Source organism: Cryomorpha ignava, from assembly GCF_010686655.1.
GTDB classification, from domain to species: Bacteria; Bacteroidota; Bacteroidia; order Flavobacteriales_D; family Cryomorphaceae; genus Cryomorpha; species Cryomorpha ignava.
Genome location: NZ_JAAGVY010000006.1, coordinates 115,343 through 158,229 on the forward strand (window position 1 = coordinate 115,343; position 42,887 = coordinate 158,229).

Consider the following 42,887-nt stretch of genomic DNA (forward strand, 5'->3'; position numbering starts at 1 on the left):
AGAAAATCAAATCGGGTATGGCATTTACTTGAATAAGCAAGTTTCCCATAGTAATGGGATCTTCGGTCAAAAGAATAGATAGCAATGCCACCACGAGAACCAGAATTGTGAGGATAGAACGACTTCTTTTATTACGATAAATAAACTCTGGAGCGTGATCGAAATAATAGAGCGCGAGCAGAAAGAAGATATTATTGAGAAGCGAAAAAGCTATTTGAAACGCAAAATCGACCTCGCGGTTAATTTGAGATAACGAGAATGCATAGCCCCAAATACCTGCGGCCACCCAAGTGAATAATGCGAAACTTAGAAAGATCAATCCCTTATCAACTCGCAGAAAATTTTCTTCATCTTCGATCTGGGCGCTAAATCTGCGCCGAATATTGTAGTAAATCGCAAAGAGTAGAATGGCTCCTATTAGAGATATTCCGCTGTGGGCGAGAAAGTGGAATTGGGCTACCGGCTGCATGTGCCGAATATAGTTGAAATTAGCTTATTCCTGGTTTTGTAGAGATCTTTTGGTTTTAAGCAAGAGATTTGCTTTGTGATGTAGTTAATTACGAATGTCGAATTACGGATTACGGAGCCGGATTCTGGCTTTGGTTAGATACTTTGACTTATCCGAGATCATCATTTTGAGAAAGATTCAGAGGTAATTACGAATTACGAATTTCAAATTACTTGGCAAGCCTTCTACTCTGCAAAGATGTTTGGGCTGTGGCTTGCTCATTCTATAACCAAGGAATGATGCTAACCGAATTCGTAATTACTAATTCGCAATTAATACTAGAAGCTTGAATTAAAGTAACTGATTTGCTACCTTTGGGTGTGAATTCAAAAGAACTTGAAAAACGAGTAATAGCTATAGATTGGTTTTTTGATCGTCAAAAGGGAAGCCACAAGATATTCAAACATCCCACAATTGAGGGCTTTCTTGTGATACCTTTTCATGGATCAAAAGATATACCGATTGGTACATTAAATAGCATTCTAAAAAAAGCAGGATTAAAAAAGTAAATATGAAAACATTGAATGTAATAATAGAAAGGAATGCGGACGGGTTTTTTGCTTACACAGACGAAATAGACGGATGTGTGGCTGGCGGCAATACATATATTGAAGTGAAAACAAATTTTGAAGAAATTCTGGACATGTTCTTGCAAGAAGATACTTTCTTAGCCAATGAATTTGCCAATGGATATAAACTGAAATTTAACGTAAGTTTAGAATCTGTTTTCGAGTTGATACCCGAAGTCAATATAAGTCAATTGGCAAAGTCCGGAGGACTCAACGCTAGTTTGTTAAGACAGTATGTTTCTGGTTCTAAGAAAGCATCGGAAAAACAAGCCCAAAAAATTATGTCGGCTTTAAACAAGCTTTCAGAAAAGATCGAGACTATTTCTTTGAATACCATTTAGTCAAATTTATACTCAAAATCTTTTTTCGCCTTGGATAAATGGCAAAAGAGGTCACCCATTGCCTTTGATTTTTTGCAAACATATAATACGCCAACTCAAAAAAACAAATCACTCCAAAACCCCAAATTTCCCAGAGTTAAAATCATTCATTGCATCAACAATTTCCTGGCGGGTATTCATCACAAATGGCCCGTGTGCCGCAATAGGTTCGTGCAATGGCTCACCGCTCAAAACAAGAATCACCGCATCTTCGAGCGCTTCAATCGTAAAGGTTTCCCCTTCGTTTTCGAATAGTGCAAAATGATCTGTTTCAATTGTTTCTTCATCATTTATCTTTGCACTTCCCTCTATTACCAGTAAAGCTGTATTGTAATCGGCTGGAAATGAGAATTCCACTTTTCCACCTTTGCTGAGGCGGGCATTCTGCATATTAACCGGCGAAAATGTAGTAGCCGGGCCGGTCGAATCTTTAAATTTTCCGGCGATTATTTCCACAGAACCTGCATTATCAGGAAGCTCATATTTGGTCATTTTATCTTTAGAGATCGCCTGATATTTTGGTTTTGACATTTTATCTTTTGCGGGAAGGTTAACCCAAAGCTGCACCATTTGAAAATCGCCACCTTCTTTGCTGAAATTTTCTTCATGATATTCTTTGTGCAGCACACCCGAAGCGGCAGTCATCCACTGCACGTCGCCTTTGCCAATTATTCCACCGCCACCGCTGCTATCGTGATGGGCTACTTTGCCTTCGTAGGCAATGGTCACGGTTTCAAATCCGCGGTGCGGGTGCACTCCCACTCCTCGTGGCGTATCAATAGGCGGAAAATAAAACTTTGAATTATAATCGAGCATAATGAATGGATCCATACGCTGCATATCTAAGCGGTAAGCACTTGGAATAAAGTTGTGTACTCTAAATCCATCGCCTACATAATGTGGCTCGGGTGGTGGCACAATCACTTCTACTTTTCGCTTTTTCATTTCTGAATGATTTTAATTTTGATGCAAAAATACAACCGTAGATTATTATAAATTGTTCGGGTTGAGGTGCGACTGTCATAGAGACAATTATATTAGGAACTTATGATGATGGATTTCATATTTGGTAAATTAAAATCCCTCCTTCCCTACCAATCAGACCTGCTTGTCTAAAGAAAAGGAGTTTTTTGTTTATAATGATAAACATATTTGATCTATATTTGTAAATAACAATAAACAAAATGCAAGATTTAATACAGCGTTACATTCAAAAACTGCAAAAACAAAGATCAAGTTTTCAGCGTTCGGCTTACCATTTTCTGGAAGAAAATCACAGGCTAATTGGGATAAAAGGTGCCAGAGGTACCGGTAAGACTACCTTGCTACTTCAGTTTGCAATGAACCAAACGAATTATGAATCAGATGTTCTATATGCCAGTTTAGATAATTTTTATTTTTCCAATCACCGGCTATATGCATTGGCTGAAGAGTTTTCAAAAAGAGGAGGACGGATATTGCTTTTAGATGAGGTTCACAAATACGAAGGATGGGCAAGAGAACTAAAGAATATTTATGATGATTTTGACGAGCTCAAAGTAATTTTTACCGGCTCTTCATTATTAGAAATTCTCGATGCAAAAGCTGACCTAAGTCGACGTGCTATTGTGTTTGAAATCCAAGGTTTATCGTTTAGAGAATTTCTGGCCATAGAGCACGGAATCCAGCTTTCTCATTATAGCCTCGATGAACTAATTAATAATCATGCAGAAATATCACAAACCATTGTCACTGATATAAGGCCATTTCAGTTTTTCAAAGACTACCTTGAATATGGATATTATCCTTTTTTTAAAGAATCTAAAGAACTGTATCCGCAGAAACTGGAAGCAGTTGTAAACTTAATATTACAAATAGAATTGCCACAACTACGCAAGTTTGATATTTCGAACTTGTCTAAAATGAAAAAATTACTTGTTGTTTTGGCAGAATCAGCACCCTTCAAACCAAATATCTCCAAATTAAGTGAAAGGACTAAAATCAATAGAGTCTCTTTACTTCAGTATGTGTATTATCTTCAGGAAGCGGGCCTCACACGCAACCTTTTTAAGAACGCAAAAGGCATTACTGTTTTTCAAAAACCGGAAAAATTGTATTTAGATAATACCAACCTTAGTTATTTATTTAGTCGCAATCTGGATATGGGTGCAGCGCGGGAAACGTTTTTTGTAAACCAGCTAAGCCACTTCCATCAAATTGAATATGCCGAAAAGGGCGATTTCTTAGTGGATGGAAAATTTACCTTCGAAGTGGGAGGACGCAACAAATCACGAAAGCAAATTATCAATGTACCATCGTCATACAGAGCTCTCGACGATATTGAATATGGAACAGGAGAAGCAATTCCTCTTTGGCTTTTTGGTTTTCTCTATTGATATTTACAAATAGTAAATTATCTTTTACATCCAGAAAAATTCCCAAAAGAAAAAGCCCTTCACAAGAAGGGCTCGAAATAAAAATATCAATTGAATCAGAACAGCCTTACCAGCACACTAAATACATTTGGTAATTTGTAGCGCACTACCGGCTTGTAAGAAACCTCATTGATGCCTTCTTTAACTTTGGCATCTTTTGCAGCCAATTTATAATGCGTAACCTTAACTGCTTTCACTTTATAAATTCCATCTGCAATAGCATTTACGGCAGCGATCATCTCTTTTTCAGAAATTACTTTTGAATCGTACTCTACATTGGCAAAGCTTTCTTGATCTATTTCGGTAAATTCAATTTCAACATCCTTTACGCCATTTAATTCTTTGAGCGTTTTAGCAATTTTTCCTCCGCACATCATTTCGCACGACATTCCGTCTATGGCAAGGCTGGCGACCAATCTTTCATCTCCATCGGCAACTGCATCGGCATACGTAATCTCGGTATTATCAGAGGTTTCAGTCGTTGCAGTACCATTATTTTCGCAAGAAGAAGCAAAATTTAATATTCCGAATACAAGAAATAGATTGAGTAAACTTTTCATATTTTTCATAAGGCTGCTCGTTTGGGTGCAGGAATAACACTATTCAATTCAGGTCAAAAATACAAAAATACGACATACACGGGCAAGAATATTCTTAGCTTCGCAGCCTATTTTCGAAATTTTGGCATCAACCAAGCAGTGGATCTTTTTGGTATTACTCGCTCTAACCTGGGGCAGCTCGTTCATTTTAATGAAGCGCGGCCTGTTCGCACCAGACGGTTCAGAACTTTTTTCGGGCATTCAGGTTGGTGCCATGCGCATTGTTTTTGCCGGCTTATTTCTATCTCCGCTGGCACTAAAAAACATTAAACTACTGCGCAATGGAAAGGTGTGGTTTCTCCTGATTGTTGGCATTTGCGGAAACGCACTTCCAGCTTTCTTATTCGCTACAGCGCAAACCCATATACCCAGTGCACTGGCAGGAATGCTAAATGCCACAGTGCCCCTTTTCAGCCTCATTATTGCCTATTTCATCTTTAAAGTAAAAGTAAACAAATGGCAGATCACAGGTCTTTTTATCGGACTTTTTGCGGCTGTAGGTTTACTTATAAGCAGCGGTGGCACTGCAAATCAACCGGTAAGCTTAGGCTATGCACTGCTTATTTTGGTTGCAACCTTATGCTATGCAATTAGCCTCAACACCATCAAGCAATTTTTAAAAGTAGAATCGGCCATTGCAATTACATCTCTCGCCTTGCTTTTGGTAAGTCCGGCCGGGTTGATTATACTTTTAAGTACAGATTTTATTCCTCGCCTTTCGGCAAATGAATTTGCATTACAAGGCATCGGGGCAGTAGCCATCTTGGGAATTGTAGGCACAGCTCTGGCGCTTATTTTATTCAATCAGCTTGTAAAAGATACAAACACGATATTTGCATCATCAGTTACCTACCTCATTCCATTGGTTGCAATTGCATGGGGACTGCTTGACGGTGAACTCGTTAAACCATCACAAATAACCTTTGCACTTATCATGCTTGGAGGTGTATTATTAATAAATCGCAAATAGTTAGAAAGTATTTGCGCTACAAAGATTAATACGTATATTTGCCGCCCTTTTAGAATCATATATTATAAACACGCCAAAGAGCTATGTACGCAATTATCAACATCGCGGGGCAGCAATTTAAAGTAGAAAAAGACCAACAGATCTTTGTTCACCGTCTTCAAAATAAAGAAGGCGATAAGTTAACATTCGATCAAGTTTTGTTCGTTATTAACGGAGACAAAATGGAAGTTGGCGCCCCCGCTGTATCAGGTGCATCAGTTACTGCAAAAGTAATTGAGCACGTAAAGGGCGATAAAGTTATCGTCTTCAAAAAGAAACGCCGTAAAGGTTATCAAACCCGAAACGGGCATCGTCAACAATTTACTAAAATTGCTATTGACGGCATTTCGCTAAACGGAAAAAAAGTAGAAAAAGCGGAGACGCCAAAACCTGCTGAAGAAACCGAAGCTAAGAAAGCTGCTCCTTCTAAAAAAGAAGTAGAAGTAAGCGAAAATTTGGTAACACGTGCAGAGCATCGTGCAGACGAAGCTCACGTTGAGATCGACATCGATAAAGTGCTTCACAGTATTGGCACTGCATTGAAAGCTGACGCAGATGATCTTAAATTGATCAACGGAATTGGGCCGGTTTACGAAGAAAAATTGAACGAACTTGGTATTTATACCTTCGAGCAAATCAGTAAACTTAAGGCTGCAGACCGCGAAGAGCTTTCAGCTATTGACGGCATTACCCGCGACAAGATTGAAGATGACGAATGGGTGAAGCAAGCCAAAGAGTTGTTGAAAAACAAATAAACCGAAATTATTAATTAAAAAATTATAAGCCATGGCTCACAAAAAAGGAGTAGGTAGTTCGAAAAACGGTAGAGAGTCGCACAGTAAGCGACTTGGAGTTAAAATATTTGGTGGGCAAGAAGCCATAGCCGGAAATATTATAGTTCGCCAACGCGGAACACCTCACAAACCGGGTGACAATGTAGGAGTGGGTAAAGACCACACACTTTTTGCATTAGCAGATGGAGTTGTTGAGTTCAGAAAGAAACAAGGTAATAAATCCTTTGTTTCAGTAGTTCCACATGAGAGCGTGAACTAAGTGATAAAATCATTTTAAAAAAACTCCTGGCGCTGTCAGGAGTTTTTTTTTGACCTTTAATTAGGTCAAATTTTGCTATTTTCGACCTTTGAAAAATAATACAAATGCTTGAATTAAATTACCTGCGCGAAAACCGCGACGAAGCCGTAGAAAGGCTATCAAAACGCTGCAATGACAGCTATCCGAAACTTGTAGATAAGGCCATTGACCTAGACAGCAAACGCCGATCGCTTCAGGTTGAGCTCGATTCTCTGCTCGCCGAGCAGAATCTCGCATCAAAAGAGATTGGTAATTTAATGCAAAGTGGAAATCGTGATGCCGCCGAAGGTTTAAAGAGCCGGGTGGCAACACTAAAAACAAAATCGCAGGACTTAAAACAGACCCAAAACGATCTGGAAAAAGAGCTTTCAGATACGCTTTACCAAATTCCCAACGCACCCAATCAAGCAGTACCAAAAGGAAAATCTGAAACCGATAACGAAGAGATTTTTACCTATGGCGAACTACCGAAGCTACATGCAAATGCAGTACCTCATTGGGAATTGGCGTCGAAATACAATTTGATTGATTTTGAACTCGGCGTTAAAATTACGGGTGCCGGATTTCCGGTATATCGCGGCAAAGGTGCCCGATTGCAAAGGGCTTTGATCACCTTCTTCCTCGATGAAGCAAATAAAGCGGGATACGAAGAAGTAATTCCTCCGCTGGTTGTTAATGAGGCTTCAGGTTATGGCACAGGTCAGCTTCCCGATAAGGAAGGACAGATGTATTACATAAAGGAAGATGATTTTTATTTGATTCCAACTTCTGAAGTTCCACTTACAAATATTTATCGCGACGTAATCTTGAAAGAAGATGAAATGCCGATTAAACACACCGCCTACACCCCATGTTTTAGACGTGAGGCGGGTTCTTACGGTAAGGATGTTCGTGGCCTGAATAGATTGCATCAGTTTGACAAAGTAGAAATTGTTCAAATTGCACATCCGGATCAGAGCTATCAGATACTCGATAAAATGATAGATCACATTAAAGACCTGCTCGAAAAACTTGAATTGCCTTATAGAATTCTAAGGCTTTGTGGAGGTGATCTTGGCTTTGCATCAGCTATTACTTACGATTTTGAAGTATATTCTGCCGCACAGGATAAATGGCTGGAAGTAAGCTCGGTATCAAATTTTGAAACCTACCAAAGCAACAGGCTGAAATGCAGATTTAAAAACGACGAGATGAAAAAAACCCAGCTCGTGCATACCCTAAATGGTTCTGCCCTTGCGCTTCCGCGAATATTGGCTGCGATATTAGAAAATCATCAAACAGAAGACGGGATTCAATTGCCCAAAATTCTTCATGATTATACAGGATTTAAAACGATAGATTAAAATGAGAATTGTTAAAGCTTTTGGCTTTATAGCCATTCTGGTATTAGTTAGTGCTTGCAATGAGACCAAATACCCAAACGAAATTCAGACTGTAGATCGTTTGATTGCGCAAATAGACTCGGCTCAGAAAATTCACGCTGGAATTGATACTACAGGAATAAAAGAGGGAAATCGAATTTTTTCTCAAAAGTTCAATTTTGTAAAAGCCAATTATACCCAAACTGCCGACACGCTTCATCGCAAAGAAGCGCTATTAATTTCAAATTACCGTGACCTTAAAAAGCCGTACGACAGGTTTAACGATCAATATTCAGTCAACGCGAAAGAGCTGGAATTTTCGAAAGGCCAACTGCTTGATTTGCGCCACGATTTGGAACACAATCTTTTAGACACTAACTTCGTTAAAAGAATGGTGGAATCTGAAATAGAAGCAACCGAAACCGTTGTGGCTGAAACCAAAAGATTAGAAAATGGTCGAAAAACCATGATTGAAAAAAATAACGAGTTAGAACCCAGAATAGACAGCCTAATAAATTATATAAAAACCAATCCTTGATACGTTTTGCCTTCATATTTTCTTTTTTTATTCTGTGTGGACAGGTTGATGTGCAAGCGCAGCAGGGCACTACTGATGAGCAGCTTGCAGGCTACTATCTGGATACAGGAGAATACCAAAAGGCTCTGCTTTATTATGAAAAGCTCTATGGAGAGAATCCCAAGGCGAGCAATTATGAAGGGCTGCTAACTTGCTATACCAAGCTTGAAAATTACAAAGAAGCTGAAAAACTGGTCAAAAAACAGCTTAAAAAATTCAGTTCCAACACCTATTATATTGATTTGGGTACTATTTATGAGGCCCAGGGAAAAGAATCGGATGCCAACAGCGCTTATAGAGATGCCATAACCAATCTTCCTGAAAGCCAAGGACTGGTAATAAGAACTGCCAATGAATTTATAAGAAGAAACAAACTTGATCTTGCTTTAGAAACTTATCAATACGGTAAAAAAATCCTTGCCGGCAGGTATCCGTTTAGCTACGAAATAGCCGGCTTATACGGAAGCATGGGCGACACCCAGAAAATGATAAGCGAGTATCTTGATCTGATAGAATTTAATGAGGCCTATCTTCAAACGGTTCAAAATGCCCTGGGTAGAAGTATTGATTTTGAGAGCAGCACAGAAAATGTAGACCTTCTGCGCAATGAATTGCTAAGAAGGGTTCAAAAAGATCCGGCATCGACCACTTATGGCGAAATGCTGACGTGGCTATTTCTCCAACAGCGCGATTTCAATTCGGCTTTTGTACAGCTTAAAGCTATTGATAAAAGGCTGAATGAAGACGGAGCAAGAATTTTGAATCTGGCAAATTTATGTACCAACAATCAGGAGTACAATGTAGCCGAGAAATGCTATAATTATTTGATTGAAAAAGGGGCTGCAAATAAATATTACAATTACGCCAGAGCCGGTGTGCTTAAATCGAGATTTGAGAAACTGCGCACTGTATATCCACCCGATACAATGGCGCTAAAAACATTGCGAAAAGATTACACTTCTACTCTCAATGAGTTGGGCAGCGTTTACGAAACGGTAGGTATGCTTCGTCAGAAAGCCCAACTTGAAGCGTATTATCTTGATAATTTGGAAGGTGCTAATGTTACGCTTAATGAAGCTTTAGACACTCCAGCGCTATACCCTGAAGTTGCAGCAGAGATTAAACTCGAACTGGCGCGGATACTTATAGCCCGCGATTATATTTGGGATGCATCACTTCTAAGCTCACAGGTTGATAAAGATTTCAAAAACGACATGCTGGGCTATGAAGCCAAATTATTGAATGCAAAGATTAGCTACTACACCGGCGATTTTGACTGGGCGCAGGCGCAGTTGGACATTCTTAAAGGCTCCACTTCAAAATTGATAAGCAACGATGCCATGGAGCTCTCACTGCTCATTACTGACAATATGAACATGGATACGATTTACGAACCCATGATACTGTTTGCCAATGCAGATCTTCTCACTGTTCAACATAAGTTTCCGGAGGCAATTGTCATTTTAGACAGCATTTTAACAACTTGGCCGGGTCATGCACTTACCGACGAAATATTGCTCCAACGCGCAAAAATAGCTGAAGAAAAATACGATTACGAAGAGGCTATCACCTTCTACCAAAGGATTATAATTGAATATTATTTTGGAATAAGTGCCGACAATGCCTTATTCAGAATGGCCGATCTTTATGAAAACAAACTCAAAGACCCCGAAAAAGCACAGGAATATTACAAGCAGCTCATGGTCGATTTTCCCGGCAGTCTTTATGTTGTAGAAGCCCGAAAACGATTTAGAGCCATTCGCGGCGACGCGCCCAATCAGGAAATCCGTGAAATAACGCCGGATAGTAAGGTTAATTAGCTGCAAGTTATAAAGGAATAATTGGGGTACGTTTTAACCGCAAAGACGCCAAGTAAGCGCGAAGAGCGCAGAGAGAATACTAACCTTGCAGCTTCCCAATTTAAACTCCCTATGCATTCTGCGCGATATTTGTGTAATATTTTTGCTTAATTTTTCACGATTGGTAATTTTTAAATGTGTTTAAGAGATCGTTACACTACACTCGCGGTTTAAAATATGTACAACCTCACTAACCTACTTATGCAGATGCACCTGCTCTACCTGCCTAACCGCTCCCAGCATAATGAGCAGCTGCGCCAACCCATAAGTCGCCATAATCAAGACATGATTATTGGGTAGTTGATGCACAAACTTATTCCAAGCCAAAAAACTATCTGAAGCCACAAAAAGCGCCGCTCCCACTACGATCAACCAGAAGCTATTCCGGCCTACTCTCCCATGCCGATTTACAGCCATAAGCAGCATAAGCGTAAGTGCCGCAGTGTAAAGAATTACAGGGCCAATGAGCGATCCTACATGTTCTTTAATTTCTCTGAAGAACATAATTCCGTATCCCAAAACCAGAACCATTACCCATCCCTGCCGTTTGATCAGCGGGATTTCATGATTGTTTAAGTACGTAATTGTAAATGCCCAGAGATAAAATACATGTCCGATTAAAAACGAAACCAAACCCGCGATAAAGTATCCGTTGTGTAGGTATTGAAACATTAAAAACACATCGCCGCCAAGCGAGAATAGCAAACCCAGAAGAATGAGATTTCTGAATTTCCCGACTTTTTTATTTTTGGTAGCAAACAGAAAAAAAAGAATTAACGAAACCAGAAGCGCCGGTTTTGAGCACATTTCAATTTCTGTGTATCCTGACGATCCGGCGTATAGATGCACGCTTAAAATAACCGCATAGATCAGAATAAAAATCCTTTTCAATCTGCGGGTGCCAGTTTGTGAAACTTGATTTTGAAAATTGCCCCGATCGAAATAACTGCAACTAGGCTTAGGGCAATGGGTAGCCAGAGTGGAGCCAATTCAATGGAATATATATAGAAAGCCAGACCAATGGTTATAAAAAATCGGATAAACTCAAGCTTAATGGCCAGAATCTTATTTTCGAAAAGCATACCTACTGCCGCGACAGAATATATTATGAGGGCGGCAATGAGCAATTGTAACGACACTTCGTATCTGGAAAGGGTAAACAAAAATAAAGCTGTAAAACCCAGAATAACAACATACTGACCAAACAAGTAAAAATTAAGTGTAGGCGACACTGCTATGTCGAACTTGCGATATGCGTTGCGGTCTACTTCTTTGGGAGCCTGAAAACCACCCATCTCTTTTGGGTACCAGCCCGGCTTGGCAAAAGTGAATTTAAGCTTATTCCAAAAACCGGGTATCGTTTTTAATTCCCTGAAAAGGAGAACAAACGGCTGAATATTTGCCATTACCGGATTCCATGAATTAACAGGAGTAGTAATTCCATAAATCGGACGCTCCTCTTCTTCCTGAAAAGTCCCAAAGAATCTGTCCCAAATCATCAAGCTTCCGGCATGGTTGCGATCAATGTATTTTGGATTTACGCCATGGTGCACCCTGTGATGGGAAGGCGTATTGAAAACATACGAAAACCACCGCGGCATTTTTTCAATAACCTCGGTGTGAATCCAAAATTGATAAAGGAGATTGAAAGCGCCGATAAGTAGAAACCATTCTGTTTTAAACCCGATGATGGCCAAAGGAAAATAGAAATAAAACGTAAACATTTTTTGAAAAACGCTTTGCCTCAGTGCTACCGACAAATTGTAATCTTCACTTTGATGGTGAACGACATGGCCGAGCCAAAACAAGTTTACTTCATGGCTCATTCTGTGGGCCCAATAATAACAGAGATCAACACCAAGAAAACAGACCAAAATCCAATACCAGGTTGTTTCAAACTCGAAAATCGCAAAATGAGTAAAAACAAAATGGTACGCTGCAACAGTAAAAACCTTCGCAAAAACACCCGTAAGCTGCTCTACAATTCCGCAGCTCATATTCGTAACTGCATCGCTAAGTCGATATATTTTCTTGTCTTTATAGTATCCATAGGCCACCTCCATCCCGATAAGGATAAAAAATATGGGTATAGAAAGAATAACAGGATTGAGACTCATGGGCTTTAATGAAAGTCAAATTTACAAAATACTAAGATCGTATTCAATATAAGAAGTTAGTAAATCTCCATTTCGTTAAAATCGGATGGCTTACCTTTGCATTCTCATTTTTTAAAGCCCAAATATGATTCTTTACAACGTTACCGTAAATGTAGATGCCGACGTACACGACGAGTGGCTTGAATGGATGAAAGAAATTCACATGCCAGATGTTCTCGCCACGGGTATGTTTGTAGAGAGCAAGCTTGCGCGAATACTCGCCGAAGAAGCAGGTGGTAAGGCATACAGCGTTCAATATTTTGCGAAAAGCATGGACGAATACGGCAAATACATGGAAGAATTTGCTCCAAAACTTCAGGCCGAACACGAAGAGAAATTTAGTGGTAAAATCGCTTCTTTCAGAACTTTACTTCATGTAGTGCATCAGCTCAATGAAAAGGGTTAAACCCAAAAAGCATCTCGGCCAGCATTTCCTGACCGATGAAAGCATTGCGGCTAATCTTGCAGGCGCTATAAGTCGGCATCATGGAGTATCGCGCGTCTTAGAAATAGGCCCAGGAACTGGAATTCTTACGCGTGCGCTCCAGAACAGGAATTTTGATGAACTTAAAATCATTGAAATTGACCTGGAGTCTATTGAGTTCCTATACGAATACCATCCCGAAATAAGCGCGGATATTATTCAGGGCGACTTTCTGAAAATAGAACTTGAACCCATTTTTAATGGAGAGAAGTATATTCTGGCTGGCAATTTCCCATACAATATTTCATCACAAATACTCTTTCGCTTATTCGAGAATCGCGAGTTGATCCCTGAATTGGTAGGAATGTTTCAACGCGAAGTGGCTAAGAGAATCGCCTCTGGGCCGGGAAGTAAGGAATACGGTATTTTGAGCGTTTTGCTTCAGATTTATTACGATGTAGAATATCTCTTTACAGTCGATGAAGATGTTTTTGACCCCCCGCCAAAAGTAAAAAGTGGTGTGATTAAGCTTACTCGCAACGAAAGAACGGCTTTACCGATTGGCGACAACTTTATGAAAATGGTTGTCAAAGCTGCTTTCAATCAACGCCGCAAAACATTGCGCAATAGTTTAAAAGGAGTTCTTGCCGGCAAAGAGCTTGCCCTTGAAGAAGACATTCTTCACTTGCGCCCGGAACAATTATCGCCCGAAACGTTTATAACACTGGCTACGGCAATTCACAAAACAATGAATTCTTAAAGAATAGGCTTATTGCGCATTCTGCCAACCGCTTTTTTATATTTTTGCCTTACAGTCTAAAGCCATCGAAAAATGCAGTTCGAGCTCACAAAAGAATATCTGGAAATACTCCGCGAGTCCATTGACAACGGCAGAGACAGCTTTCTAAGGGAAGAGCTTAGCGATATGCACCCGGCAGATATTGCCGAAATTTTCGACAAGCTAAGAATTGGCGAGACGACTTATCTTTTCAAATTACTGGAAAAAGAGCAGTCGGCAGAGGTAATGATTGAGCTTGATGAAAGCGACCGTGAAAAGCTACTTTCAACCCTTACATCCAAAGAGATTGCCGAGCAGGTAATTGACAATATTGATTCGGATGATGCGGCCGATGTACTCTCTGAACTATCTGAAGAAAAGCAGTTTGAGGTAATATCGTACATTACCGACGATGAGCAGCGAAGCGACATTCGCGACCTGCTACGCTACCACGAAGATACAGCAGGTGGTATTATGGCCAAAGAGTTGGTGAAGGTGAAAAGCACCTGGACGATAGCCCGCGGAATACGCGAAATGCGCAAACAAGCCGAAGGGGTAGATCAGGTTTATTCCATCTACGTTACCGATGAAGACGATCGTTTGTTGGGCACACTTTCACTAAAGAAACTTCTCTTTTCGTCTTCATCCATAAAAACGCTCATTGCCGATATTTTCGAAGATCAGCAAATGACTTATGCCTATCCTGATACGTCGAGTGAAGATTGTGCGCAGCTTATGGATAAGTACGATCTGGTAGTAATGCCAGTTGTAGATCACGATATGAAATTAATCGGACGTATTACAATCGATGATGTGGTGGATGTAATGAAAGAAGAAGCCGAAAAAGATTACCAGTTAGCTTCGGGTATTTCAGAATCGGTAGAAAATGATGCCACTGTATGGCTGCACACCCGTTCCCGCCTGCCCTGGCTGCTTATCGCATTATGCGGTGGGCTGCTTGTATCTAAAGTAATTGGACTCTTTGAAGATGAGCTCGCCAAAGTTGCAATGCTTATGATTTTTATTCCGCTCATCGCGGCTATGGGTGGAAATGTCGGCGTTCAATCTTCGGCCATAGTAGTACAAGGCCTTGCCAATAAAAGTGTGAGCATGGATAATATTTTTCGCCGTTTGCTAAAAGAATTTGCCATCGCCTGTTTAAATGGCATCATCTGCGCAATCCTCCTTTTTACCTACACCTGGTTTTTTTTAGACTCCAACGCACTTAGCTATACCGTTAGCATTTCACTCTTTTCGGTTATTGTTATTGCCGGTCTTTTTGGCACCATAATTCCATTGGTTCTCAACGCATTAAAAATTGATCCAGCACTCGCCACGGGGCCATTTATTACAACATCAAACGATTTAATCGGCCTGTCAATTTACTTCTTTTGGGCTCACCAATTTTTTATGGTCATATAATGCGCGTACTTTTTCTGGATATTGTTCATCCCATATTAGAAAAAATGCTCACGGTAAATGGTTTTAACTGCGAGCACAATTACACCTGCACCTACGACGATGCATTAAAATTAATTCCCGATTATGAAGGTCTGATAATCAGAAGCCGAATTCCTGTCGACGCTAAATTTATTGCTTCCGCGAAATCTTTAAAGTTTATTGCACGCAGTGGTGCCGGTCTTGAAAATATAGATTTAAATGCTGCCGCTTCCGCGAATATTGACGTGTTTAACTCACCTGAAGGCAATATGGATGCCGTGGGCGAACAGGCAATTGGGATGCTGCTCATGCTGTTTAACAAGCTTAACTTTGCCGATCTCGAAGTACGAAATGGTGAATGGAACAGAGAAGAAAATCGTGGTATTGAACTGGCCGGAAAAACGGTAGGGATTATCGGTTTTGGATTTATGGGTTCCGCTTTCGCGAAAAAACTAAGCGGATTTGGATGCACTATTCTGGTTTATGACAAGTACAAAACTGGCTATGCACCGGATTACGTGAAGGAAGTTAGTCTGGAATATTTACAGCAAAACGCCGACATTATCTCTCTTCACTTGCCTTTAAGCGTAGAAACAGAGTATTACGTAGATGAGAAATTTATCGATGCTTGTCAAAAACCATTTTACCTTATCAATACGGCTCGCGGCCGGCATGTAAAAACTTCAGCATTATTAAGTAGTTTGGCTTCCGCCAAAGTATTGGGTGCCTGTTTGGATGTGCTCGAATACGAGAAAAAGTCGTTTGAAAAATTGAGTTTTTCAGATTTGCCGGATGATTTTAAAACACTTGCTTCTTTAAAACAGGTTGTTCTGAGTCCACATGTCGCGGGCTGGACGGTTGAATCTTATGAAAAGCTTTCGCTTTACTTGGCTGAGAAGATTTTGGGGGCTGGATATTAGTTTTTGGTGCTTGGTTTTTGGTGCTTGGTTTTTGGTGCTAGGTATTTCGTTTTTCGCCAAGGCTCGCATCTTGCGAGGCTTTCTTTCTCTGGCGTCCCGCCAGGTTCACAATGAGATAAATTTGTCAAGAAAATTTGTGGCTGTAATATTCGGAGAGTAACGCTTTTAAAAAACAGGCGAGACGCCTGACCAAAAAGTCCTCGAGCCAAAAGTTTGGCGACTGCGAGCTTCGAGAAGGTCAATCTTGAAGCTTGCAGCTTATTGCTTATAGCTCCCTTAAAATCCATAAATTAGCCGAACAAAACCCAAGCAGCGATGTCAGACTTTTTAAAACAAATGGCAGATAAGATCTTAAGCTCCAACAATGAGCTGAGCACTTATACTGTAATTTCGCCCACCCGCCGGGCTTCAAACCGGCTTAAAAAAGAACTGACCGCACAACTTTCAACCACAACCTGGCTACCCGAATTTCTAACCATTAATCAATGGTTAGAACGCTTGTCAGGTCTCGCTCCGGCTGACAATCTTGAGCTAAAATTTACCTGCTACAACGCTTACATCGAAGTGATGCAAGCCAATGCTCAAGGCATTTCAGAATTTTTCTCCTGGTGCGATATTCTAATCCGCGATTTTAATGACATTGAAGGGCAACTTATAGATCCCAAACCTTTTTTTAAAGAGCTGACTGACTATACAGAAATTGAACATTTTAGCTTTCTAACTTCTCCGCTTACCGAAAAACAAGAACGGTACAGAAGCTTTTGGAACGCCATTCCCAAAATACATGAAAAATTTAATGAAGCACTTCTCAAGGAAGGGCTCGCTTACACGGGATTGATGCTAAGAGAGGCATTCAAAAATATTTCTTCTCCCGATTTCAAATCAAACCAACGCCTTTTTGTAGCCGGATTTAATGCTTTTTCTCATGCAGAAACCCGTTTGTTAAAGCACTTTCAAGACCGCGGAGAGGCAGAAGTATTTTACGATACCGATGGCTATTATTTAGATCAACCCGAAAACCACGCCGGTGTTTTTATTCGAAGGAATCTAAAAAACAAACTCGGCGAAGCGGTTTCAACAAAGCAACCGCTTTCCGAAAGAGCATTTGATATTGAGTTATGCGAAGCTGCTCACAGAGTAGATCAGGCGCAGGTGGTTGCCGGTCTTTTGGCGGAAGCCAATCCAGAAGAATTAAGAGACACCGTACTCGTACTCGCAGATGAATCTTTGCTGATTCCCGTTTTAGATAAGCTACCAAACTCACTGAAGAAGCCGAATATCACCATGGGAATTGGGCTTACAGACTCTACTTTTGCTTCATGGATTGAAAGTCTTTACGATGTAACAATCCACAAAATAACCAACGAAAGCGAATCAAAACTTTCGATGGAAAAAATTCAGGTATTCTTAAACCACCCATTTAGCCAGTTTTTAAATACCGGAATTGATTTTGAAAAACTCGAAAAAACCGGATTTGTAAAATCGGAATTACTCGAGGTGAACCCTCTTTTTAAGGCTGAGAAATGGGTTGAGACAGTTTTGGGCTTTTGGATGTGTAGTCGCGATAAACGCAATGAATCGCTTTCCCAACTTTTGAATATCCTTGCCACAATTGTGGAAAATCCAAAATCTCCGACCATTGCCATTTTGCAGTCGCAGAAGGGAATAAGCTTGCTAATACGTGGAATAAAGCAGCTTCAAAATTTTAAGGAACAGGAGCATTTGAGCGATAATATTCACTTACAACTTTTAATGCGCATTTTGTCGGGAGGAAGCATAGATCTGCTCGGCGAACCACAAGATACACTACAAATTATGGGATTGCTCGAAACAAGGGCGTTAGCCTTTAAACGGGTGATTATCTGCGGAGTAAACGAAGATACACTTCCTGCCAAACCATCTCTCGATAGTTTTATTCCATTCGAAATAAGAAACCACCACCACTTGCCCGGAAAAAAAGAAAAAGAGGCCGTTTATGCGTATAATTTCTATCGGCTTATTCAGCATGCGGAGCATGTAAAACTGGTTTACCACACCGATAAAGGAGATTTCTCGGGGGGCGAAAAAAGCAGATATATTCATCAGATTGAATATGATCTAAAACGGGTAAACAGCAACCTCAAAATCGTTCATCGCCACCTCGATCGTATAAAAACGGCCGATTACACTTCAGAACTGGTCATAGAAAAAACACCAGAGGTAATCGCAAAGATTAGAGAACATTTGCAGACCAAGCTATCTATTTCATCAATCAACAGGTACCTTGACGACCCACTTGACTGGTACTACAACTACATACTGAGATTGCGGGAGCCCGATACCGGAGAAATAAATTTTGCCACGTTTGGCAATATCGTTCACGAGGTATTGGAAAATCTGTATATCCCATTTAAAGGTAAGGTCTTAAAAACGGATGATCTAAAACAGATGAAAACCATGAGCGAAGCGCTTTTGGAGCAAATAACCCGCAAAATTGTAATGGGCAAAAACATTGATACCGGTATCAATAAAATTCATCTGGAAACCGCCAAAACTTTGATTTTAAATTATTTAAATTCAGAACTTAAAAACATTGAAAAAGGTCAGATTATTACCTGCCTTGCTACCGAGGAACTATTGAACAGAACACTTAAAATCAGAACTGAATCAGAGAATATTGACGTAAATTTTACCGGTAGCGCTGATAAAATTCAACGTCGAGACGGCGTGCTTGAAATATTGGATTATAAATCAGGCAATGTGGATCCAAAAGATCTAAAAATAAAAGATTTCACTGTGGAGAGTATGACTAAAGTTCCGAAAGCTGTGCAGCTCATGACTTACAACTGGATGGCGAGCGAGGTTTATCCAGATCAAAAGATTAATTCGCGGATTATCTCAATGCCGGCTCCGTATAAAGGTGATTTGGAAATTTTATTCGATAAATCTGAAACGGAGGTCTTGGGTAATTTTGAAGAATTTCTTCGAACGGTCATTCTCGATATGCTCGATCCTGATAAATTGATTGAGAAGAATATAGCTTTTGAATATGCAACCTATGAATAAAATTAAAGCGCTCCGAAGAGCGCTTTAAAACCTGCAAGGAAAATTTTGAAACCATTTACAGCTTTTACACTGCACCCTAAAGACGGGATGATTTAAAAAGGTTGCCGAATGGATCAAAAATAAATACGAATCACCAATTTTCAGGTATGTTTTTTTTATCCAGCTTAACTTTAAACTAGATTATTCTTTAATCCAGAGTAGCGGTGCTATTAATTTACCACTTTCAAATCGCAGAATATAAGCTCCGGCATCGTATACAGAAACATCTATAATAAAGCGCTCTGAGTTTCCCGTGTGAAAAGATTCTATTCGTTTTCCGGAGATATCATAAACAACTACCGCAGCAATTTTCGCGTTGGCGGGAGCCAAAACTTCTATTTGGGTGGAAGCCGGATTGGGGTAAACCGACGCATTAAAATCGTATTTATCCAATCCCGTAGATTCTATTAAAATCGTGGTCACCATATTTACCTGCATTCCCGGAAGGGCACCAAAAAACAAGCTCGCCGTATTTTCAATAATTGCACCAGCCGCAATGGTTGATTTTGGTTGAGCGGAATAGCGTAAAAACCCCCGACTTCCCTCCTCATCATTGGCGGAAGCCGGCAAAGCGATATCATTAAATGTAAACGTAAAAAGATTTCCTTCCTGCTCAATAAGCATCGGGTGCGAAACAGATTCGATTTTAAAAGTAGATAAATCAAGGTTTTCATCGAGTGCATCTACAATGTGCATTTGCTGAATAGACTCTGGTGATGTGTTTTGAAAGCGAATAAGGTAATCTATTGGCTCATCGCTTATTACAAACCAACTTGTAATAGTATCGGTACTTACCGTTTTAAAATTAAGATCTGTATCGTTAGTAACAGCACTCTGGAGGGTGGCTGAATTATTAGAAAAGCTTTGTTCAATTAAGCCAAAGGCGAGCCCGGTAATTGAAACATCAGAATGCAAAACATCGCCGTTTGATAACCCACTATTTGCAATAAATGAAATTTCAAAGTCCTGCGATTGGTACGGACAGATATTTTCGCTACTCGAAATAGTTGCGGTATTTCCCGTAATAATCACATCGGCCATATCGATATTTGTAATTGTCAACGATTCGTTTAGCTCAATTTCAAAAGCGGCACCCTGCGTGCACACCGTTCCAACGTTTTTATATTCAACCACAAATTTTCCTGTCTGCCCCACAAGAACGGGCTCTGATTGCCAAATTTTGATTTCTAAATCAATCATATCAGGTTGTGGGACAACACCGAAATTAACGTTTTGTTTGTATCCACCCAGGGGAATAATAGGCGTTACACTCGATGGTGAAATTGTGTAATATTCCGGTAAATTAGATAGCTGCAAAACATTATTATTCTGTGAAAGGCAGCCGTAATACATTCCTTGCGAATCGGAATAAATATCACCACCCGAAGTGGCGTCATGGATATGCGCATATGGAAAAACCGGTTCGTCCTGCCCTTTGAGACCATTGCCATTCAAATCAAAATAAGTTAAGCCGGAAACACTTGCAGCGCATGGGGTATAATCAAAATTGAGACAAACTCCGTAAAGGAGCCCGTAATTATCCTCCAGGTTATCAATAACAGAGAGCGTCCAGGTACCTACTGGCGACTCACCGTTAAGCACCGATAAGGGTTGGGCAGGAGCGAAAATTCCCAATTGATTCTGAGGATTAAGATCAGCACCGTTATCGGCAAAAAACATACTGAGACCAGATGAGCCGGCTAAAACATTTGGATGATTAATAAGATCGACTTCTGTACCCGAAGGGCTTATCAAACTCATAGAAAGATCGCCATTAAACGTGTGGCCAATATCAACAAGAATACCGAGATTGCTAATAAGATCTGGAGCTGTTTCCTGCTCAACTTCAAATGTAAACAGAAATGGATCTCCACCTGTATCGGGTAAAATTGAAATTGGGGAATACTGGTTTTCGGCACATTGAAATCCCGGGTTGTTCCGCATGGAATATGGGCTCACGTAAAAGTTTACCGTATCGCTCCACAAATCATCACCGCATGAGGTAAGCAGCGAAACTTTATAAAAATAACGAGCCGCAGTAACCGTAAAATCTAGGATTTGAGTAGGGTTAATGCTTACTTCATTTATGCCGGCCGTTGCTGTTCCACCAAAAGTAGCAGTTGCTGTACCCGGCATCGGGCCAGAATTGGTGTAAAGCGCTGAAAAAATAAACTGATAAGCTTCAGTGTCCTCTTGAGCATTAAAAGCAATATTCACATTTCCAGGATTTGTAAAATGCCACGACTCAACTACCGGCTCTGTACATTGAGAAAAAACATTAAATGAAAATATTGAAAGCGATAAAAAAAGTAAAATATGTTTCATACCATCCCAATTTTAGATGCAATTTAAGCATTTCAATGACAAATGTAGAACGTTTTAATTATTTTCAAATTCCTTGATTAAGCTGAAAATCATTAAAAAAAGGTGGAAAAAATTAAAGCGCTCCGTAGAGCGCCTTAAAACCTGCAAAGGAAAAATTTGAAACCACCCAATAGACGCAAGTCTAATGCCGCGGTTGCCTTATTTCAATCAAAAAATGAATTTCCAATAGAAAGAAGTTTGAAATTTCGGCCTTAAATTTACATTGAAAAATCAAAATAGATTCTCATCTTACTCATTTACAAACTTATACCCCACCCCACGAATGGAATGAAAAAAATCGGGTTCTTTCGGATTTTTTTCAAAGTATTTTCTGAAAGCCAGAATATAATTGTCAATTGTGCGTGTAGATGGATACACATCGTAGCCCCAAACTGTTTCGAGTATCTCTTCTCGCGAAACAACTTCGCCGGGGCGGTCTATTAAAAACTTTAAAAGTTGAATTTCACGTTTCGAGAGAGTCTCCTTCTTACCTGCCTGAGTAATAATTTCAAAAGTGCTGAAATTAATCTGGTTCGTGCCGAAGCTATAAACATCGAGCTCTCTGCCCTCTGCCGGTGCGCGTTTGTGCAGGCGAAGAAGATTTGAAACCCGAAGGAGCAGTTCTTCCAGATTAAACGGTTTGGTGAGGTAATCATCGCCGCCAATTTTTAGCCCCTCTACCCTGTCAGCTCCGGTTGACTTGGCGCTAAGAAATAAGATTGGCACCCTGTTTTTTTCGAGGCGTAGCGTTTTACAAACTGTAAAACCATCAATCTTTGGCAGCATAATATCCAGAATGCAGAGATCGTAGCGAGCTTGTCGGGCCATGTCAATGGCTTGCTTCCCATCGCGTGCCACAGATACGTCGTAACCCTCAAACCTTAAGTTCATTAACATGACCTCCACGAGGCTCTCTTCATCTTCCACGAGCAAAATTCTCGGCTTCTTTTCTTTTGATTCTTCCTGCATACCTTTCAATTCGGCGTTGAACGCTTAAATGTAATCTTACTCTTATCTTTGCGTAAAATTACGAACTTGGACAAAACAGAGCTCATAGAAAGAGCAAATAGAACGAGTAAGAACACTTTGATGGAAACATTGAATATACAGTACACCGATATTGGCGAAGATTATGTAGTTGCCGAAATGCCCGTAACCAGCGCTGTACATCAACCGATGGGACTTCTTCACGGGGGCGCAAATATGGCGCTCGCCGAATCTGTAGGCAGCCTGGGAAGTTTTGTTTTACTAAATGATCCTACTATTGGCGTGGTAGGGTTGGAAATAAACGGCAATCACATTAAAAGCACAAAATCGGGAAAGGTAATTGCCCGCGGTGAGCTGATACACAAAGGCCGCAGCACCCATGTTTGGGAGATAAAAATAAGAAACGAAGCCGGTGAGTTGCTCACTATTTGCCGAATGACCAATATGATTATCCGCAAGTCTTGACAGAAAAACGGCATAATATTTTGAAAACGGCAGCTACGAAGTTACGCTCTAAGGAGCCATTTTGTATAGCTCGTTTCCCGGGCGAAAAGGAGTTGAATTTTTATCAAAATCCAACTGCAAACGATCAAAATAAGGGTGATTCATTTCTTGTAAAAGGATGGATTACAAACGATACCACTTATTATTACGCTTCCGCATATGGCAGTGAATTGGACGCCACTAAAGCCGAAAAAGTAAATTATAGCGAAGATATTCCTACTGAAACATCGTTTGAAACTTATTCTGCCAATTTCAATTCCTATCAGCACGCTTTCGCGAATACGAGTGTAAAAAAGGTGATTCTCTCCCGAATAAAGCTTGTTGATATTTCTACCAAATTTGACTTATTGGCTTATTTTGAACGGCTTGAATCGGCTCATCCAAATGCGCTGGTTTTTATGCTGCTTCACCCAACTGAAGGGCTTTGGATAGGCGCAACCCCAGAAATTCTCATTTCCCGAAAGGGCAATAAATACACCACTGTAAGCCTGGCAGCAACACAAAGAATTAGTGAGAAAGAATATCACTGGGGCGCAAAAGAAAAGCAAGAACAGGAATATGTCTCTGCGCATATTCGCAAAAGCTTAGCCAAAAATGGAATTGAAAATTTTACAGAATCTCGCCCTGCAACAGCCGAAGCGGGCAGCGTGGCTCACTTAAAAACGATTTTCGAGTTTGAAGGCGATAACAGAGATTTGGATTTTTTAAACATTGCTGATCAAATTCACCCCACACCCGCAATTTCGGGTACGCCAGTTTCTAAAGCAATTGATTTAATCAATGCCACCGAAAACCACCTTCGTAGATTATATACCGGCTATCTCGGCCGAATTTCTGCACAATCAATAGATTTGTATGTTAATTTGAGATGTATGCAGGTTTTTCCGACTAAAATGGTGTTGTATTTGGGAGGCGGAATTACGCAAGAATCTCAATTAGAAGACGAATGGGATGAAACCGAGCAAAAGGCAAAAACACTTTTGAAACAAATAAATGGCTAATTCGCAAATAGAAATAAGCAATAAAAAAGGAATTTTCACCCTTGTGTCCGCTTGTCATCATTTTGGTGTTCAAGACGTTATTATTTCACCGGGATCGCGAAATGCGCCGCTCACCATTTCATTCGGCCGGTGTGGTTTATTTAAGTGCCACAGCATTCCCGATGAGCGATCGGCAGCCTTTTACGCTATGGGAATTTCTATAGCGACAAATCGACCCGTGGCCGTAATTTGTACCAGCGGTTCGGCTGCGGCCAATTTATCGCCGGCACTGGCGGAAGCTTTTTATCAAAAAATACCACTCGTAGCCATCACTGCCGATAGACCAATGGCATGGATAGACCAGGGAAACGGACAAACAATTCGACAGGAAAAGCTTTTTCAGAATTTTACAGTAAATGGATTTTCGATGCATAGCGAACCCGGATCAAAGGACGAAATGTGGTACAACCGACGAAAATTAAGCGAAGTTTTTGCAGATGCCTTATCACGAAAAAAAGGACCTGTTCACATCAATGTTCCACTAAGCGAGCCACTTTACGGAATGAAGACTTACGATTTCGAAAATGATAAACCGCAGTTTTACGCCATTCAGAAAATAAACTCTTCGCCTGAAATTGAAGCGATTAAAACATTTGCAAAACAACTTTCGGAATCAAAAAAAGTGATGATTCTGGCGGGGCAAATGCCGTCGAACGAAACGCTTCACCATGTCTTAGAGAAGTATTCGCACCGCGATAATGTGGTGATTCTCACTGAAACAACAAGTAATATCAATCTCAAAAAAGCGATTGATACCATTGATCGGCTTATAATGCCGATGGCCAATACCGATGCAATTAAGGATTTTATGCCCGATTTGCTGATTACCATCGGTGGGAACATTGTATCTAAAAAGATCAAGGCCTTGCTCCGCGATTTCCAACCCAAAAGCCATTGGCATATCAGTGAGTTTGACTCAGGTCTCGATACTTTCCAGAGCCTGACAGACGAAGTGGTTTGCAATCCAGAGGTTTTTCTTTCGGATTTGATGGCGATTAATGCGCCTATTAAAAAATCAGATTACAACGCTAACTGGCAGAGTTTGAAAAACGCTTCTCAAGCGGCTCATGACGAATATATTTCAAAATTGGAATACGCTGATTTTTATGCTTTCAGAGAAATTTTGAGCCGTATAAAAGCACCTGCCAGTATTCACATGGCGAATAGCTCGCCGGTGCGGTACATTCAACTTTTTGGTCATCGAAAAGATTTGAAATACTTCGGAAACAGAGGAACAAGCGGTATTGATGGTTGCACAAGTACGGCAGCCGGAATTGCAAAAGCAAGCCCCGATGAAAATCACTTTTTGATTACCGGCGACACTGCTTTTCAATACGATATAAACGGATTGTGGAATCGCGACTTTCCGCAAAACCTAAAAATCATCCTGATCAATAACGGTGGTGGCGGCATTTTTAGAATCATTGAAGGCCCTGATCGGGTTGAAGAATTAGTAGATTTCTTTGAAGCTTATCATCCTGTAGATTTTGAAATGACCGCCAAGGCGCATAGCTTAGAATATTATAAAGCGAGCGACAAAAAAAGCTTGAGCACTGCGCTTCCTGACTTCTTTAATCATAAGGGAGCTGCCTTGATTGAGATTAAAACTATAGCAGATCAAAATGCAAAATGGCTGAAGAATTACTTTAAGGAAATTGAGAAGGGATTGAAGATTTCAGAATTATGATTTTAGATTTTAGATTGAGAAAGTGATTTACTTTTCCGATTGAAAAGCGTGCAATCCATTGAAGAAAAATAGAAATTGCGATTTTTTTCCTTGATCTGAAATATTTTATTCCAATATATCAGAAATCACGGTATCACCCCTGCTTTTCAATCCACTCCAAAGCTTCAAAAATACTTTCAAAAATCTTGGTCGGCTTTGTAGGCTTGTAATGTCTTATATAAAACTTAGCGATAAGCTGGTGCGCATAAGTACTTATCAATATAGCGTCGGCAGTAGAAAAACGATTAGCAGAATTGGTTAAATGCTCTTGAACCCCATCAGAAATCGTAGAGCCATATCCGAATTCAATTAAAAAAGGCTTTTGAAAAGAATCACGATTTTCTAAAATAAAGAGATTGATATTCTTAATGTCTTTCATATTAAACTCCTCGCCCTCTTTTAACCGCAAATAATAAAATCCGCGGTCATCAAGATGAAACTCAAAATTAGTGTCTGTTAGCCTCTGCTTTTTCATTCTATCAAAAATACTACGTAATTTCACTCGTTTTCTCCTGCAATGATACGGGTTTCACACAATTTAGTTTTCATATTTTTAATATAACAATTTCAAGAATTCGCCTCGGCAAACGAAAAGGTAAAATTCAAAAGAAATTCATAGTTTCTTACGACCTTTGCGCCACGATGGCAAAGATTGAATCATGGTTTAAAGCATTCAGGCTACGCACCCTTCCTCTTTCGTTTTCTAGCGTGATATTGGGAAGCATGCTGGCGCTTTATAAGGATGCTTTTCAACCTGCGATTTTAATTGGGGCGCTTATTACCACTTTGTTTTTACAAATTTTGAGCAATCTGGCAAATGACTATGGTGACCATAAAAACGGAATTGACAACGACAACCGGCTTGGCCCTAAAAGAAGTGTTCAAAGTGGCGAAATAACACCGCGCCAAATGATTGCCGGGATCGTAATATGTTCCATACTTGCTTTTGCCTCTGGACTTTGGTTGCTGTACGAAGTATCAAAAAAAGCAGACTTAACAATCGTTTTAAGCTTCCTGATTATTGGCCTTCTGGCAATAGGAGCAGCCATAAAATACACCGTGGGCAAGAATCCCTATGGCTACAAGGGCTTGGGCGACATTGCCGTTTTTCTGTTTTTTGGTATTATCGGTGTAGCCGGAACCTACTTTTTGCACACGAACCAAATGGATTGGAAAGAGCTTTTGCCTGCAGTTTCTATTGGGTTGCTCGCCACAGGCGTGCTAAACCTCAACAATCTTCGCGACATAGAAAACGACAGAGATTCAAACAAGCGTTCTCTTGTGGTAATCATGGGTTTGAAAAAAGCTAAAATTTATCATGCCTTTCTTATTTTAGGGTCTATCGCAGCCGTTATCGTTTATACCTTTTTAGAATATCATTCAAATTACCAGTTTCTATTTTTAATTGCTGCACCTATGCTGATTCAAAATGTACTGGTAGTTTTTAGAAGCACCAGCTCTGCAGAATTTGATGCAGAACTTAAAAAGCTGGCACTCGCAACATTAATTTTCGCAATAACCATTGGCATAGGGCTCAATTACTGATGATTACAGCATACTGGAAAAAGCACAACTTAGAATTTACAACACCTCGGGGTACTTCGCGAGGAATTATGAGTTCTAAACCAAGTTACTTTCTGATTTTAAATGATGGAGCCGACATTTTCGTTGGAGAATGCGGATTGCTACCCGGTCTTTCAATCGACGATAGAGAAGGGTATGAATCACTACTCAATCATGTAGTAAGCGCCTTAATGAATGAGAATAAATTACCCGATTTAACGCTATGGCCTTCCATTCAATGTGGTTTGGAAAATCTGGAACTGCATAGAGCGGGCGGTTCCTTTCAACATATTTTTAATACCCCATTCTCAAGTGGCGATGCCGGGATTGAAATCAACGGTCTGGTCTGGATGGACAAGGCCGAACAAATGTTTCAGGAGCTTAATTCTAAATTAGAAACAGGCTACACTTGCGTGAAATTGAAAATTGGAGCAATAGATTTCAACGATGAAATTAATTTACTGAAGCACATCAGGAAGCAATACACCTCAACCGATGTAGTAATCAGGGTGGATGCCAATGGTGCCTTTTCGGCAAATGACGCCTACAAAAAGCTATCGCAACTCGCCGCACTCGATATTCACTCTATTGAGCAGCCCATAAAAGCGGGTCAATGGAATGAGATGGCCGAACTCTGCGCAAAAACACCACTTCCCATTGCACTCGACGAAGAGCTTATTGGTTTAACCACATCTGCCGAAAGGCAAATAATGATGGAAACTATTAAGCCACAAGCCATTATTTTAAAACCGAGCCTGATAGGTGGCTTCAAAATAAGCGATGAATGGATTGAGCTTGCAGAAGAACACGATGCTTTTTGGTGGGCAACCTCAGCGCTTGAATCTAACGTGGGTCTGAATGCCATAGCGCAATATACGGCATCAAAAAATCCCAAAATCGCCCAAGGTCTCGGCACGGGAATGCTCTACACCAATAATATTTCAAGCCCGCTTGAAATCAGGAAAAACAAATTGTTTTACAATCCCGAAAAAGAGTGGGAAATCCCTTTTTCTTATGAACCCGTTTGATCAATACCGCGGTTTGCGCCTTAACGGCAAATTTTTCCAAAAGCAAAATCTGCTCGATCAAGAATATTCTATCCATAATGCAAATTCAGCGCTGACGCTGGAATTTGCAAGAGAATTATTTACAGAAAGTGACGGGATTTTTGTCCAAACCTCCGGATCTACCGGCAATCCAAAAGATATTTTCTTTTCAAAACTGGCTGTCGTTATAAGCGCACAAGCGACAAATTCTTTTTTTGGTCTTAGCGAAAAATCGATTGCGGTTTTGCCACTTCCCTTGCAATATATAGCCGGCAAGATGATGGTTGCCAGAGCAATCGTGGGTGGTTACAACCTAATTGTCATAGAAGCGAGTTCAAATCCGGATTTAAGCAGAATTCAGGCGGATTTTATGCCGGTTACTCCTTTTCAAATGATCAATATTATCGAAAACCAGCCCGAATCACTAAGCCAAATAGGCACTTATTTGATTGGTGGAGGTGCACCCTCTGCAGCACTTATCGCCAAAATAAATCAGGTAGATCTGAACGCTTATGCCAGTTTTGGAATGACTGAAACGCTCTCTCACTTTGCTCTCGCAAATTTGAAGAATACAACAGACTCGCCAATTTACAAACCGGTAGAAGGAGCTAAAATACGGGCAAGGAAGGACGGGACGCTGGAGGTAAATTGGCCGGGCATTACTGATGGATGGCTTCACACAAATGATATAGCCGAAATTGATAACGGTGGATTTCGTTGGCTTGGTAGAGCCGACAATCTCATTAATTCAGGTGGAGTAAAAATAATTCCCGAACGTGTGGAGCAAATTTTAGACAATTATATCCGCTCACCTTTTTTCGTCGCAGGCGTTCCTCACAAAACACTTGGGCAGGAGCTTGTATTAGTTTCTGAAGAAGAAATAGACCTTGATCTCACTTCCATAAAATGGGATTTCAAATACCAAAAACCAAAACGGATTCTTGTAATTCATCCGTTTTTGAGAACCGTTTCGGGCAAGATCAAACGGCGGGCAACTATCGACTTGCTTTAGTCGCAGAAGAAATTAGATAGCGCCTGCAGTGACCTCGTATCCGCTATATTTTCGCATATTAATTACATTCCCACCTTTGAAATAGAGGTATTGACCCCGAATTCCAACCAGCTCACCAATCAGTTCTTTTCGATCTTCCAGCTTTAGCGATTTTATCTTTTTTGGATAAGCAATTACCGGATATTTAAATTCGCGCACATCGCAATTTTTTGCTCCATATTGCTGATATTCCTTGGGTAAAAAAGAGATTAACTCGTTACAAACTTCACTTAAATCGTCTTCATCGCGCTCATCTATCAGCATTTTTCGCCAGTCGGTGCGGTCTGAAAGGTATTGCTTTAGCTCAATTTCTATCAACCCCGCCATTTGCCGATAAGGCACTTCTGCAATTATTGACGCTCGCCACGCTCCCTGATCAATCCACCGGGTAGGCATTTGCAAAGTACGGGTAACTCCCACTTTTATACCGCCGGTTTGCGCCAGATAAATATAATGGGGCTGGTTGTGGTTCTTTTCTTCATATGCTACATCGCGACCTTTGCCCAAATGCGCTTCGCAAAGTTCAGGACGTATAATACATGGTGCCGCCTCTGGCGATTCAGAAAAACACTGATAGCAAAATCCCTGACCAAAAGTTTTTTGAATCGACTTACCACAATTTATGCAGTAAATATTTCCGGTCCATGCCAGTCTAAAATCTTTTCCGACAAGCGTATCCATCTCAAAAACAGGCTGCTTATTTAAATTCATCCAGTACTTAATCACGTCGCCGTCTTCAACAAACATCTTTCTTAGTACCCCTGTATTTTCCATTGTTCAAATTTTTCTGGTGTGTATTGATGCTATTTTACTAATTTGGAGAATAATTTGCGAATATATGGCCCTCCATTCAGTTTTTTCCTGGTTTATGAAAAAGAGATTACACCAAATCGAACTCTTTATGAAGTATCCCATTGAAGTTCAAAACGAAGTGTTTGAAAAACTTATCGGCATGGGTAAAATCACCGAGTTTGGCAAAGATCATAATTTTAGTCAAATGATGGCTCAAACCCATTTTCGGGAGCAGGTTCCATTGCAAACTTACGAAGATGTAAAGCCTTATGTAAAAAGATTGCAGCAGGGAGAGCAGAATCTACTCTGGTCAACTCCTATTAATTGGTTTGCAAAATCATCGGGAACCACCAGCGATAAAAGCAAATTTATTCCGGTAAGCCGCGAAGCGCTTGAAGACTGCCACTACAAAGCCGGAAAAGACTTGCTCGCACTTTACAACCACAACCATCCCAACAACAAAGTGTACAATGGGAAATCGCTTGTATTGGGCGGAAGCAGCCAGGTAAATGAATTCAGAACAGACTCTTATTACGGCGATTTATCTGCAATAATCATCAACAATCTCCCTTTTTGGGTAGAGATGAAGCGCATACCCGATCGCGAAATAGCACTCATGGACAAGTGGGAGCCTAAGATCGAAAAAATGGCGCAAAGCGTTAAGGATGAAAATGTAACAAATATTGCCGGCGTTCCTTCCTGGACATTGGTATTAATGAAACGGATACTAGAGCTTACCGGGAAGAAAAACATAAGGGAAGTATGGCCAAACCTTGAGTTGTATATGCATGGCGGCGTAAGCTTTGAACCTTACCAAAAACAGTTTGAAAAACTCATTCCCGATAATCGCATTCAATACTACGAAAGCTACAATGCCAGTGAGGGATATTTCGGAATACAAGACAGAGCCGGTGCTCACGACATGTTGCTTATGCTCGATTACGGAATATTTTATGAGTTTATTCCAATTGAAAATGTGCACGATACAAACCCGCAAACGATCTCACTAAAAGAGGTGGAAGTGGGCAAAAATTACGAAATGGTTATCTCTACCAACGGCGGTTTATGGCGATACCGGCTGGGCGACACTGTAATATTTACATCCGTATTCCCGTTTAGAATAAAAGTCTCAGGTCGCACAAAACATTTTATCAATGCTTTTGGCGAAGAGCTGATAATAGACAATGCAGACCAAGCCATAATGCGCGCTAACGAAATATGCCATTGTACGATTCTAGATTTTACAGCAGCTCCTGTATATATGAGCGATACTGCGCAGGGAGCACACGAGTGGCTGATTGAATTTAGCCAGGCGCCGGATAATCTGGAGCACTTTACGAAAGTACTAGACGCTGAATTGAAAAAAGTAAACAGCGATTATGAGGCAAAGCGTACAGGCGATTTATCATTAAAAATGCCTATTGTAAAAGCCGTTCCGGAAGGAACTTTTTATAATTGGCTGAAAAAAAGAGACAAGCTTGGCGGCCAACATAAAGTGCCGCGACTCTCTAATGACAGAAAACTTGTTGACGAAATACTTTCTGATATGGCTGATTAGCTAGCGCGATGAAAAAACAATTTTTCTTTTTCTTATTTCTTTTCACCACCGTTCATGTAAATGCTCAATGGGTGGCAATAGATTCCTTTGCTGCTACTGCTGACTATTTAGAAATTGACAACCTCAACAATCTCTATCTCGTTAACAACAGTGAAATAAAAAAGTATGATGAGAAGGGTGAGCTGCAATTCCGCTATAGCGATATGCAACTAGGCAATATTGGCAGTGTGGATGTATCTTACCCCCTGCGACCACTTGTGGTTTATCCTGATTTAAATTACCTGGTGCTCTTAGACAATACGCTAAGCAGCAACCGTGGAAAAGTAAATTTACTCGATTACAATATAAGTCTTGGGATGCTCGCCTGCTCATCTGTTCAAAATCATTTTTGGATTTACGATGCCATGCAATTTGCTTTGATCAGAACTGATGAAAACTTCAAACAAGTAACCGCTACGGGCAATCTATCTCAAATACTCGGAATTGATTTTGCGCCTACAAGCATGGTAGAATTTGCGAATAAACTCTATATAAACAACCCAAAAACGGGTATTTTAATATTTGATATTTTTGGAACCTATATTAAAACGATCCCGATTACGGGCATTCGCGATTTTCAGATATTCGAAAATGAGTTAATCTATTTAAAAAACAACCATATTATAAGGTATAATACCCTTTTATTTGAAACTAAAGAAGTAGAATTACCCTATATTTGCAGGGATGCACAGTTTCAAAAAGATCAGATTGTGCTGCTCACAGATCAGAAGATTTTTATTTTAAAGAATTCCAAACCCTAAATACCGTTTGGGGATAGGTCAATATTTGTACTTTTGGCCGATACAATTAAGAATTATGCATATAGCCGTTGCTGGAAATATTGGATCAGGAAAAACCACGCTCACCGAGCTCCTGGGGAAGCACTACAAGTGGCAGTGTCAGTTTGAAGACGTAGATGAAAATCCGTATCTCATGGAGTTTTATAATGACATGCAGCGTTGGTCATTCAACCTTCAAATCTATTTCCTGAATAGTAGATTTAATCAAATTATCGATATCAGAGAAAACAAAATGGATGTTGTTCAGGATCGTACCATTTACGAAGACGCATACATTTTTGCTCCAAACCTGCACAGCATGGGGCTTATGACCACGCGTGATTTTGAGAATTACTTTTCTCTGTTTTCATCAATGGAAAAATTTATAGAGCCTCCAGATTTGATGATTTATCTTCGCGCCACGGTTCCGGCCCTGGTAAACAACATCCAAAAACGTGGCCGCGAATACGAAGATTCCATTCGTCTAGATTATTTAAAAAGGCTAAATGAGCGCTATGAGGCCTGGATTTCTACTTATGACAAGGGGAAGCTGCTTATTATAGACGTTGACAACAATGCCTTTCACGAAAATCAGGAAGACCTTGGTAAGATTATCAGTTCAATAGACGCTGAAATTCACGGACTTTTTGAATAATTTGCAACTTTCGTACTGAAAAAAGATTTTAAAAGCCGCTTTGCGGCTTTTTTTGACTTAACGGATTCAAAACCTTATGATTTTTAGACCAGATGGCTCCATCAGGCAAAACAGTGATAACCGATTTTTTATAGCTTTGAACTTAAACAACGACAAATGGAATTTTTAGATCCTGCAATTGAGCAGTACGTTAATGCCCACACATCTCACGAAAGTGAAATATTACGCTCACTAAATCGCGAGACACATCAAAAAATCTTGCAGCCGCGTATGCTTAGCGGACATTTACAAGGTCGGGTATTAAGCATGATTACCAATATGATAAAACCCAAAAATGTATTAGAGATCGGCACGTATACCGGATATTCAGCCCTATGCTTTGCAGAAGGTATTCAGAAAGGTGGAAGAATTGACACTATTGATCACAATGAAGAACTGGAACCAATTGTAACGAGGTATATAAAAGAAGCCGGCCTGCAAGATGTCATTCATCATCACATTGGCGAGGCGCTTGAGATCATTGAGAATCTGGATCACAAATACGATATCGTTTTTATAGATGCCGACAAAGAAAACTATCTAAATTATTACCAAGCCATATTTGAAAAAGTGCCTGTAGGCGGATATATTATAGCTGACAATGTACTGTGGAGCGGAAAAATTCTGGACAGAAAAGAAATTGAAAACGATCCCGATACCAAAGCGCTGGTTGAATACAACGAAGAAATCATGGCAGATGCTCGTGTGGAAAATGTACTTTTTCCGATTCGGGATGGCTTAATGATTGCCCGAAAAATAGCAGAATGAAAACAATTGATTTACGCAGCGACACCGTTACAAAACCAACATCTGCGATGCTGGAGGCTATGCTAAATGCAGAAGTTGGCGATGATGTATTTGGCGAAGACCCTACTATAAACTTACTACAGCAAAAAACTGCAGCAATTTTTGGACACGAAGCCGGTTTGTTTTGTCCTTCGGGAACGATGACCAACCAAATTGCCATTCAGGTACATACCCGGCCCGGCGATGAGGTGATTTGCCATGAAAATTCGCATGTTTACAATTACGAAGGTGGTGGAATTGCCAGAAATTCTCTTGCGAGTACAAAGCTTGTAAGAAGTGAAAGGGCGACTATGACTGCTGACGAAGTAAATGAGCTGGTAAATGACAAGAAAGACTGGCTGGCACGTACCTCGCTGGTAGTAGCCGAAGACACTTCAAATCGGGGTGGCGGAAAATGCTACGACATTCAAGAACTAAAAGAGCTTTCGGCTTATTGCAAGTCAAAAAATTTGCACTTTCATCTGGATGGAGCCAGAGTGTTTAATGCAATTGTAAAGCACAATCACGATCCAAAAACCTATGGTCAGCTTTTTGAAAGTATTTCTATTTGCCTAAGCAAAGGACTGGGAGCTCCGGTAGGTTCTGTATTAATTGCATCAAAAGTATTTATTGACGAAGCAAGACGCGTGCGCAAGGTTATGGGCGGCGGAATGCGACAGGCAGGACTTCTGGCCGCTGCTGGGATCTATGCTTTAGACAACAATGTAGAACGACTTGCAGAAGATCATAAAAACGCCCGGTTGCTCGCTTCATTCTTAGATGGCCTAAACCAAGTAACGAATGTAATCACCCCAGAAACCAACATTCTTATTTTTGATGTAAATCCTGAAAAAGGCGCTGATTATTTCATTGAGGCGCTTGAGTCGAAAGGATTGCGAACCGTTAATTTTGGTAAAAACCGAATAAGAATGGTAACACATTTGGAAATTGGCGCACAAGAAGTAGAGCAGGCCGGCGACATTTTAAAAGCCGTTCTTCGCTAATTTCGCGCGGGAGAATTCACAACAAATTTCACCGATACTTTGCGGTCAAGCGGATTTGCAGAGTCGCTTTCTGCATCGCCCAGAAAGTTAACAACCAATCGTTTTGAATCGACTCCTTGCGCTCTCAAGTAATCACGTACAGCCTCGGCACGTTTTTTTGATATCCACGCATTAAATTCAGCATTCCCCGTTTTATCGGCATAACCTGTAATAAAAGCCGCTGCCGCAGGATTAGCCCGGAGCACGATTAAGGCTTTGTTTAAAATTGCTTTTTGTGATAAACCAAGTTCATGTGCATTTTTCTCAAAAATCACCTCAACTTCTTGATTCTGCAATAGTCCGGTAGTTGATCCATCCGTTTCTCGTATTGCCTTACCTTCAGCAAGATCTTGAATCATAGAGCGCAGTTCAGCGATCTCTTTACTTATTTCAGTTCCCGGAGTATTGCGTACTTCATCAATTTGTTGTTGTAAATAGGTAAACCGATCGTTGTGGCTATTCAAGATTTTACTGTTTTGCTCCAGCAGCTCAATTACCCGTTCTGTTAGCTCACTATCGCCAGCATTTTTATTCTTGCGCTTTTTACGTTTTGTATCAGTGGTCTGATCTGCCTCTTCGGGAAATAGTTCTTTGAAGTCGAGCTTGTCAGATTTCATTTCAACCAAATTTCGATTTATAGGTTTTAGGTTGTAATCAGAATTAGAAAGATAAGAATCATTCACTTCGCCGTAACCTCGATCAGAAGTTCTGGGCAGGTACTTGTCCAGAAAAAAGCTCGCTTCAAGTTCACAAGCCTTTTTAAGATCATAAACCATGCGCTGAAATGTATAAAGACCTATCTCCGATTCTTTCCCTTCTTTTCTGGTATCCTTTCCTGTAAGAATTTGGTATCCATCGCTCATTATAATTTGATTTATCCGCTTTTCGATAAATTCTGAAAATCCGGGAAATTCATCTGCAAAGGGCTGGTCGTGAATCCACACGGCGTTCTTAACTATATTTGCAGTAGCCGTCATAAACTCATTTTGGCCTGCAATTGCTTCTACCCGTCCATCAAAAATGTGGTAATTATTGTCAATATAAGAACGCAAACCATAACTTATCATCTGATCAAGATTGCTGCGCATACCCGTATTAGAAAGTTCGTATTCGTTAATAATATAGGTATGCTCCGTTACATTTTTCAGAACATAATCTTCAGGCGATGCAACATCTTCCAAACCGTTATACTGATTAATTATAGTAACATCCTGGCTGCGAACAGCCAGACCTGCAAAAACAATCTGTATGGTTAATAATGTACGTAGCACCTTAATCAGGAGAAATCCATGAACTGCATGAATAACTCGACAAAGTACACGCTTTTGCGATCAAATTCATAATTATCGCGAAGATAGTTATGCGCAATTGTAAAAGCAATTGTTAATTAACTGATATAGAACAGTCAAATTCAACCTAAGAATTGGAAGGCTAAGCGAATTTTAAGAAGTTTATAAAGCTGGTTTTGAGAATAATAACATTATGAAAGGCTAAACCGTATACAATTTCGGCAACCCTATTGAAATTACTGCGTCTTGTGAATGCAATCGTAAAGATACGGTAGTTTTTACAAAAGGTTACAAAAAAATAAACGTTATGAGCTTCTTACATTCAATTCAAGATTTTATCATGGGAATTTATTCATCTTTTGGAGATGGTATATTCGTAATAGCCATACTCTTCGGTTTTATCGGAGTAGTAGCACAGTGGAGATTATACGAGAAAGCGGGTCAGCCCGGAATAGCCAGCATTGTTCCAATCTGGAATTTCATAGTTTTTCTTCGTGTCGTAGGTCGCCCTGCAAGTCACATCTTTCTTTTCCTTATTCCTGTTTACGGCCAGCTGTATATGATTCCCAAAGTATATTTTGAGCTTTGCAACAGTTTTGGAAAGCATAGTATCGTAGATTACATTTTAGTAATTGTCTTTAACGGATTCTACATACTTAATCTGGGTCTCTCTTACGATGTAGAGTATGAAGGACCTGCATACGGCGAACAGGGAGTACCTGCTAATTCAGCTCTCGCTTAATATTTCTTTTGCGCGGTTAAGAGCCTGATCAACACCTGCGGGGTTTTTCCCTCCTGCAGTTGCAAAGAAGGCTTGTCCACCACCGCCACCTTGAATGAATGTAGAGAGCTCTCTTACAATATTTCCCGCATTGAATTGATTAACCAATTCATCTGATAAAGCCACAGAAATTGTGGCTTTTTCTTTTTCGGCTGTCGCCAAAACTAAAAACAACGGCGCACGCTCTTTGCGTAATTGAAAAGCCAAATCTTTAATTAATGCAGCATCGAGGTCTACCTCAGCTGCAATAAAATTAATCCCGTTTATTTTTTGAATGCTTTTTACAAGCCCGTCTTTTAGACTTCCGGCTTTTTCTCTATGCAACTGCTCTATTTCTTTGGTAAGCTTTTGCTGACTTTCGAGAATATCTTTTATAGACTTTGAAGGATTTCCCGGAGATTTTAGAAGACCTTTTATTTCAGATAGAACGTCTATCTGATCAAAGAGATACGTTTGTGCCGCATCGGCAGTAATAGCCTCTATCCTTCTGATACCTGCTGCTACAGACCCTTCAGATGTGATTTTGAAAAATCCAATTTCACCTGTTCTTTGCACGTGCGTACCTCCGCAAAGTTCCACAGAATCGCCAAATTTGATTACACGTACTTCATCACCGTACTTTTCGCCAAAAAGTGCCATGGCTCCAAGATCTTTCGCTTCTTGCATTGGAGTATTTCTGCGTTCATCTAGGGCAATATCTTCACGAATCAACTTATTAACGATGATCTCTACCTTTCGAATCTCTTCATCAGCCATTTTAGAAAAATGAGAAAAATCAAAGCGCAGGTAATCTTTTTCTACCAATGATCCTTTTTGTTCAACATGCGTTCCGAGTACTTTTCGAAGAGCGTAATGCAACAAGTGGGTTGCAGTATGGTTTTTTGCAGTGAGCTTTCGGCTATCGCTCGCTACAAAACCAGTAACAGATTCATTTACACCTTCAGGTGATTTATTTGTCAGATGAATGATCAAATTATTTTCCCGAAAAGTTCCAATGATTGGAATTTTCGCACCATCAGCCTGAATAAATCCCTGATCGCCCACCTGGCCACCACCTTCCGGATAAAAGGGGGTACGATCAAAAACCATTTGATAAAGATCTTTACCTTTTTGATTGACCTTGCGGTAACGCATAATTTTCAAATCGGTCTGAAGCGAATCGTAGCCAACAAAACTTGTAACTCCTTGGTCATCATTTACGATTATCCAGTCGCCGGTTTCTTGGTTAGCCGCTTTTCTTGAACGGTTTTTCTGCTTTTCAAGCTCTGCTTCAAACTCTTTTTCGTCAAAAGATTTTCCCTTTTCTGATAGGATCAATCCCGTTAAGTCGGCCGGAAAACCATAAGTATCATAGAGTTCAAAAACCACCTGACCAGAAATGGAATCACCTTTTGTTTCGAAGCTTATTTTTTCGATCAGGTCAATTCCTCTTGCCAGCGTTTTCAAGAAAGATTCTTCTTCTTCTTTTACTACTTGAATAATTAGATTGCTATTCTTATTGAGCTCTTCAAAAAATCCGCCCATTAACGCAATAAGTTCTTCGGCGAGTTTGTAAAGAATAGGCTCACGAACATCAAGAAAACTATACGCGTAGCGGATGGCTCTGCGCAAAATTCGGCGTATTACATATCCGGCACCGGTATTAGATGGCATTTGTCCATCTGCGATAGCAAAGGCAACAGCCCTTACGTGATCTGCCATTACCCGGATTGCAATATCGCTTTTAGAAGATTTAAAACCGTATTTCTTGCCGGTTTCCTTTTCAATTCTATCAATAAGCTTTACAAAAATATCTGTATCGTAAGTTGATTGCTTTCCTTGCAAAACCATCGCCAGACGCTCCAGCCCCATTCCGGTATCAATGTGCTTGCTTTTCAGTGGGATTAGTTTGCCATCTGACTTCCGCTGAAGCTCCATAAAAACCAGATTCCATATTTCTATTACTTCGGGGTGGTCGTGGTTCACCAAATCGCGGCCATTTGAAGAGGCGCGTGCAGAATCGCTGCGCATATCCACATGTATTTCGCTGCATGGGCCGCAGGGACCTACATCTCCCATTTCCCAAAAATTGTCCTTTTTATTGGCAGATATAATGCGTTCTTCGGCAATTAGATTTTTCCAAACATCAAAAGCCTCCTGGTCAAATTCAAGATGATCATCTTTGTCGCCTTCAAAAACGGTTACATAAATCCGGCTTTTATCAATTTTATACACTTCAGTAAGCAACTCCCAAGCCCATTCTATCGCCTCTTTCTTATAATAATCTCCAAACGACCAGTTGCCCAGCATCTCAAACATGGTATGGTGATAGGTATCAACACCTACCTCTTCCAGGTCATTGTGCTTTCCGCTTACGCGAAGACATTTTTGAGTATCAACAACACGCTCATTAGCAGCAGGTTCATTACCCAAAAAAATATCTTTGAACTGATTCATCCCAGCGTTCGTAAACATAAGGGTAGGATCATTTTTTACAACAATGGGAGCAGAATCTACAGCAGTATGCTTTTTAGATTCAAAAAATTCTAAGAATTTTTGGCGTATTTCAGCAGTTTTCATTAAATAGATTATTCTAACTTCGCGTTTGTATGAGCAACTTTAAATGAAAGTAAATGGTGCACAAAGGTCTAATTAATACTTTTAAGCCCCAACCCCTTTTTTAAACTATGGCAAAAATAAAATACAAGTATAATCCGAGCACACTTAACTACGAAAAAATACAGCTTACTATAAAAGATAGGCTGAAAAAGATTTTTACGTATTTGCTCGTGAGCTTGTTTTTTGCATCGGTTACCCTTTCGCTGGCCTATACATTTATTAATTCGCCAAAGGAGCTTACTTTAAAACGCGAAAACACCCAATTGCGTAAACAATACGAATTATTAAACCGCGACATGGATCGGCTTGCCACGGTACTTGAAGATATTGAAAGAAGGGATGACAATATTTACCGTCAAATTCTGGAATCTGAACCGATTTCTAAAAACGTGCGCGAAGCCGGTGTGGGTGGGGTAAACCGCTATTCAAATCTCGATGGTTATCAATATTCAAATGTCGTAATTAATGCCAATAAGAAGCTTGACCAATTGGCCAAGCGCATGTACGTTCAAACAAAATCATTTGACGAGGTAGTTGGTTTGGCCAAAAACAAAGAAAAAATGCTTGCTTCTATTCCTGCAATTCAGCCTGTGCCAAATAAAAACTTGAAGCGGATGGCGAGTGGTTTTGGATATAGAATGCATCCTATTTACAAGGTGCGTAAAATGCACTGGGGAATGGATTTTTCTGCTCCAACCGGCACCGAGATATTTGCAACCGGCGATGGAACTGTTGCCCAGGTTATACTCTCGCGCGGCGGTTATGGAAAACACGTGGTGATAGACCACGGTTACGGCTATGAAACGCTTTACGGCCACATGAATAAAGTAAATGTAAAGCGCGGCCAAAAAGTAAAGCGCGGCGATATTATCGGATTGGTAGGAAACACCGGAACCAGCAGCGCGCCTCACGTGCACTACGAAGTAATAAAAGATGGTAAGAAAATTAACCCGGCCAACTTTTATTTTAACGACCTTACACCCGAAGAATATGATGATATGATAGAAATGTCATCGCACGCCAACCAATCCTTTGATTAAGATGCCGTATAAAGACAGAGAAGTTGAGAAATTGTACTACAGCATTGGCGAAGTCGCCAAAATGTTTGATGTAAATACTTCGCTAATAAGATTTTGGGAAAAGGAATTTGACATTATTCAGCCCAAGAAAAACAAGAAAGGCAATCGCCTTTTCACGAAAGTAGACGTTGATCATCTACGCATTATTTACCATCTGGTAAAAGAGCGTGGCTACACTTTGCAAGGCGCTAAAGAAAAGCTGAAAGACAATAAAGAAGATGTTTCTGATAATGTAGAGGTGATTACGAAGCTGGAAAATATTAAGTCTTTTTTGGTTGAGCTTAAAGGGTCGCTGTAAGGGTTTTTTATTTTTATCTAAACGTATTTTCAGATTCTTTACGCTATTCTATTTAATTGGTTTGCTTGCGGAAAGCTGAAATCTACAACCATTCTTTACACTTCACGCTATTTATGCCTATTTTACGTTAAGTAGTAAGTCAAGAACTACTTTTATTGATCCATAATTCTTCTAGCGATTATCATTTGAGAACAAACTCATCCATTTCATTAATTGTTATAAATCAATATGAAAGTGATACATTATTTAGCAGATATACAAGCTTCTGCGGTAATTTATCGAAAAAATGCTTAGATTTAAAGTATCTAAAACATGAACCAATTTCTAGTTTTACGCTATGTGCCAAATAAATGAGATCTATTTTCAAGGACAAGAATTGATTTACACCCGTAAAATGACCGATGGATTGTATTTATATCAATTGGTTCAAAATGGCAAAAAAGTGAGTGACGGTAAATTTATCATAACTCATTAAGATTATGAGGAAGTTAATTTTAGTGTTTATAACAATAATCACTTGCGCAGGCACACTGCCTGCACAAGTGATTGATTATACCATTGACCCCACCTTTAATTCAGGCATACTTTTTAACAGAGGAAAGGTTTATGATTTGATGGTAACCTCGCAGAATGACTACATGGTTATGGGATGGTTTTTGGGGTATGATTCGCCTATTGAAGTCGGATCTTTAATAACAAATACAGGTCAACTAATTGAACCAAACATGGTGGGTGGTTCTCACATAATAGAGTATCAAAATTTTTTGCTACAATATAATCTTCAGCTAAGAATGCTTGATTTTAATGGAATTCAGACTCCGTTTCGTTTTGAGTTTGCAAAAAACTCTTACAGCGGTCCTTTAAGTGATTATGTCTATGATGCCATGGTAACCCCAGATGAAAACATTCTGGCAGCCGGTCGCTTTTTTACAGATTCTACATTGCTTGGCACTTCACAAAGTCATTTGGCACTGCGTCAGCTATGTATGGTTGATTCTACGGGTGCACCAGTACCCGATTTCCCCATGCTGCGTTGCAACCAACCCGTTGATGCAACGATTAGAACACTTCACAAATTAAGTACGGGAGAATATATTATTTCCGGTCATTTTGCTGAAGTAGAAGGTCATACTTCGCATAAAATAGCCAAGCTCAATGCAGACTTTTCAGTCAATACGGAATTTACAAGCCCCTTTGGAAGTGAAGGCTATCTATCGTGGGTTCAATTTGTAGATAGTCAGGATAGACTTTGGGTAACAAAATCGCTTGAAACTGATTTAATAGGTTATCCCAATTATTCAAGCAGACTCGTTCGCTTATTTCAAGATGGTTCAGTAGACGAGTCATTTCAGGCAAATGTGTTTATAACTTATCTGGGCAATGATATAAACAATCCTACATCTCCTACCGCTACTTCTCCTATTGCTATTATTGAAGATAGCGATGGAACCTTTATCCTTGCTGGTTATTTTTTGGAAGTAAATGGTTTGACATATAAGCGCTTAATGAAAATTCGAGACAATGGTCAAATTGTACCAAATACTTTTGGAGGCATGGGAGCTGACGAAGCAGTATGGGATGATTGGTGGGAACCAGCAGTAGGTCCAATAGCAGGAACCGGGATAAACAAGGTTCTCAAACTCCCGGACGGTAAGCTTTTAGTTGGCGGTCAGTTTTCGTCCTTTGGCGGCGAGCCCTAT

Annotated in this window: 40 protein-coding genes (1 of these 40 cut by a window edge); 29 read left to right on the forward strand and 11 right to left on the reverse strand. The window is 40.1% G+C overall.

The window, feature by feature from the left end; all coding sequences use genetic code 11:
• A protein-coding gene (locus tag G3O08_RS05260; protein ID WP_163283628.1) for a hypothetical protein crosses the window boundary here: on the reverse strand, positions 1 to 469 show its 5' end (the start). Its footprint begins 698 nt before the window's first position; 469 of the gene's 1,167 nt are visible here — the first part of the coding sequence; its start codon is at positions 467 to 469; its stop codon lies beyond the left edge, outside the window.
• A gap of 359 nt (positions 470 to 828) precedes the next feature.
• On the opposite strand from G3O08_RS05260, the gene G3O08_RS05265 reads away from it, so the two are divergent.
• A complete protein-coding gene (locus G3O08_RS05265) occupies positions 829 to 1,017 on the forward strand; it encodes a type II toxin-antitoxin system HicA family toxin (protein WP_163283629.1) in 189 nt (62 codons plus the stop codon).
• A gap of 2 nt (positions 1,018 to 1,019) precedes the next feature.
• Positions 1,020 to 1,418 (forward strand): type II toxin-antitoxin system HicB family antitoxin, encoded by a 399-nt coding sequence (locus tag G3O08_RS05270; RefSeq protein ID WP_163283630.1) that lies wholly within the window; start codon positions 1,020 to 1,022, stop codon positions 1,416 to 1,418.
• A 108-nt stretch (positions 1,419 to 1,526) separates the two neighbouring features.
• Here the strand turns inward: G3O08_RS05270 and G3O08_RS05275 are convergent, their stop codons facing one another.
• Positions 1,527 to 2,402: a pirin family protein gene (locus G3O08_RS05275; RefSeq protein WP_163283631.1), complete on the reverse strand. Its 876-nt coding sequence runs from the start codon at positions 2,400 to 2,402 to the stop codon at positions 1,527 to 1,529.
• Between the two features lie 239 nt (positions 2,403 to 2,641).
• Between G3O08_RS05275 and G3O08_RS05280 the strand changes: the two genes are divergently transcribed.
• Entirely contained in the window at positions 2,642 to 3,832 is a 1,191-nt protein-coding gene (locus G3O08_RS05280; RefSeq protein WP_163283632.1) for an ATP-binding protein, read from the forward strand.
• 95 nt (positions 3,833 to 3,927) lie between these two features.
• Here G3O08_RS05280 and G3O08_RS05285 read toward each other — a convergent pair whose 3' ends face one another.
• Entirely contained in the window at positions 3,928 to 4,440 is a 513-nt protein-coding gene (locus G3O08_RS05285; protein ID WP_204336778.1) for a heavy-metal-associated domain-containing protein, read from the reverse strand.
• A 112-nt stretch (positions 4,441 to 4,552) separates the two neighbouring features.
• On the opposite strand from G3O08_RS05285, the gene G3O08_RS05290 reads away from it, so the two are divergent.
• The 6 genes from G3O08_RS05290 (at position 4,553) to G3O08_RS05315 (ending at position 10,329) form a co-directional block, all read left to right on the forward strand.
• Positions 4,553 to 5,440: a DMT family transporter gene (locus G3O08_RS05290; RefSeq protein ID WP_163283634.1), complete on the forward strand. Its 888-nt coding sequence runs from the start codon at positions 4,553 to 4,555 to the stop codon at positions 5,438 to 5,440.
• 83 nt (positions 5,441 to 5,523) lie between these two features.
• Complete coding sequence (rplU, locus tag G3O08_RS05295; protein ID WP_163283635.1) at positions 5,524 to 6,234, forward strand: 50S ribosomal protein L21; 711 nt, start codon at positions 5,524 to 5,526, stop codon at positions 6,232 to 6,234.
• Positions 6,235 to 6,265: 31 nt separating this feature from the next.
• On the forward strand, positions 6,266 to 6,532 hold the full coding sequence (rpmA, locus tag G3O08_RS05300) for a 50S ribosomal protein L27 (RefSeq protein WP_163283636.1): 267 nt from the start codon (positions 6,266 to 6,268) through the stop codon (positions 6,530 to 6,532).
• A gap of 104 nt (positions 6,533 to 6,636) precedes the next feature.
• Complete coding sequence (gene serS, locus G3O08_RS05305; protein WP_163283637.1) at positions 6,637 to 7,914, forward strand: serine--tRNA ligase; 1,278 nt, start codon at positions 6,637 to 6,639, stop codon at positions 7,912 to 7,914.
• Position 7,915: 1 nt separating this feature from the next.
• Complete coding sequence (locus tag G3O08_RS05310) at positions 7,916 to 8,470, forward strand: hypothetical protein (protein ID WP_163283638.1); 555 nt, start codon at positions 7,916 to 7,918, stop codon at positions 8,468 to 8,470.
• Positions 8,467 to 10,329 (forward strand): tetratricopeptide repeat protein, encoded by a 1,863-nt coding sequence (locus G3O08_RS05315; RefSeq protein ID WP_163283639.1) that lies wholly within the window; start codon positions 8,467 to 8,469, stop codon positions 10,327 to 10,329. The genes G3O08_RS05310 and G3O08_RS05315 overlap by 4 nt, the downstream gene beginning before the upstream one ends.
• Before the next feature lie 234 nt (positions 10,330 to 10,563).
• Here G3O08_RS05315 and G3O08_RS05320 read toward each other — a convergent pair whose 3' ends face one another.
• Both G3O08_RS05320 and G3O08_RS05325 read right to left on the reverse strand, forming a co-directional pair.
• Positions 10,564 to 11,259 carry a lysoplasmalogenase gene (locus G3O08_RS05320; protein ID WP_163283640.1) on the reverse strand — a complete coding sequence of 232 codons (696 nt, stop codon included), beginning with the start codon at positions 11,257 to 11,259 and terminating at the stop codon, positions 10,564 to 10,566.
• Positions 11,256 to 12,485 carry a sterol desaturase family protein gene (locus tag G3O08_RS05325; protein ID WP_163283641.1) on the reverse strand — a complete coding sequence of 410 codons (1,230 nt, stop codon included), beginning with the start codon at positions 12,483 to 12,485 and terminating at the stop codon, positions 11,256 to 11,258. Before G3O08_RS05325 ends, G3O08_RS05320 begins: the two co-directional genes overlap by 4 nt.
• A gap of 124 nt (positions 12,486 to 12,609) precedes the next feature.
• On the opposite strand from G3O08_RS05325, the gene G3O08_RS05330 reads away from it, so the two are divergent.
• The 5 genes from G3O08_RS05330 to G3O08_RS05350 all read left to right on the forward strand — a co-directional run bounded on the left by G3O08_RS05330 (position 12,610) and on the right by G3O08_RS05350 (position 19,131).
• Complete coding sequence (locus G3O08_RS05330) at positions 12,610 to 12,930, forward strand: DUF4286 family protein (protein ID WP_163283642.1); 321 nt, start codon at positions 12,610 to 12,612, stop codon at positions 12,928 to 12,930.
• Complete coding sequence (rsmA, locus tag G3O08_RS05335) at positions 12,917 to 13,708, forward strand: 16S rRNA (adenine(1518)-N(6)/adenine(1519)-N(6))-dimethyltransferase RsmA (protein ID WP_163283643.1); 792 nt, start codon at positions 12,917 to 12,919, stop codon at positions 13,706 to 13,708. The genes G3O08_RS05330 and rsmA overlap by 14 nt, the downstream gene beginning before the upstream one ends.
• A 72-nt stretch (positions 13,709 to 13,780) precedes the next feature.
• Positions 13,781 to 15,148, forward strand: a complete 1,368-nt coding sequence (mgtE, locus tag G3O08_RS05340) for a magnesium transporter (RefSeq protein ID WP_163283644.1) — start codon at positions 13,781 to 13,783, stop codon at positions 15,146 to 15,148.
• A complete protein-coding gene (locus G3O08_RS05345) occupies positions 15,148 to 16,086 on the forward strand; it encodes an NAD(P)-dependent oxidoreductase (RefSeq protein WP_163283645.1) in 939 nt (312 codons plus the stop codon). The genes mgtE and G3O08_RS05345 overlap by 1 nt, the downstream gene beginning before the upstream one ends.
• A gap of 315 nt (positions 16,087 to 16,401) precedes the next feature.
• A complete protein-coding gene (locus G3O08_RS05350) occupies positions 16,402 to 19,131 on the forward strand; it encodes a PD-(D/E)XK nuclease family protein (protein WP_204336779.1) in 2,730 nt (909 codons plus the stop codon).
• A 180-nt stretch (positions 19,132 to 19,311) separates the two neighbouring features.
• On the opposite strand, the gene G3O08_RS05355 is transcribed toward G3O08_RS05350, so the two are convergent.
• Both G3O08_RS05355 and G3O08_RS05360 read right to left on the reverse strand, forming a co-directional pair.
• On the reverse strand, positions 19,312 to 21,495 hold the full coding sequence (locus tag G3O08_RS05355; RefSeq protein ID WP_163283647.1) for a DUF7619 domain-containing protein: 2,184 nt from the start codon (positions 21,493 to 21,495) through the stop codon (positions 19,312 to 19,314).
• Between the two features lie 288 nt (positions 21,496 to 21,783).
• Positions 21,784 to 22,503 (reverse strand): response regulator transcription factor, encoded by a 720-nt coding sequence (locus G3O08_RS05360; RefSeq protein WP_163283648.1) that lies wholly within the window; start codon positions 22,501 to 22,503, stop codon positions 21,784 to 21,786.
• 66 nt (positions 22,504 to 22,569) lie between these two features.
• On the opposite strand from G3O08_RS05360, the gene G3O08_RS05365 reads away from it, so the two are divergent.
• Genes G3O08_RS05365 through menD form a run of 3 tightly spaced genes read left to right on the forward strand, consistent with a single transcriptional unit; the run spans position 22,570 to position 25,752 of the window.
• On the forward strand, positions 22,570 to 22,986 hold the full coding sequence (locus G3O08_RS05365) for a PaaI family thioesterase (protein WP_239540982.1): 417 nt from the start codon (positions 22,570 to 22,572) through the stop codon (positions 22,984 to 22,986).
• Positions 22,987 to 23,006: 20 nt separating this feature from the next.
• Positions 23,007 to 24,026, forward strand: coding sequence for a chorismate-binding protein (locus G3O08_RS05370; RefSeq protein WP_163283649.1), 1,020 nt, complete (start codon positions 23,007 to 23,009; stop codon positions 24,024 to 24,026).
• A complete protein-coding gene (menD, locus tag G3O08_RS05375) occupies positions 24,019 to 25,752 on the forward strand; it encodes a 2-succinyl-5-enolpyruvyl-6-hydroxy-3-cyclohexene-1-carboxylic-acid synthase (protein ID WP_163283650.1) in 1,734 nt (577 codons plus the stop codon). The genes G3O08_RS05370 and menD overlap by 8 nt, the downstream gene beginning before the upstream one ends.
• A gap of 133 nt (positions 25,753 to 25,885) precedes the next feature.
• Here the strand turns inward: menD and G3O08_RS05380 are convergent, their stop codons facing one another.
• On the reverse strand, positions 25,886 to 26,266 hold the full coding sequence (locus G3O08_RS05380) for a DUF7793 family protein (RefSeq protein WP_204336780.1): 381 nt from the start codon (positions 26,264 to 26,266) through the stop codon (positions 25,886 to 25,888).
• 167 nt (positions 26,267 to 26,433) lie between these two features.
• Here G3O08_RS05380 and G3O08_RS05385 point away from each other — a divergent pair, with 167 nt between their 5' ends.
• The 3 genes from G3O08_RS05385 to G3O08_RS05395 all read left to right on the forward strand — a co-directional run bounded on the left by G3O08_RS05385 (position 26,434) and on the right by G3O08_RS05395 (position 29,412).
• Positions 26,434 to 27,336 (forward strand): 1,4-dihydroxy-2-naphthoate polyprenyltransferase, encoded by a 903-nt coding sequence (locus G3O08_RS05385; protein ID WP_163283652.1) that lies wholly within the window; start codon positions 26,434 to 26,436, stop codon positions 27,334 to 27,336.
• A gap of 68 nt (positions 27,337 to 27,404) precedes the next feature.
• On the forward strand, positions 27,405 to 28,382 hold the full coding sequence (locus G3O08_RS05390; protein ID WP_239540985.1) for an o-succinylbenzoate synthase: 978 nt from the start codon (positions 27,405 to 27,407) through the stop codon (positions 28,380 to 28,382).
• Positions 28,369 to 29,412 (forward strand): AMP-binding protein, encoded by a 1,044-nt coding sequence (locus tag G3O08_RS05395; protein WP_163283653.1) that lies wholly within the window; start codon positions 28,369 to 28,371, stop codon positions 29,410 to 29,412. Before G3O08_RS05390 ends, G3O08_RS05395 begins: the two co-directional genes overlap by 14 nt.
• A gap of 12 nt (positions 29,413 to 29,424) precedes the next feature.
• Here the strand turns inward: G3O08_RS05395 and G3O08_RS05400 are convergent, their stop codons facing one another.
• Entirely contained in the window at positions 29,425 to 30,225 is an 801-nt protein-coding gene (locus G3O08_RS05400; protein ID WP_163283654.1) for a DUF2797 domain-containing protein, read from the reverse strand.
• A gap of 64 nt (positions 30,226 to 30,289) precedes the next feature.
• Between G3O08_RS05400 and G3O08_RS05405 the strand changes: the two genes are divergently transcribed.
• From G3O08_RS05405 to G3O08_RS05425, 5 genes are all read left to right on the forward strand, one after another.
• Entirely contained in the window at positions 30,290 to 31,801 is a 1,512-nt protein-coding gene (locus tag G3O08_RS05405; RefSeq protein ID WP_163283655.1) for a GH3 auxin-responsive promoter family protein, read from the forward strand.
• Positions 31,802 to 31,809: 8 nt separating this feature from the next.
• Positions 31,810 to 32,601: a hypothetical protein gene (locus G3O08_RS05410; protein ID WP_163283656.1), complete on the forward strand. Its 792-nt coding sequence runs from the start codon at positions 31,810 to 31,812 to the stop codon at positions 32,599 to 32,601.
• A 55-nt stretch (positions 32,602 to 32,656) separates the two neighbouring features.
• Positions 32,657 to 33,274 (forward strand): deoxynucleoside kinase, encoded by a 618-nt coding sequence (locus tag G3O08_RS05415; protein ID WP_163283657.1) that lies wholly within the window; start codon positions 32,657 to 32,659, stop codon positions 33,272 to 33,274.
• Positions 33,275 to 33,430: 156 nt separating this feature from the next.
• On the forward strand, positions 33,431 to 34,081 hold the full coding sequence (locus G3O08_RS05420; protein WP_163283658.1) for an O-methyltransferase: 651 nt from the start codon (positions 33,431 to 33,433) through the stop codon (positions 34,079 to 34,081).
• The gene (locus tag G3O08_RS05425) at positions 34,078 to 35,103 is read left to right on the forward strand and encodes a threonine aldolase family protein (RefSeq protein ID WP_163283659.1); all 1,026 of its coding nucleotides are present in this window, start codon (positions 34,078 to 34,080) and stop codon (positions 35,101 to 35,103) included. Before G3O08_RS05420 ends, G3O08_RS05425 begins: the two co-directional genes overlap by 4 nt.
• On the opposite strand, the gene G3O08_RS21665 is transcribed toward G3O08_RS05425, so the two are convergent.
• Positions 35,100 to 36,413, reverse strand: a complete 1,314-nt coding sequence (locus tag G3O08_RS21665) for an OmpA family protein (RefSeq protein ID WP_163283661.1) — start codon at positions 36,411 to 36,413, stop codon at positions 35,100 to 35,102. The genes G3O08_RS05425 and G3O08_RS21665 overlap by 4 nt on opposite strands.
• A 325-nt stretch (positions 36,414 to 36,738) precedes the next feature.
• Here G3O08_RS21665 and G3O08_RS05435 point away from each other — a divergent pair, with 325 nt between their 5' ends.
• On the forward strand, positions 36,739 to 37,173 hold the full coding sequence (locus G3O08_RS05435) for a DUF5684 domain-containing protein (protein WP_163283663.1): 435 nt from the start codon (positions 36,739 to 36,741) through the stop codon (positions 37,171 to 37,173).
• Here G3O08_RS05435 and alaS read toward each other — a convergent pair.
• Positions 37,159 to 39,771 (reverse strand): alanine--tRNA ligase, encoded by a 2,613-nt coding sequence (gene alaS, locus G3O08_RS05440; protein WP_163283665.1) that lies wholly within the window; start codon positions 39,769 to 39,771, stop codon positions 37,159 to 37,161. The two genes, G3O08_RS05435 and alaS, sit on opposite strands and share 15 nt — an antisense overlap.
• 107 nt (positions 39,772 to 39,878) lie before the next feature.
• Between alaS and G3O08_RS05445 the strand changes: the two genes are divergently transcribed.
• The 3 genes from G3O08_RS05445 to G3O08_RS05455 form a co-directional block, all read left to right on the forward strand.
• Positions 39,879 to 40,850, forward strand: a complete 972-nt coding sequence (locus G3O08_RS05445) for a M23 family metallopeptidase (RefSeq protein WP_163283667.1) — start codon at positions 39,879 to 39,881, stop codon at positions 40,848 to 40,850.
• A 1-nt stretch (position 40,851) separates the two neighbouring features.
• Positions 40,852 to 41,187 (forward strand): MerR family transcriptional regulator, encoded by a 336-nt coding sequence (locus G3O08_RS05450; RefSeq protein ID WP_163283669.1) that lies wholly within the window; start codon positions 40,852 to 40,854, stop codon positions 41,185 to 41,187.
• Positions 41,188 to 41,666: 479 nt separating this feature from the next.
• Positions 41,667 to 42,887, forward strand: a 1,221-nt coding sequence (locus G3O08_RS05455; protein ID WP_163283682.1) for a hypothetical protein, incomplete at its 3' end; no start/stop codon positions are given.

Coding starts and splice junctions, on each gene's coding strand:
- G3O08_RS05415 (WP_163283657.1), top strand. CDS start 32,657: ATGCATATAGCCGTTGCTGGAAATATTGGATCAGGAAAAACCACGCTC.
- G3O08_RS05450 (WP_163283669.1), top strand. CDS start 40,852: ATGCCGTATAAAGACAGAGAAGTTGAGAAATTGTACTACAGCATTGGC.
- G3O08_RS05385 (WP_163283652.1), top strand. CDS start 26,434: ATGGCAAAGATTGAATCATGGTTTAAAGCATTCAGGCTACGCACCCTT.
- G3O08_RS05395 (WP_163283653.1), top strand. CDS start 28,369: ATGAACCCGTTTGATCAATACCGCGGTTTGCGCCTTAACGGCAAATTT.
- G3O08_RS05310 (WP_163283638.1), top strand. CDS start 7,916: ATGAGAATTGTTAAAGCTTTTGGCTTTATAGCCATTCTGGTATTAGTT.
- G3O08_RS05355 (WP_163283647.1), bottom strand. CDS start 21,495: ATGAAACATATTTTACTTTTTTTATCGCTTTCAATATTTTCATTTAAT.
- serS (WP_163283637.1), top strand. CDS start 6,637: ATGCTTGAATTAAATTACCTGCGCGAAAACCGCGACGAAGCCGTAGAA.
- G3O08_RS05270 (WP_163283630.1), top strand. CDS start 1,020: ATGAAAACATTGAATGTAATAATAGAAAGGAATGCGGACGGGTTTTTT.
- rplU (WP_163283635.1), top strand. CDS start 5,524: ATGTACGCAATTATCAACATCGCGGGGCAGCAATTTAAAGTAGAAAAA.
- G3O08_RS05405 (WP_163283655.1), top strand. CDS start 30,290: ATGGCCCTCCATTCAGTTTTTTCCTGGTTTATGAAAAAGAGATTACAC.
- G3O08_RS05420 (WP_163283658.1), top strand. CDS start 33,431: ATGGAATTTTTAGATCCTGCAATTGAGCAGTACGTTAATGCCCACACA.
- G3O08_RS05400 (WP_163283654.1), bottom strand. CDS start 30,225: ATGGAAAATACAGGGGTACTAAGAAAGATGTTTGTTGAAGACGGCGAC.
- G3O08_RS05380 (WP_204336780.1), bottom strand. CDS start 26,266: ATGAAAAAGCAGAGGCTAACAGACACTAATTTTGAGTTTCATCTTGAT.
- G3O08_RS05285 (WP_204336778.1), bottom strand. CDS start 4,440: ATGAAAAATATGAAAAGTTTACTCAATCTATTTCTTGTATTCGGAATA.
- G3O08_RS05410 (WP_163283656.1), top strand. CDS start 31,810: ATGAAAAAACAATTTTTCTTTTTCTTATTTCTTTTCACCACCGTTCAT.
- rpmA (WP_163283636.1), top strand. CDS start 6,266: ATGGCTCACAAAAAAGGAGTAGGTAGTTCGAAAAACGGTAGAGAGTCG.
- G3O08_RS05435 (WP_163283663.1), top strand. CDS start 36,739: ATGAGCTTCTTACATTCAATTCAAGATTTTATCATGGGAATTTATTCA.
- G3O08_RS05280 (WP_163283632.1), top strand. CDS start 2,642: ATGCAAGATTTAATACAGCGTTACATTCAAAAACTGCAAAAACAAAGA.
- G3O08_RS05275 (WP_163283631.1), bottom strand. CDS start 2,402: ATGAAAAAGCGAAAAGTAGAAGTGATTGTGCCACCACCCGAGCCACAT.
- G3O08_RS05345 (WP_163283645.1), top strand. CDS start 15,148: ATGCGCGTACTTTTTCTGGATATTGTTCATCCCATATTAGAAAAAATG.
- mgtE (WP_163283644.1), top strand. CDS start 13,781: ATGCAGTTCGAGCTCACAAAAGAATATCTGGAAATACTCCGCGAGTCC.
- G3O08_RS05360 (WP_163283648.1), bottom strand. CDS start 22,503: ATGCAGGAAGAATCAAAAGAAAAGAAGCCGAGAATTTTGCTCGTGGAA.
- alaS (WP_163283665.1), bottom strand. CDS start 39,771: ATGAAAACTGCTGAAATACGCCAAAAATTCTTAGAATTTTTTGAATCT.
- G3O08_RS05445 (WP_163283667.1), top strand. CDS start 39,879: ATGGCAAAAATAAAATACAAGTATAATCCGAGCACACTTAACTACGAA.
- menD (WP_163283650.1), top strand. CDS start 24,019: ATGGCTAATTCGCAAATAGAAATAAGCAATAAAAAAGGAATTTTCACC.
- G3O08_RS05330 (WP_163283642.1), top strand. CDS start 12,610: ATGATTCTTTACAACGTTACCGTAAATGTAGATGCCGACGTACACGAC.
- G3O08_RS05350 (WP_204336779.1), top strand. CDS start 16,402: ATGTCAGACTTTTTAAAACAAATGGCAGATAAGATCTTAAGCTCCAAC.
- G3O08_RS05325 (WP_163283641.1), bottom strand. CDS start 12,485: ATGAGTCTCAATCCTGTTATTCTTTCTATACCCATATTTTTTATCCTT.
- G3O08_RS05425 (WP_163283659.1), top strand. CDS start 34,078: ATGAAAACAATTGATTTACGCAGCGACACCGTTACAAAACCAACATCT.
- rsmA (WP_163283643.1), top strand. CDS start 12,917: ATGAAAAGGGTTAAACCCAAAAAGCATCTCGGCCAGCATTTCCTGACC.
- G3O08_RS05390 (WP_239540985.1), top strand. CDS start 27,405: ATGAGTTCTAAACCAAGTTACTTTCTGATTTTAAATGATGGAGCCGAC.